51 protein-coding genes, 3 tRNA genes and 1 pseudogene (2 of these 55 running past the window's edge) are annotated in these 56,763 nt (G+C 61.9%); 33 read left to right on the top strand and 22 right to left on the bottom strand.

The window, feature by feature from the left end; all coding sequences use genetic code 11:
* Nucleotides 1-631, top strand: partial view of an alpha/beta hydrolase gene (locus BACI9J_RS14515; protein ID WP_159734992.1) — the 3' portion only. It extends 20 nt beyond the left edge of the window; the window shows 631 of its 651 coding nt (coding positions 21-651); its start codon lies off the left edge, out of view; it ends in the stop codon at nt 629-631.
* Between the two features lie 71 nt (nt 632-702).
* Here the strand turns inward: BACI9J_RS14515 and BACI9J_RS14510 are convergent, their stop codons facing one another.
* On the bottom strand, nt 703-930 hold the full coding sequence (locus BACI9J_RS14510; protein ID WP_024820256.1) for an RNA-binding S4 domain-containing protein: 228 nt from the start codon (nt 928-930) through the stop codon (nt 703-705).
* Nucleotides 931-953: 23 nt separating this feature from the next.
* Here BACI9J_RS14510 and BACI9J_RS14505 point away from each other — a divergent pair, with 23 nt between their 5' ends.
* From BACI9J_RS14505 to BACI9J_RS14465, 9 genes are all read left to right on the top strand, one after another.
* Nucleotides 954-1,958, top strand: coding sequence for a DMT family transporter (locus BACI9J_RS14505; RefSeq protein ID WP_159734991.1), 1,005 nt, complete (start codon nt 954-956; stop codon nt 1,956-1,958).
* 113 nt (nt 1,959-2,071) lie between these two features.
* Entirely contained in the window at nt 2,072-3,457 is a 1,386-nt protein-coding gene (locus tag BACI9J_RS14500; RefSeq protein ID WP_026541472.1) for a glycine--tRNA ligase, read from the top strand.
* Nucleotides 3,458-3,459: 2 nt separating this feature from the next.
* Complete coding sequence (locus BACI9J_RS14495; RefSeq protein WP_159734990.1) at nt 3,460-4,422, top strand: GNAT family N-acetyltransferase; 963 nt, start codon at nt 3,460-3,462, stop codon at nt 4,420-4,422.
* Between the two features lie 151 nt (nt 4,423-4,573).
* Nucleotides 4,574-6,046 (top strand): YibE/F family protein, encoded by a 1,473-nt coding sequence (locus BACI9J_RS14490; protein ID WP_159734989.1) that lies wholly within the window; start codon nt 4,574-4,576, stop codon nt 6,044-6,046.
* Nucleotides 6,047-6,159: 113 nt separating this feature from the next.
* Nucleotides 6,160-7,341 carry a tRNA dihydrouridine synthase DusB gene (gene dusB / locus BACI9J_RS14485; protein ID WP_026541475.1) on the top strand — a complete coding sequence of 394 codons (1,182 nt, stop codon included), beginning with the start codon at nt 6,160-6,162 and terminating at the stop codon, nt 7,339-7,341.
* 64 nt (nt 7,342-7,405) lie between these two features.
* Nucleotides 7,406-8,722, top strand: coding sequence for a deoxyguanosinetriphosphate triphosphohydrolase (locus tag BACI9J_RS14480; protein ID WP_159734988.1), 1,317 nt, complete (start codon nt 7,406-7,408; stop codon nt 8,720-8,722).
* A gap of 59 nt (nt 8,723-8,781) precedes the next feature.
* Nucleotides 8,782-10,668, top strand: a complete 1,887-nt coding sequence (gene dnaG / locus BACI9J_RS14475; protein WP_159734987.1) for a DNA primase — start codon at nt 8,782-8,784, stop codon at nt 10,666-10,668.
* 52 nt (nt 10,669-10,720) lie between these two features.
* Nucleotides 10,721-10,793, top strand: a tRNA-Asn gene (locus BACI9J_RS14470).
* Nucleotides 10,794-10,909: 116 nt separating this feature from the next.
* Nucleotides 10,910-10,982: transfer RNA gene (locus tag BACI9J_RS14465), tRNA-Asn, on the top strand.
* Nucleotides 10,983-11,029: 47 nt separating this feature from the next.
* On the opposite strand, the gene BACI9J_RS14460 is transcribed toward BACI9J_RS14465, so the two are convergent.
* The 5 genes from BACI9J_RS14460 to BACI9J_RS14440 form a co-directional block, all read right to left on the bottom strand.
* Entirely contained in the window at nt 11,030-11,437 is a 408-nt protein-coding gene (locus tag BACI9J_RS14460; RefSeq protein WP_159734986.1) for a hypothetical protein, read from the bottom strand.
* Nucleotides 11,438-11,481: 44 nt separating this feature from the next.
* Nucleotides 11,482-12,765, bottom strand: a complete 1,284-nt coding sequence (locus BACI9J_RS14455; RefSeq protein WP_159734985.1) for an alpha/beta hydrolase — start codon at nt 12,763-12,765, stop codon at nt 11,482-11,484.
* Between the two features lie 22 nt (nt 12,766-12,787).
* Nucleotides 12,788-15,286 carry a bifunctional lysylphosphatidylglycerol flippase/synthetase MprF gene (locus BACI9J_RS14450; protein ID WP_159734984.1) on the bottom strand — a complete coding sequence of 833 codons (2,499 nt, stop codon included), beginning with the start codon at nt 15,284-15,286 and terminating at the stop codon, nt 12,788-12,790.
* 145 nt (nt 15,287-15,431) lie between these two features.
* Nucleotides 15,432-15,611 carry a glycine zipper domain-containing protein gene (locus BACI9J_RS14445; protein ID WP_159734983.1) on the bottom strand — a complete coding sequence of 60 codons (180 nt, stop codon included), beginning with the start codon at nt 15,609-15,611 and terminating at the stop codon, nt 15,432-15,434.
* Nucleotides 15,612-15,650: 39 nt separating this feature from the next.
* Nucleotides 15,651-16,880 carry a multidrug effflux MFS transporter gene (locus BACI9J_RS14440; RefSeq protein WP_159734982.1) on the bottom strand — a complete coding sequence of 410 codons (1,230 nt, stop codon included), beginning with the start codon at nt 16,878-16,880 and terminating at the stop codon, nt 15,651-15,653.
* A 172-nt stretch (nt 16,881-17,052) separates the two neighbouring features.
* On the opposite strand from BACI9J_RS14440, the gene BACI9J_RS14435 reads away from it, so the two are divergent.
* The 5 genes from BACI9J_RS14435 to BACI9J_RS14415 all read left to right on the top strand — a co-directional run bounded on the left by BACI9J_RS14435 (nt 17,053) and on the right by BACI9J_RS14415 (nt 20,938).
* Complete coding sequence (locus BACI9J_RS14435; protein WP_159734981.1) at nt 17,053-17,901, top strand: phage holin family protein; 849 nt, start codon at nt 17,053-17,055, stop codon at nt 17,899-17,901.
* A gap of 46 nt (nt 17,902-17,947) precedes the next feature.
* The gene (locus BACI9J_RS14430; RefSeq protein WP_159734980.1) at nt 17,948-18,571 is read left to right on the top strand and encodes a CDP-alcohol phosphatidyltransferase family protein; all 624 of its coding nucleotides are present in this window, start codon (nt 17,948-17,950) and stop codon (nt 18,569-18,571) included.
* A complete protein-coding gene (locus tag BACI9J_RS14425) occupies nt 18,571-19,488 on the top strand; it encodes a DMT family transporter (protein ID WP_159734979.1) in 918 nt (305 codons plus the stop codon). The genes BACI9J_RS14430 and BACI9J_RS14425 overlap by 1 nt, the downstream gene beginning before the upstream one ends.
* Before the next feature lie 95 nt (nt 19,489-19,583).
* On the top strand, nt 19,584-20,780 hold the full coding sequence (locus BACI9J_RS14420; protein WP_159734978.1) for a glycosyltransferase: 1,197 nt from the start codon (nt 19,584-19,586) through the stop codon (nt 20,778-20,780).
* A gap of 84 nt (nt 20,781-20,864) precedes the next feature.
* A tRNA-Ile gene (locus BACI9J_RS14415) sits at nt 20,865-20,938 on the top strand.
* Between the two features lie 64 nt (nt 20,939-21,002).
* On the opposite strand, the gene BACI9J_RS14410 is transcribed toward BACI9J_RS14415, so the two are convergent.
* A complete protein-coding gene (locus BACI9J_RS14410) occupies nt 21,003-23,771 on the bottom strand; it encodes an AAA domain-containing protein (RefSeq protein WP_159734977.1) in 2,769 nt (922 codons plus the stop codon).
* 237 nt (nt 23,772-24,008) lie between these two features.
* Between BACI9J_RS14410 and BACI9J_RS14405 the strand changes: the two genes are divergently transcribed.
* A complete protein-coding gene (locus tag BACI9J_RS14405) occupies nt 24,009-25,199 on the top strand; it encodes an acyl-CoA dehydrogenase family protein (RefSeq protein ID WP_159734976.1) in 1,191 nt (396 codons plus the stop codon).
* Between the two features lie 61 nt (nt 25,200-25,260).
* Here the strand turns inward: BACI9J_RS14405 and BACI9J_RS14400 are convergent, their stop codons facing one another.
* On the bottom strand, nt 25,261-25,755 hold the full coding sequence (locus tag BACI9J_RS14400; RefSeq protein WP_159734975.1) for a M23 family metallopeptidase: 495 nt from the start codon (nt 25,753-25,755) through the stop codon (nt 25,261-25,263).
* 406 nt (nt 25,756-26,161) lie between these two features.
* Between BACI9J_RS14400 and rpsB the strand changes: the two genes are divergently transcribed.
* The 6 genes from rpsB (at nt 26,162) to BACI9J_RS14370 (ending at nt 31,066) form a co-directional block, all read left to right on the top strand.
* A complete protein-coding gene (gene rpsB, locus BACI9J_RS14395; RefSeq protein WP_017199410.1) occupies nt 26,162-27,034 on the top strand; it encodes a 30S ribosomal protein S2 in 873 nt (290 codons plus the stop codon).
* Between the two features lie 121 nt (nt 27,035-27,155).
* A complete protein-coding gene (tsf, locus tag BACI9J_RS14390) occupies nt 27,156-27,992 on the top strand; it encodes a translation elongation factor Ts (RefSeq protein ID WP_011774217.1) in 837 nt (278 codons plus the stop codon).
* A 121-nt stretch (nt 27,993-28,113) separates the two neighbouring features.
* Nucleotides 28,114-28,851: a UMP kinase gene (gene pyrH / locus BACI9J_RS14385; protein WP_014921238.1), complete on the top strand. Its 738-nt coding sequence runs from the start codon at nt 28,114-28,116 to the stop codon at nt 28,849-28,851.
* Between the two features lie 116 nt (nt 28,852-28,967).
* A complete protein-coding gene (frr, locus tag BACI9J_RS14380) occupies nt 28,968-29,525 on the top strand; it encodes a ribosome recycling factor (RefSeq protein WP_011774219.1) in 558 nt (185 codons plus the stop codon).
* Nucleotides 29,525-30,460, top strand: a complete 936-nt coding sequence (locus BACI9J_RS14375; protein ID WP_159734974.1) for a phosphatidate cytidylyltransferase — start codon at nt 29,525-29,527, stop codon at nt 30,458-30,460. The genes frr and BACI9J_RS14375 overlap by 1 nt, the downstream gene beginning before the upstream one ends.
* Nucleotides 30,461-30,481: 21 nt before the next feature.
* Nucleotides 30,482-31,066, top strand: coding sequence for a DivIVA domain-containing protein (locus BACI9J_RS14370; protein ID WP_159734973.1), 585 nt, complete (start codon nt 30,482-30,484; stop codon nt 31,064-31,066).
* A gap of 9 nt (nt 31,067-31,075) precedes the next feature.
* On the opposite strand, the gene BACI9J_RS14365 is transcribed toward BACI9J_RS14370, so the two are convergent.
* From BACI9J_RS14365 to BACI9J_RS14345, 5 genes and pseudogenes are all read right to left on the bottom strand, one after another.
* Entirely contained in the window at nt 31,076-31,621 is a 546-nt protein-coding gene (locus BACI9J_RS14365) for a hypothetical protein (RefSeq protein ID WP_442858660.1), read from the bottom strand.
* Between the two features lie 202 nt (nt 31,622-31,823).
* Nucleotides 31,824-33,285 (bottom strand): annotated as a pseudogene (locus BACI9J_RS14360) (sodium/solute symporter).
* Entirely contained in the window at nt 33,282-33,644 is a 363-nt protein-coding gene (locus BACI9J_RS14355; RefSeq protein ID WP_159734971.1) for a hypothetical protein, read from the bottom strand. Before BACI9J_RS14355 ends, BACI9J_RS14360 begins: the two are co-directional and overlap by 4 nt.
* A complete protein-coding gene (locus BACI9J_RS14350; RefSeq protein WP_159734970.1) occupies nt 33,641-34,360 on the bottom strand; it encodes a LytR/AlgR family response regulator transcription factor in 720 nt (239 codons plus the stop codon). The genes BACI9J_RS14355 and BACI9J_RS14350 overlap by 4 nt, the downstream gene beginning before the upstream one ends.
* Before the next feature lie 22 nt (nt 34,361-34,382).
* Nucleotides 34,383-35,579, bottom strand: a complete 1,197-nt coding sequence (locus BACI9J_RS14345) for a sensor histidine kinase (RefSeq protein ID WP_159734969.1) — start codon at nt 35,577-35,579, stop codon at nt 34,383-34,385.
* A 262-nt stretch (nt 35,580-35,841) separates the two neighbouring features.
* Between BACI9J_RS14345 and BACI9J_RS14340 the strand changes: the two genes are divergently transcribed.
* Both BACI9J_RS14340 and BACI9J_RS14335 read left to right on the top strand, forming a co-directional pair.
* Nucleotides 35,842-36,222, top strand: coding sequence for a DUF485 domain-containing protein (locus tag BACI9J_RS14340; protein ID WP_159734968.1), 381 nt, complete (start codon nt 35,842-35,844; stop codon nt 36,220-36,222).
* Nucleotides 36,219-37,838 carry a solute symporter family protein gene (locus tag BACI9J_RS14335; RefSeq protein WP_159734967.1) on the top strand — a complete coding sequence of 540 codons (1,620 nt, stop codon included), beginning with the start codon at nt 36,219-36,221 and terminating at the stop codon, nt 37,836-37,838. The genes BACI9J_RS14340 and BACI9J_RS14335 overlap by 4 nt, the downstream gene beginning before the upstream one ends.
* Before the next feature lie 99 nt (nt 37,839-37,937).
* Here the strand turns inward: BACI9J_RS14335 and BACI9J_RS14330 are convergent, their stop codons facing one another.
* The 5 genes from BACI9J_RS14330 to BACI9J_RS14310 all read right to left on the bottom strand — a co-directional run bounded on the left by BACI9J_RS14330 (nt 37,938) and on the right by BACI9J_RS14310 (nt 41,624).
* On the bottom strand, nt 37,938-38,957 hold the full coding sequence (locus BACI9J_RS14330; RefSeq protein WP_159734966.1) for a PHP domain-containing protein: 1,020 nt from the start codon (nt 38,955-38,957) through the stop codon (nt 37,938-37,940).
* 76 nt (nt 38,958-39,033) lie between these two features.
* Nucleotides 39,034-39,639, bottom strand: a complete 606-nt coding sequence (locus tag BACI9J_RS14325) for a hypothetical protein (protein WP_159734965.1) — start codon at nt 39,637-39,639, stop codon at nt 39,034-39,036.
* Between the two features lie 56 nt (nt 39,640-39,695).
* On the bottom strand, nt 39,696-40,103 hold the full coding sequence (locus tag BACI9J_RS14320) for a DUF4383 domain-containing protein (RefSeq protein ID WP_159734964.1): 408 nt from the start codon (nt 40,101-40,103) through the stop codon (nt 39,696-39,698).
* Between the two features lie 128 nt (nt 40,104-40,231).
* Entirely contained in the window at nt 40,232-41,005 is a 774-nt protein-coding gene (locus BACI9J_RS24370) for a hypothetical protein (RefSeq protein ID WP_236558699.1), read from the bottom strand.
* Nucleotides 41,006-41,153: 148 nt separating this feature from the next.
* Nucleotides 41,154-41,624, bottom strand: coding sequence for an Lrp/AsnC family transcriptional regulator (locus tag BACI9J_RS14310; protein WP_024820292.1), 471 nt, complete (start codon nt 41,622-41,624; stop codon nt 41,154-41,156).
* A 195-nt stretch (nt 41,625-41,819) separates the two neighbouring features.
* Between BACI9J_RS14310 and pdhA the strand changes: the two genes are divergently transcribed.
* From pdhA to BACI9J_RS14295, 3 genes are read left to right on the top strand one after another with little or no spacing between them, the layout of a single operon-like run.
* Entirely contained in the window at nt 41,820-42,989 is a 1,170-nt protein-coding gene (gene pdhA / locus BACI9J_RS14305) for a pyruvate dehydrogenase (acetyl-transferring) E1 component subunit alpha (RefSeq protein WP_159734963.1), read from the top strand.
* Nucleotides 42,989-43,999 (top strand): alpha-ketoacid dehydrogenase subunit beta, encoded by a 1,011-nt coding sequence (locus tag BACI9J_RS14300; RefSeq protein ID WP_159734962.1) that lies wholly within the window; start codon nt 42,989-42,991, stop codon nt 43,997-43,999. The genes pdhA and BACI9J_RS14300 overlap by 1 nt, the downstream gene beginning before the upstream one ends.
* A complete protein-coding gene (locus tag BACI9J_RS14295) occupies nt 43,996-45,426 on the top strand; it encodes a dihydrolipoamide acetyltransferase family protein (RefSeq protein WP_159734961.1) in 1,431 nt (476 codons plus the stop codon). The genes BACI9J_RS14300 and BACI9J_RS14295 overlap by 4 nt, the downstream gene beginning before the upstream one ends.
* Before the next feature lie 101 nt (nt 45,427-45,527).
* Here BACI9J_RS14295 and BACI9J_RS14290 read toward each other — a convergent pair whose 3' ends face one another.
* The 4 genes from BACI9J_RS14290 to BACI9J_RS14275 form a co-directional block, all read right to left on the bottom strand.
* Nucleotides 45,528-46,400: an NAD-dependent epimerase/dehydratase family protein gene (locus BACI9J_RS14290; protein ID WP_159734960.1), complete on the bottom strand. Its 873-nt coding sequence runs from the start codon at nt 46,398-46,400 to the stop codon at nt 45,528-45,530.
* A gap of 521 nt (nt 46,401-46,921) precedes the next feature.
* Nucleotides 46,922-48,568, bottom strand: a complete 1,647-nt coding sequence (locus BACI9J_RS14285) for an HNH endonuclease signature motif containing protein (RefSeq protein ID WP_236558698.1) — start codon at nt 48,566-48,568, stop codon at nt 46,922-46,924.
* Nucleotides 48,569-48,629: 61 nt separating this feature from the next.
* The gene (locus tag BACI9J_RS14280; protein WP_201296710.1) at nt 48,630-49,079 is read right to left on the bottom strand and encodes a hypothetical protein; all 450 of its coding nucleotides are present in this window, start codon (nt 49,077-49,079) and stop codon (nt 48,630-48,632) included.
* A 93-nt stretch (nt 49,080-49,172) separates the two neighbouring features.
* Nucleotides 49,173-49,829: an SACE_7040 family transcriptional regulator gene (locus BACI9J_RS14275; protein ID WP_159734958.1), complete on the bottom strand. Its 657-nt coding sequence runs from the start codon at nt 49,827-49,829 to the stop codon at nt 49,173-49,175.
* 115 nt (nt 49,830-49,944) lie between these two features.
* Between BACI9J_RS14275 and BACI9J_RS14270 the strand changes: the two genes are divergently transcribed.
* The 6 genes in view from BACI9J_RS14270 to BACI9J_RS14245 are tightly spaced (at most 20 nt apart) and all read left to right on the top strand, a layout consistent with a single transcriptional unit that may run on beyond the window.
* Nucleotides 49,945-51,555, top strand: a complete 1,611-nt coding sequence (locus BACI9J_RS14270) for a carboxyl transferase domain-containing protein (RefSeq protein ID WP_159734957.1) — start codon at nt 49,945-49,947, stop codon at nt 51,553-51,555.
* 2 nt (nt 51,556-51,557) lie between these two features.
* Nucleotides 51,558-53,762 (top strand): ATP-binding protein, encoded by a 2,205-nt coding sequence (locus tag BACI9J_RS14265; protein ID WP_159734956.1) that lies wholly within the window; start codon nt 51,558-51,560, stop codon nt 53,760-53,762.
* Entirely contained in the window at nt 53,759-54,922 is a 1,164-nt protein-coding gene (locus BACI9J_RS14260; protein ID WP_159734955.1) for an acyl-CoA dehydrogenase family protein, read from the top strand. Before BACI9J_RS14265 ends, BACI9J_RS14260 begins: the two co-directional genes overlap by 4 nt.
* 20 nt (nt 54,923-54,942) lie before the next feature.
* Nucleotides 54,943-55,761, top strand: coding sequence for a CoA transferase subunit A (locus BACI9J_RS14255; RefSeq protein WP_159734954.1), 819 nt, complete (start codon nt 54,943-54,945; stop codon nt 55,759-55,761).
* Nucleotides 55,758-56,510: a CoA transferase subunit B gene (locus BACI9J_RS14250; RefSeq protein WP_159734953.1), complete on the top strand. Its 753-nt coding sequence runs from the start codon at nt 55,758-55,760 to the stop codon at nt 56,508-56,510. Before BACI9J_RS14255 ends, BACI9J_RS14250 begins: the two co-directional genes overlap by 4 nt.
* Nucleotides 56,507-56,763: the 5' portion of a MaoC family dehydratase gene (locus tag BACI9J_RS14245; protein ID WP_159734952.1), read on the top strand. The gene runs 229 nt beyond the window's last position; the window shows 257 of its 486 coding nt (coding positions 1-257); it begins with the start codon at nt 56,507-56,509; its stop codon lies beyond the right edge, outside the window. The genes BACI9J_RS14250 and BACI9J_RS14245 overlap by 4 nt, the downstream gene beginning before the upstream one ends.

The following is a 56,763-nucleotide window of genomic DNA, read 5'->3' as shown; positions in this document are numbered from 1 at the left end:
TCCAGCCCCCGTTGTTCTGTGGTCCCATGACGAAGCCGAGCGCGCGGGCAAGCCCCTCCTGGTCCTGCTGCACGGATACGGCTCCAACGAGGACGATCTCTTCAGCCTGGCCGGGTTGCTTCCCGACTCCTTTGTGGTGGCCGCCCTTCGGGCGCCCATGGCCATGGGACCCGGCTTCACGTGGTTCCCCCTGACTGCGTCCATCGACTACTCACTGGAAGCTGTGAAGCACGCGGCCGAGTACGCCCTTGAATGGCTGGACACGGTCAAAGCGAACCACTCATCGGTGACTTTGCTGGGCTTCTCCATGGGCATGGCCATGGCCACCACCATGCTCCGCTACCGTCCCGCGGACTTCGCCGCCGTCGTCGGGCTTTCAGGCTTTGTGATCGACGCCGGCGCTGACGCAGCCTTCCGGGATGACGAACTGGACGGTTCGTTGCCGTTGTTCTGGGGCCGTGACCAGCAGGATCCCGTCATCACCCAGGACAAGATCGAATACACCATGGGCTGGGTGCGTCAGCACGTTGACCTCACCAAGGTGCTCTACACAGGGATGTGGCACGGCATCAACCAGCAGGAGATCGGACACGTGGGCGAATTCCTCACCCACAAAGTCCTGACTCCCTAGTAAAAGCAACGCGGGGTCACTTTGGCACCCTTAATCGCCCGATAGGGGGCCATAAGTGACCCCGCGTTGTTTCAGGCGGCGATGATCCGGACCGTCTGACCGTTGACGGTGACGGTATCTCCGACGTGGAGCTGGCGTCCGCGGCGATCGTCAATTTCGTTGTTGACTTTAACCAGGCCGTTCTTGATGAGCTCCGTGGCTTCAACGCCGTCCTCCACCAGGTTGGCGAGCTTCAACAGCTGGCCCAGGCGGATCATGTCGTCGCGGATGGGGATCTCTTCAATTTCGGGGTTGCTCATACAGCAATGATGCCTGAAGTAGTGTGGTGACGGTGCCGCAGCTTTCTCCCCGTCCCGCCCTTCCGCTGGTCATTGGCCTCCCTATTGCCGTAGCCACCGGCTTGGTCATCCCGCTTCAAGCCAGGATCAACGGGGCCCTGGGTGCAAAACTGGACGACGGCATCGCCGCTTCTGTGGTGAGCTTCACCACAGGGCTGTTTGTCATTACCGCAATCTCTCTTGCCACGCCCAGGGGAAGGGCCGGCCTGCAACGCATTCTTCCTGCCGTCCGGAACCGCAGTTTCCCGCGTTTCTATGTGATGGCCGGTGCCATCGGCGCGTTGTTCGTCTTTGCCCAGTCGTTCACGGTGGCACTGCTGGGTGTCGCGTTGTTCACGGTCGCGGCCGTCACCGGACAAACGCTCAGTGGCCTACTGGTGGACCGCATGGGCATCGGCCCCGGCGGGAAACGCGCCATTACCGGAGTGCGGGTCCTGGGCAGTGTCCTCACCGTTGCCGCCGTAGCTTGGGCTGTCTCGCCGCGGTTCGGTGGCGACGCCGACGTCGCCTCGCTCGTCCTGCCCGTTCTCTTGCCGCTGGCCGCCGGCTTCTTCATGAGCTTCCAGCAGGCCATGAACGGGACGGCAACAGTGCACTACGGAACGCCGATCGCAGCTACTCTGGTGAACTTCATTGCCGGGTCAGTCATCCTTTGGACTGCATGGATCATCAAGCTGGCTGTTGCCGGGCCGGGAAATCCGCTGCCCGGCGAGTGGTGGTACTACCTCGGTGGCCCCATGGGCTGCCTCTTCATTGGCTTGGCGGCCCTGCTGGTCCGCAGCCTGGGGGTCCTGATCACCGGTTTGGGCATGATCGCCGGGCAGTTGGTGGGATCGCTGGTGCTCGACGTCGTGATCCCCAGCCCCGGGGCGGTGGTCGCCTTGCCCACCGTGCTGGGTACGGTCCTGACGCTCGCCGCGATCATCGTGGCCACGCTGCCCTGGCCCAAGGGCGCTTTCGCACGAAGAGTCCCTTCCAAAGGCCGGTAGGGTAGGAATCAACAAACTTTCCCCCAGTATCCCCGCCGGACACCCTCGTCCGGATTCGGGGCTAACCACCGCGGACCGCACCCAGCGGCCCTGTAGAACAAATGGAGTTACCCATGGCAGCAAAATCCGTCCTTGACCAGGTCATTTCCCTCTCCAAGCGGAGGGGCTTTGTCTTCCAGGCCGGTGAAATCTATGGTGGCTCCCGTTCGGCGTGGGACTACGGTCCCCTCGGTGCTGAGCTGAAGGAAAACATCAAGCGCCAGTGGTGGCAGAGCATGGTCCGTGGCCGCGAGGACGTTGTGGGCCTGGATTCCTCGGTCATCCTTCCCCGCCAGGTATGGGAAGCATCCGGTCACGTGGAGGTCTTCTCCGACCCCCTGGTTGAGTGCCTTTCCTGCCACAAGCGCTACCGTGCCGACCACCTCGAAGAAGAGTACGAGGAAAAGAAGGGCCGCCCGGCAGAAAACGGCCTGGCGGACATTGTCTGCGCAAACTGCGGTACCCGCGGCCAGTGGACCGAGCCCCAGGAATTCTCCGGCCTGCTCAAGACCTTCCTCGGCCCCGTGGCCAGCGAGGAAGGCATGCACTACCTGCGTCCGGAAACCGCCCAGGGCATTTTTGTGAACTTCAACAACGTCCTCACCACGTCCCGGAAGAAGCCCCCGTTCGGCATTGGCCAGATCGGTAAGTCCTTCCGCAACGAAATCACGCCGGGCAACTTCATTTTCCGTACCCGGGAATTCGAGCAGATGGAGATGGAATTCTTCGTCGAGCCCGGCACGGATGAAGAGTGGCACCAGTACTGGATGAAGGAACGCATGTCCTGGTACACGGACCTGGGCATCCGTGAGGACAATCTCCGCTTCTTCGAGCACCCGCTGGAGAAGCTCAGCCACTACTCCAAGGGCACCACGGACATCGAGTACCGCTTCGGTTTCCAGGGCTCCGAGTGGGGCGAGCTCGAGGGCATCGCCAACCGCACGGACTTCGATCTTTCCACCCACGCCAAGGCTTCCGGCACGGACCTGAGCTACTTCAACCAGGCCACCAACGAGCGCTACACACCGTTCGTGATCGAGCCCGCCGCCGGCCTGACCCGCTCCTTCATGGCCTTCCTGATTGACGCGTACACCGAGGACGAGGCACCCAACGCCAAGGGCGGCGTCGATGTCCGCACTGTGCTGAAGCTGGACCCGCGCCTTGCCCCGGTCAAGGCCGCCGTTCTGCCGCTGAGCCGCAACGAGGACCTCTCCCCGAAAGCCAAGGCACTGGGCGCACAGCTGCGCAAGAACTGGAACATCGACTTCGACGACGCCGGTGCCATCGGCCGCCGCTACCGTCGCCAGGACGAGATCGGTACCCCGTTCTGCATCACAGTGGACTTCGATACCTTGGAAGACCAGGCCGTGACCATTCGCGAGCGCGACACCATGAGCCAGGAACGCGTGTCCCTGGACAAGGTTGAGGGCTACCTGGCAGCACGCCTGATCGGCGCCTAGCCGTGGCTTTGGATTACCGCGAATGGAAAGAGGGCGACGACCTCGCCCTGCTGGAAATCTGGGGCGGCCCGGAAACCCTGCCTGCGGAGCAGTTCCGTGCAGCGTTGGCGCCCTCCAGCAACCAGCCGTGGCGGCGCTGCATCGTGGCCGAGGACGTTGTGGACGGTGTACGGATTCCGGTCGCTGCCGGTGTGGTCCATGAGGCGTCGCTGCACCCGGAACGTCTCTGGGCGTACGTGGAGGTTGCCAAGGATCACCGCCGTGAAGGCGTGGGAGCTACCCTGCTGACCATGCTGCGCCGCGAAGCCGGCAACTCGCCGTCGGGCGTTTCGAAGCTGCGAAGCAAAGTGGAGCCGGATACTGCCGGTGCGGCCTTTGCTGCGGCGGCTGGACTTTCCCCCATTCAGCGTTCCCAGCTGGTGGTGGTGAAGCCGGAACCGCTGTCCTTGCCGCGCTTCGGCGACGGTTCCGAGGAAGCCGCTTCCGAGCGCGTGGAGGACCTGGCTACCGGTTCGGTGGAGCTGAGCGAGGTGGTGGGCAACTACTACACGCATGTCCACCACTGGGACAGCCCGGGTGAACTCAGCATTGCCACGGTGCAGCGTTTGTTCCTGCATGACCTGACGGGCGCCCACGGGGCGATTGTCCTGCGTGCACCCAAAGAGAGTGCTTTCGGCCAAGGAGTTCCGGCCAGCCGCAAGGGCAAGATTCAGGCCTTTGCCATCAGCTACGCCCAAGGCGGCTCCGACGAACCTTCGGACGTCTTCCTGGGACACGATCCCCGGCTCTCCGCCGAGGAAGCAGCTTTCGCTGTGCGGGACCTCTTGGCGCTCATTGCGTATCAGCACCCCGTGCTGCTGGAAGTTGATGAATCCATGACCGCACTGCGCACGGTTCTTGATCCGTTGTTGGAATCGGGGAAAGCCCACGTGCAGGGTGCAGACACCTTGATCGTCAGCGACTAACCGGATTTTCTGCGCAGGATCCCGGGCTGCCCGCATCATGCGGGCAGCCCGGGATCTTTCGCTTTTAACACGGGATCTTTCGCTTTAACCGGCCGGAATCTGCTGCGGCCGTGGTCCCGCGTAGGGTTAAGGTCATGAGGTTTTGCTGCTGATGGGCCACGGTCACTCCCACGGTCATTCTGAAAATTCCGAGCCAACTGCGCAGGCTCTGGCGTCGCGGAAAAGGGCCAACTGGATTCTCGCTGCCATTCTTGTCCCTGTGGGCGTCCTGACGCTCGTGGCCATGATGGTCATGTGGCCCTCCGGCAGCCGCGAGGGCATCACGTTCTCCAGTCCTTACCAAGCTGCCCCGGGGGTGACGTTCGATACCGGCCGGATCCAGAGCGTGGTGGTGGAAAACTGCACGCAGACGGGCCAAAACGGCACTGGCCAAAACAGCACCGGCCAGAACAGCCAATCGGGCGGATCCCAGTGCACCTTTGCTTTTACGGAACCGGATAAGGGCGGTGACGTGGTCAAGGTTGTCATCAACCCCGACGTCGCCATGTCCCACGGCGTGGATGTGGGGGACTCCATCAGGTATCTCAACCTCTCTGCCGTCCAGGGAACCAACGCGGGAAGTGGCGCGCCGGCCTACGTTTTTGTGGACTTCGTCCGCAGCATTCCCATAGCCCTCTTGGCTGTCCTGTACGCGGCGGTTGTCATCGCCGTGGCCCGTTGGCGAGGTTTCCGGGCTCTCCTTGGCCTGGTGGGCGCGTACTTTGTGCTGGTCAGCTTCATTTTGCCGGGTTTGGTGGAGGGCAAGCCGCCTCTCCTGCTGGCTTTGGTGGGGTCCACGGTGATCATGATCGGGGTCCTGTACTTCGCGCATGGCTTCTCGGCGCGAACATCCACGGCTTTGTTGGGCACCATTTTTGGGCTCAGTATCACCGCACTGTTGGCGGCGTGGGCTACGGACGCCGCCAATCTGGCTGGTGTGGGCAACCATGACGCCTCAACGCTGGTGAACATGTCACCGCAGATCTCCATCTCCGGGATCATCCTCTGCGGCCTCATCATCTCCGGTCTGGGCGTCCTCAACGACGTCACCATCACGCAGTCCTCCGCGGTGTGGGAACTCTACGAACTGGCACCCCACACCAGCGCCCGCAAGCTGTTCTCCTCGGCAATGAGGATCGGCCGGGACCACATCGCTTCCACCGTCTACACCATTGCTTTTGCCTACGCCGGCGCAGCACTTCCGATCCTCATCATCGTGATGCTCTACGATCGCCCACTTGCCGAAGCCCTGACAAGCGCGGAATTGTCCGAGGAAGTCATCCGCACACTGGTGGGGTCAATTGGCCTGGTCCTTGCCATTCCGGTGACAACGCTCATTGCCGTCCTGGTGGTGAAGGCCACCGGAATGAAGCGCCTCGCAGCGGCGGGCGGGCCCACCGTAACCGCGGATGAGCTTAAGGACACCGGTTCGCTGGCCGCAGCTGCCGCCGTCGTGGGTTCCGGTATGCAAGATGAGCACGACGCCGGTGCCCGCCTTGACGCTCCCGGCAGTCCCGCACGCCCGGGTAGCCGGCGGGCCCAGCGCGAAGCGGAGCGGCGCGGAGGCACCGGCGACGCCACGTAAGCCCAAGCCCGCTCTTGTTCGCCACGCCCGCTGTACTGCGCGCACCTGAGCGGAACAAGTGCGGGATTCTGTAGGCTGTCGGCCGATTTGCCCGGATTTGCAACAATGGATAGGTGACTGTTGTAGCAACGCCCCCCGCACCAAAGCTTGAGCTGCCGCCATTGAAGCTGGGCGGGATCACCGTGGACACCCCCGTGATCCTTGCCCCCATGGCCGGCATCACCAACTCGGCCTTCCGCAGGCTCTGCCGTGAATACGGCGGCGGCATGTACGTCGCTGAGATGGTCACCTCCCGTGCCCTGGTGGAGCGGACCCCGGAATCATTACGCATCATCTCCCACGATGAGGACGAGAAAGTCCGTTCGGTGCAGCTCTACGGCGTGGATCCGGTGACCGTGGGTGCCGCCGTGCGCATGCTCGTGGAAGAAGACCGGGCCGATCACATTGACCTCAACTTCGGCTGCCCTGTGCCCAAGGTCACCCGGCGCGGTGGCGGCTCGGCGCTGCCGTGGAAGATCGATCTCTTCACCTCAATCGTCAATACAGCAGTCAAGGAAGCCTCCAAGGGCGGCATCCCGCTGACCATCAAAATGCGCAAAGGCATCGACGAGGACCACCTGACGTACCTCGACGCCGGCCGGATTGCCCGCGACGCAGGTGTGGCCGCCGTGGCCCTTCATGGACGGACCGCCGCGCAGTTCTACTCCGGTCAGGCCGATTGGTCCGCAATCGCCCGCCTGCGTGAAGCCCTGCCGGATATCCCGGTTCTGGGCAACGGCGATATTTGGTCGGCCGAGGACGCAGTCCGCATGGTTCGGGAAACCGGTGTGGACGGTGTGGTGGTGGGCCGTGGTTGCCAGGGGCGCCCCTGGCTGTTCGGAGACCTCCAGGCAGCTTTCGAGGGCAGCGACCAGCGGCACCGTCCCGGACTCCGGGAAGTTGCCGAGGGCGTGTACCGTCACGCGGAGCTGATGGTGGAGACCTTCGGCAACGACGAATACAAGGCGCTTCGCGAAATCCGCAAGCACATGGCCTGGTACTTCAAGGGCTATGTTGTGGGTGGCGAACTCCGCGCCAAGCTGGCCACCGTGCCCACCCTTGAGGTGCTGCGCGAATACCTTGATGAACTGGACATGGACTCGCCCTACCCGGGCGTCGACTCCGAGGGCCCGCGCGGCCGCGCAGGCTCGCCCAAGAAGCCGGCCCTGCCCAAGGACTGGTTGGTGAGCCGTCAGTTGAACGCCGAACAGAGCGCGGATATCTCAGCCGCGGAGCTGGACGTTTCGGGCGGCTAGCCTCACACGTGTAAGACTGGCTCAAGAAGCTCCACACCCCGGCGCTTGAAGGAGGCAGATACTCATGGGAACCGAAGCGATACTTGGCCACGACGGGACGGCCCACGATTTTGTGCTGGCCATCCCCGGTTACGCCGAGGCAGATTCCGCGCGGTGGGTTGAAGAGCCGCGCAAAAGCAACTATCGCTCCGATTTTGAACGGGATCGTGCCAGGGTCCTGCATTCGTCGGCACTGCGCAGGCTCGGTGCCAAAACGCAGGTAGTTGCCCCGGACACGGACGACTTTGTCCGGACCCGGCTCACCCACAGCCTGGAAGTGGCACAGGTGGGCCGTGAGCTGGGCCGCTCCTTGGGCTGTGACCCGGACGTCGTGGATACTGCATGCCTGAGCCACGATCTGGGGCATCCGCCTTTCGGTCACAACGGCGAGTCCGCGCTGAACGAAGTTGCGCACACCATTGGCGGCTTCGAAGGCAACGCCCAGACCCTGCGGCTGCTGACCAGGCTGGAACCCAAAGTGCTCGCCGAGGACGGCAGGCCGGCAGGACTCAACCTGACCCGCGCCAGCCTGGACGCTGCCTCCAAATACCCGTGGTCCGCCGTCGACGCCCCGGTCATCCATGGTCACCGCACCAGCAAGTTCGGCGCCTACGAAGATGATCTTCCGGTATTCGAGTGGCTCCGTGAAGGCGCCCCGGGCAACCGTTCCTGCATCGAGGCCCAAGTGATGGACCTTGCCGACGATATTTCGTACTCGGTCCACGACGTTGAGGATGCGATCGTCGCCGGCCATTTCCAGCTCAAATGGATGGACAACCCGGACCACCGGGCGCGCGTGGTGGGCTACACCAAGCAGTGGTACTTGCCGCACAATGATCCCGCTGAAATCGATGCTGCCCTGGCCCGCTTGGAGGCCACCAAAGTGTGGGTCCGCGAAGCTGACGGCAGCCGGAAATCCATGGCCGCCCTGAAGGACATGACCAGCCAGTTGATCGGCCGCTTCTGCCAGAGCGCCATGGAGACAACACGTGCCCATTTCGGACCGGCAAACCTGACCAGGTACGACGCCGAACTTATGGTCCCCGAGGACACCGTCACTGAGATCGCGGTCCTCAAGGGTCTGGCCACCACCTTTGTCATCTCCACTGATCACCGCCAACCGGTGTACGAACGCCAACGCGAAGTGCTTCATGCATTGGTGGGCGTTTTGAACGCTACCGGTGACCGCCACCTGGAGCCGATGTTCGCCGCGGACTGGCGGGACGCCGTCGACGACGGCGCGCGGCTGCGCGTAGTGATCGACCAAGTTGCCTCGCTGACGGACGTCTCCGCACTGGCCATGTATGAGCGGCTCGTGGGCAGCCTTCCCTCGCTCTGGTAGCCCTCGGACCGCTCGCGTTAACGGCGGGGACTTCCGGGGCAAGCGACTAGGATGGTGACGTGGCTGGCCTGATCAAACGTGAAGATATTGACGAAGTACGCCAGCGCACGGATATCAAGGAAGTCGTTGACGGCTACGTCACACTCAAGGGCGCCGGGCTGGGCAGTTTCAAGGGACTTTGCCCCTTCCACGATGAACGCTCACCCTCCTTCACTGTTCGCCCGCAAGTGGGCAGATACCACTGCTTCGGTTGCGGCGAAGACGGGGACGCCATCTCCTTTGTCCAGAAAATGGACCATAGCTCGTTCCACGAGGCCGCTGAAAAACTGGCGGCCAGGATCGGCTACGAGCTGCGCTACGAGGACGGAGGGACCGGTCCCAGCCGCGAAGAAGTGGGTAAGCGCCAGCGCTTGCTGGACGCGCACAAGATCGCCGATGAGTTCTTCCGAGCCCAGCTGCTGACACCCGGAGCGGCAGAAGGGCGCAACTTCCTGGACGGCCGCGGTTTCGACCGCGCCGCCGCCGAACACTTCGGCGTGGGATACGCGCCCCAAGGCTGGGACGCCCTGTTGAAGCACCTCCGCGGACGCGGGTTCACCGATGCTGAGTTGAAGCTCACAGGGATGTTCTCCGAAGGAAACCGGGGGATCTATGATCGCTTCCGCGGCAGGCTCATCTGGCCCATCAGGGACATCGCGGGGGACACCATCGGCTTTGGTGCCCGCAAACTCTTTGAAGAGGACCAAGGCCCCAAATACCTGAATACCCCTGAAACCACCCTTTACAAAAAATCCCAGGTCCTTTACGGGATCGACATCGCCAAGAGGAACATCGCCAAAGAGCGGCAACTGGTGGTGGTTGAGGGATACACGGACGTCATGGCGTGTCACCTCGCCGGGGTCACGACGGCGGTGGCCACGTGCGGTACTGCCTTCGGTACCGAGCACATCAAGGTAGCCCGGCGGCTGCTCTCGGACGACGGCAGCGGGGGAGAAGTCATCTTCACCTTCGACGGCGATGCCGCCGGCCAGAAAGCTGCCCTACGGGCTTTTGAGGAAGACCAGCGCTTCACCGCCCAGACCTACGTGGCAGTGGAACCTTCCGGAGCGGATCCCTGTGATCTTCGCCAGCTCAAGGGTGATGCTGCCGTGCGCGAACTCATCAGCACCCGCAAGCCGCTGTTCGAGTTTGCCATCCGGGCCACGCTCCGGCGGCACAACCTGGACACCGTGGAAGGCCGTGTGGCTGCCCTCCGCGAAGCTGCTCCTGTGGTGGCGCAGATCAGGGATTCGGCTACCCGACCCGGCTACACGCGCAACTTGGCCGGTTGGTTGGGAATGCCCATCGAGGAAGTCAGCGGTTATGTGGGGGCAGCTGCCAAGCGAGCCGCTTCCGGCGGCGGCGCGGCCGGCGCCCCGGGTCCGGCAACGACGACGGCGGCAGCACCGGCGTCGAGCGGTCCCGTCTTTCAGCGCCCCGACCCACGGGACCCCGTAGCCGCCATGGAACGGCAGGCCCTGGAAGTGGTCCTCCAGGAGCCGGGCGTGCTGGGTGGGGGAGCCTGGGAGCGTTTCGAAGCCTCGCGTTTTACTACTCCCGCCTACGCGGCCGTTCACACTGCCGTGCGGGCTGCCGGCCTGGCCCACTCGGAGGACCCTGTGGCCTGGGTGGAGCAGGTCCGCCAGGAAGTCCCCGAGCCTTTGAGACCCCTGGTCTCGGAGTTGGCGGTGACGCCGCTGCCGGCGAGCACTGCCGAAGCCATGCAACGGTACTGCCGTGACATCCTGGCCCGTCTCTTCGAATTGCAGATCACCAGGATCAAAGCAGACAAGATGGGACAGTTGCAGCGGTTGGACGCAGGTGCCAACCCCGAAGAGTTCCAACGGCTGAACCGGGAGCTGATGCAGCTCGAAATGGAGCGCAGGGCGCTGCGTTCGGACGGCTAAAGGGCCGATTTCGTTTTCCGGCAGGCCCCTGTTAAGCTAGTAACCGCTTCATTCCTCCGTAGCTCAATTGGCAGAGCATTCGACTGTTAATCGAAGGGTTACTGGTTCAAGTCCAGTCGGAGGAGCGTGCAATACCCCCGTTTCGGATCTTCGGAACGGGGGTATTTTTATACCCCTGAGGGGTACGCGCCGCCGATTTCGCATTCCGGTAGAACCTTTGCTAAAGTCATAACCGCTTCATTCCTCCGTAGCTCAATTGGCAGAGCATTCGACTGTTAATCGAAGGGTTACTGGTTCAAGTCCAGTCGGAGGAGCATCAGGACCCCGTACCGGCTTCACAGCTGGTGCGGGGTCCGCTTTTTTACACGAAATCCATCTCCACTTGCAGGAAACGTGCGGCCTCGGCCACCGCGGCCAGGAACGAATCCTGCTCGGTGGGCGGAGTCCGGGGTTCCCGGGGATGCCATTCGTGGGGCGCTGAGTAGACACGGGTGAAGCCACCGCCCGGCGGGGCGTAGAAAATGCCGAAGCGCTGCACGGGCCATTCGGGCGAAGTCTCCGGGGCGACCAGGAGCGCGGCGTCCGCTTCGGGGTTGTACCACTGGGCAATGGGTCGGCGACGGTCATCGGTAAAGAGTCCGGCGGCGTACAGGGCAGCCGACTGCGGGCTGGTCACGGAGCACAGGCGGTCCCACCACAGCGGCAGGATGCGTTCATCCCGACGCTGCCAAGGTGCCGGAAGCGGCTGCGGCTCTTGCCAATGTGGCACACCTCAACTTTATCGCCGGTAAGGGGCCTGCAAAAGGGGAGGTGCTACCGGGACAGGCCCAGCCTGGGATAGAGGACTTCGAAACCTTTGGTCAGTCCGGCGTTCAGTGCAAGGCCAACGTGACCGCCGTTGGGCACTTCGTAGTACGTCACCGTCATTCCCGCATCCCGGGCGGCTGCGGAGACTGCCTTGGCGGCCGCAACATAGGTGGTGTCGTCCGAGCCCACCGTAAATACTGCCGTTGTGTTGGGGAACTGCTTGCCCTTCATGATGTTGATGGGCTTTTGGGCGTCGTAGGCTGCTTGGTTGCCATCGAAGATGGTTGCCAGGTTGCCGGCCGGATCCTCTGCGCCCGGGAATTCCTCGCCTGAGATGTCCACAACGTTGCCCCACATCTGCGGATATTTAAGCGCGAAGGAAATGGCACACTGGCCGCCGTTGGAGTACCCCGCAATTGTCCAGTGTTCGCGATCAGGAAGAATGTTCAAGTTGGCTTTGGCCCAGTTGACAACGTCCTCGTTGATGTACTTCTCCACGTTGCCGTATTTGGCGGTGTCCAGGCACAGGGTGTCGTCCTGGTCCGGGCCGATCTGGTCTGCGACGATCGCAATGGGCGCCAAACCATTGTTCTTCGCCGCGAATTCATCCAGGGCAGCGGAAACGTATTGCGGATCGGGGAGTCCGGGTTGGCCCATCATGAGGACGAACAAGGGGAGCTTGGGCGGATGTGCCGTCAAGGCGGCGGGGGGCAAGTAGATGCCCGCAGGCCTGGCATTGAAACCGGATGCGGTGGCTGGAATGACCTGGGTGCCGGCGTCTCCCTTTGCCGGCTGATCTGCCGGCGGCTTCCAGCTTTGCCACAGGGGACCTGCCGGAATGGAGGCCTCGGGGTCCGGCTTGGCCAGTTGAATGGCGCCCTCGGTGGAGATTCCCAATGCCGAGCCCAACGTCTTGTTCAGCCCGAATTCCGTGTTGATGCCCAGGGCAGCCACTACGAGGAACACCGGAATGGATACCGCAGCCACCACCTTCCGCCACTGCCGGCTATGGCGGAAGCTGACCACTGCAAGACCCAAGGCGGCGAAGCAGGCCAGGGCCCAGAACCACACGCGCGGTGTCAGGCCCACGTGGAAGACGTCCAGGACGTCCTCCACGAGCCACACGGTCAACCAACCGAACAGGACTGCCGCGACGATCGCCGTGATGGCGGTGAGGGCCCAGCGGGCTGACGGCCGGAGGAACAGCAGCAGGAAGAACCCGACGCCGATCACTCCGGCGATCGTCATTACACCAGGGCCGCTGATCTCAAGTTTCAGGAGCTCGTTCATGAACGGGACGTCCGCTGCAGCGTCATGCGGCCGGCTCCTTGGCTACCATTTGCCGCAACAGCCCGGCGCTTTGCGTGGGGGAGAGGCCCGGCAAGTAGGCCGAACCCACTGCGATGCCAATGGACGGCAAGGCCAACGGATCTTGGTAGTACATGTACAAGGTCCGGTGCTCAGGTTGGAACCTTGATTTGAAAGCGGCCAACGACTTGAAACCGTACATCGGTTCCAAGGCGTTCCCCAGAAGGGCGAGCACGCGGTCCAAAGTGCTGTGGTCTCCCTCGCCAGTGTCGGATCCTGTGTTGGCCAAGGGCGAGCCGGATAAGGAGATTTGGGGTACTTCCTCTTTGAAGTGAGTTACGGCCGATGCGATGAGAAACTCCATGACCCCCTTGAAACCCGTGGTGCGGCGGCGCATGAAGTCCAAGGTCCATCCTGAGATGGACCCATTGTTGAAGACGGGCAGCCAGCTGGTGATGCCATGGACCAATCCGTCGTCATCCACGGCTACACAGCAGAGCACCTCGGGATCTTTGAGTTCGTTCAGGCCGCCCAAGGTGAAGCCCATCTCAGGAAGTGCTTTGTCAGCCACCCATTCTTCGGAGATCTCCGCCAGCTGGGCCCTGATTCCCGGTGGCATCTGAGGGTAGGGGTACCAGTGATCCTTGATGGAGAGCTTGTCCGCGCGGTTCAGGGCGGTCCGCACGTTCTGCCATTCCTTACCCTTGAAGGTCATGGCTTGGACGTTGAGGAGTGTCTCTTCGGCCACTTCCAGTTTCCTGAAGCCGTGGGGAAGGAGTGGGCCATCGAGCTCTGCTGTGGCTGAATAGAAGCACGGGATCAGGCCCAGGTTGGCGCAGTGCTTGACGAAACCCGTGGCAGCCTCGCTGTGGTGTTCACTGGCCCCAAACGGGCCGGCCACGGTGAGGGCCACCCCGTTGTGAACCTGATAGGCAACTCCAGCTTTCCTGTCGGGCGTGAACCAGTACTGGTTGTTGTCCCACAGAGCCATCCAGGACAACGTGCCGCCGCCATCATGCAACAGCTCCCTGGTGTGGCCCAGGTCCGCTGCCGGATCGGTGGCCATGGTCCGGAACCGCCGGAAATTGTTGAGTACAAGCACCAGAATGCAGAGCCAGATGATGTCCCCGCCGAGGCCGTAGAGCACAGTGCTCAAAAGACCTTGGGGCAGGGCCACCACGAAGGGGACGGGGAAAGGAACCAGGATGTGGGTCAGCTGCCCGGCAAGGTCCATCAGCGTAGAGCGTCCGGGGTTGCCTTCGATGAACCAAAAAATCACATAGAAGACAATGGCAGCCACTGCGAGGATGAGCGAGGTCCGGCCAAGCATCCGGTAGCTGGCGTCGCTGGATTCGACCCGGAATTTATGCCGGTTTACCAACAGCAGCGCCACGATGATGACGGGGGCAAGCACTGCAGGGACCGCGTACAGCAGAAGGTACGCGAAGTCGTCATCGCCCAAGGTGACGTCCGGATCAGTAGCGTACTGAAGGATGGACAGGACGGTTACGGCGGCCAGATACACCTGGATAACAAGCGTCAGCCGGTAAGCCAACTGCCGGCCGCGCCTCAGTCCCTCGGCGCAGACAAGCAACAGCAGCACGGGAATCAACGTCAGGATGGCCGCACCAAAGCTTTGGACGCCTACGACGCTCTGCAGGGTGACACAGTTGGTGTCGTTATTGCAGGCTTCCTGTACCTCGTCTGCATCGGGGCTGGCTTGGAGCATGACCTCGGAAACCACGGACAGGGGGCCGACTTCCCACGTGCCGGTCAGTTGCGTCAGCAAAGGTCCCACCGCGAAGACACCCACCACCGTGCCTACCAGGAAACGTGTTTCGCGAAGGCTTGAAGAGTGCAGCGATCCCGCCCGGCGTCGCAGGACCAGCGATTGGACGGCCCAGCCCGCCAGGATGCCGATCACAGCTCCGGCCAAAGCCTGCAGGGTTTGGGCCACTCCAACAAACAAGGCAAACATGAGCGTGGCGGCCAGCAACCACGTCCGCAGGCGCCGGCGCCACAGTGCCTCAAGTGCCGCCGTCGAGCACCCCAACGCCGCAGCAGCGCCACCATAGGCACCCACTACGTACTCGCCGCCCAGGAAACTGAGCCATTGGTCGCTGGCATCGGTTCCGAAGGTTACGAGTACCACAAGAACCAAGGCGCTCAGCGCCGAACCGGCAACGAAGGCAGCCAGGGCCAGCCAGGGACCCATCACGCGTTCGGCGATTCCCACGCCCACCAGGATCGCCGCAGTACAAGCCACGTAGTCGAGCAAGGAAGAGGCAAAGAATGCCGAGGTGAAGATTGACCACCACGGTCCTGGTTCCACTGCCAAACCAAGGCCCACTTGGTCCAAGAGGTCTTGGCCGGGACCATTGGCAAGGCTGCCGGAGACGGCCCCCAACACCCAGAGGAGCACCACAAGGGCCATGGTCACCGGTAGCTTCCGCAGTGTTGCCAGGCCGCGCGCACTGCCCCGAAAAACAACAGCCGTGCTCATGTGATGTCCCCTTCACCGGTTCAAGCACCGGTAACCCCGGCTGGCCACCATTCTGCCCTGCGGTAGGCAGTTAGGGGAGGGTTTAGTACTTCCTGACGTCGGCGGGTCGCCCGTGGAAGCCGGCTGGTCCCGCTTGCGGCTTGGCCTAGTCCTTTTTCCAGGGGCCGGGATTCACCCGGTACAGCACGGCGGCACCTATCACGGCGCCTAAAATGGCGCCAAAAAGCGCGCTGCCGGCGGCGCGGCCAAGAAGTGCACCGGCGACGGCGCCAAGCAAGGCACCGAGGAAGAGGCCCCGTCCGTTGCGGTGCGGTTTATTAGTCATGGTCACAGCCTACGGGCCGCTTCTCCATGAATGCCCGTTCTAATGAATGGACGGGACGGAGCGCGGCCGAACAACCAGCCATAGCGCGGCAATGGCGCCCGTGATGCACGCGGCCATAACGGCGCCCATGGGGACGGCGGAGCTGACGCCCAGCCACCCGACAACAGGCGGGACAATACCGGCCATCATGAACTGGGAGGCGCCCAGAAGGGATGCAGCGGTTCCAGCTTGCGCACCATGGTTGGCCAGGGACAGGACCTGAACGCACGGGAACATGAAGCCGGTGGCGCAAATGTAGAACCACAACGGGATGAGGATGCCCAACAGGCCTACATGGAGCAGGTCAAGCACCACGATCAGGAGGGCGGTGAACAGCATGAAAACAGTCGCCCCGGCCACGATCCATTGCGGAGCCACCCTCCTGATCAAGCGTGCGCTGATCTGCACGCCGGCCACAATGCCCAAAGAGTTGATGCCGAACAGGATGCCGTATTCCTGAGGCGAAAAGCCGTACACGTTCTGGAAAAGAAATGTGGAAGCTGAGAGATAAGCGAACAGTCCACCGAAGTTCAGGCTTCCCACAAGCACCATGCCCACAAAAATTCTGTCAGTCAGGACGGACTTGTAGCGCTGTCCCACTGTGACGGTGGATTTTCCGCGCTGCTCAGCCGGAAGTGTTTCCCGGATAAAGAAGATCGAGGCAAGGATGACCATCAGTCCATATGCGGCCAGGAAGTAGAAGATGCCCGGCCACGGGAAGGCCAGCAACAGTTGCGATCCGATCACCGGCGCAAGGATGGGAGCAAGTCCGTTAACCAGTGACATCCGTGAGAACATCCGCACCATGGAGTAGCCGTGGAAGAGATCCCGGACCATGGCCATGGCCACGACGCCGCCTCCTGCAGCACCGATTCCCATGAGTACGCGGAACAAGGACAGCATCCCGATGTCGGTGGCCAGCGCCGCACCGAGCGAGGATCCGATGTGGACGGCCGTGGCCAGAATGAGGGGAAGCCGGCGTCCCACCTTGTCGCTGAATGGTCCCACCAGCAGTTGGCCGAGCCCGAAGCCTACGGTTGTACCTGTCAACGTGAGCTGAATTGCCGCCGCGGAAACATCAAAACTCTCTTCCAAAGCGGGAAACGCCGGAAGATAGAGGTCGATGGTGAAAGGACCGAGCGCGGTCAGGGCACCCAGCAGGAGAATGTAGACAAGTTTTTCGCGTCGGCTCAGAGAATCGCCCGGAGCAATGGGAGAGGTCACGATCATCAATCCTATGGCCCGGATCATATTTATTGCTGCATGACGGACGCGCCACGGCGTCATCGGCGAAAGTTCAGCAGGAACCTGAATGATAGCTTTGAGGACAGGTGTCCGCGGCAATGGTTTTACGCTGCGTTCGCCCTACACGATGCCCAGAGGAAGCAGTTAGGCGGAACCCATGAGTGGACGTCACACCGGCCGGCCCAGTCAAGGACCAGCCATTCGTACTTTGCCGAAGACCCTCAAGCTCGTAGCAAGGCTGGCTCCGAGGCAACTCAACGACGAAATCGCCCTGGCGAAGGTAGAGCTCAAGCGAAAAGCCACGCAGGTGGGAATCGCGGGCGCCTTCTTCGGAGTAGCCCTCGTCTTCCTGGCGCTCCTGGTCATTGCGCTCGTGGTTGCGGCCATCCTCGGTTTGGCTACCATCATGCCCGGCTGGCTGGCTGCGCTGATCGTTGCTGCGTTCTTCCTGGTGATTGTGGCAATAGCCAGCTTGATAGGAATAGCCAAATTCAAGAAGGCAATGCCTTTGGTCCCCGAGGACACCATCCGGGGCATCAAGCATGATCTTGGGATCGCCAAGGAAGGCTCGGACTTCGATGAATCAATCCTCGATCCGAACTCGCCGGCAGCCAAGGCAGCCAAGGCCGAAAAGGACGCGGCCGCTGAGAAGGCCAAGGCTGAGAAAGCTGCAAAGGAAGCGGCCAAGGAAGCCGACGCCGTCAAGGCGCCCACCGAAGCTGAGCTTCGCTCCCGCCTGAAGCGCCGCCGTGAACACCTCACCGGCGTTCGTGACGAGCTCGGTGAGCAGCTGGACGTCAAGAAGCAAGGCCAGGCGTTGCTCCACACCGCCAACGGAAAGTTCCAGGAGAGCAAGGAATTCGCTGCAGCGAAGTTTGCAGACCTTGGAGACTCCGTACCTGAGAGCCTCACCGAACGGCTTGCCGCCCGGTGGAAGGACCTGGCTGCGTTTGCCACGGCTGCGGTGGTCTTCGTTGTTGCGCTGCGGAAGCTGCTGAAGAAGTAGCAACCGGCGGCGCCATCAACACTGAAGACGAGGAAGGGGGGACAGGATGAGATTGATCGGAGCTGGGTCGCACCCCGACCGGCCGCAGGTTGATCACGACCTCATCTTCACTGTCCCCAATATCCTCACAGTTCTGCGCTTCATGGGCGTGCCGCTGTTCGTCTGGCTGGTCCTTGCCGAACAGGAATACGGTTTTGCTGTCCTGGTGCTCGTCATCATGGGCAGCACGGACTGGGTGGACGGCTACATTGCCAGACGCTTCAACCAGACCTCAAAGCTTGGCCGCATCCTCGATCCCATGGCCGACCGCGCCGCATTGCTGGCCGTCGCCTTCACCCTGGTGATTGCCGGCGTCGTGCAGTGGTGGTACCTGGCCGCGCTGCTGGTCCCGGACGCCGTTCTGGCCATCGCATCCCTGGTCTACTTCCGGAGTCATCCGGACCTTCCGGTCAGCGTCATAGGAAAGATCCGCACAGCGTTGCTGCTGGTCGGTACGCCCTTGCTTATCCTGTCCAAACTGCCCATTGCTTTCACCGAGGTCTACTTCGTGGCCGCTTGGACGTTCCTGGGCCTCGGCCTGATCGGCCACTGGATTGCGGCGTATAACTACTACTGGGCCATCCTGCGCAAAGGAAAAGAATTGAAAACCGACGACGGCGGACGAGGCTGATGGTCTGGCTGGCGGTTTTTCTTGCGGTACTGGGTGCCTTCTTCCTCGCCATCGGCGCCCAGCGGCAGGGCAGCGCCGTGAAGGCAGATACCGGTGGCCTGGCGCTGAGCTCAAACGGATTCCTGCGGCTCCTGCGCAATCCCCGCTGGATGCTCGGACTGCTGTTCCTCGCTCTGGGGATGGTGATGAATGCCATCGCCCTGGTGTCAGCACCACTGACGGTGGTGCAGCCGATTGGCGCCATTGCGCTGGTCATCACCACCATAGTCAATGCCAAGGACCAGGGCCTGAGCATTAACCGGGCAACCGTTGTGGCCATCAGCGCCTGCGTTACGGGTTCGGCGTTGTTCGTGCTCCTTGCCGTCAACGTCACGCAGGAAAACCACCACGTCAACAGCGACGACGAGTTGACCATTGTTCTCCTGCTGGCTCTTGCCGTGGGCATTTTCGGAACACTGGCCGTTCTGTTCAAACACCGGATGAGCGCCTTCATTTACATTTTGGGGGCCGGTGTCCTGTTCGGGTTCGTTGCCGTCCTGACCCGCATTATCGGCAAGCACCTGCTGGATCCCAATGGACTGTTCCTGCTCAACGTCCAGTGGTACACCCTGGTAGCAATTGCGGCCGCCGGGGGACTGGGCTCCTGGTTCGTCCAGAGCGCCTATTCCGGAGGGCCACCGGACCTGGTCATCGCAGGCTTGACCGTGATCGACCCCATGGTGGGCATCGCAATCGGCATTGTGATTCTGGGTGAGCTTCGTCCCGATGTCCACGCCGTGATGGCGATCGCCATGGCCGCGGCCGCTACGCTTGCTATCGTGGGGGTTATTGCCCTGAGCCGGCACCATCCGGAAGTCACCAAACGCAAGAAGGACGCGAAGGCGGCTGCCGGCCGGAAGGCCCAAGGCAAAGCTTGACCTTGCGCCACCGCATTGGCGGGCGGCAACCCGGCGACACCGCAGCATTGCCACAAGCAGTGCTGTCCGCACCGTGACCATCAGGAGTTCTCCACGTGACCATTCCCGACACCACCAAGCCCCTCACCATACTGATTGCCGCGGATACCTACCCGCCGCACGTCAACGGTGCCGCCCAGTTCGGCTACCGCCTGGCCAAGGGGATGACGGCACGTGGGCACAACGTGCACGTGTTGGCCTGCCGTCCGGACACGGGCAAGAGCTACACCGAATTCCGCGACGAAGCCACAGTTCACCGGCTGCGCTCCCACGGCGTCTTCACCCACGAGTACTTCCGAATTTGCTTCCCATGGGAAATCAAGAAGGAAATCAGCCTTCTTTTCGACAAAGTCCAGCCGGACGTCGTCCACATTCAGAGCCACTACATGATCGGCGAGCACGTCCTCTACGAGGCTGTTAAGCGCGGCATCCGGATTGTTGCCACCAACCACTTCATGCCGGAGAACCTCAACCCGTTCCTTCCGTTCCCGCAGTGGTTCAAGGACATTGTTGGCCGGATTTCATGGAAGGACATGGGCAAGGTCATGGGCCAGGCGGACGTGGTCACCACGCCCACCCCGCTGGCTGCAAAGGCCATGCACCAGCACGCTTTCCTGCGTAAGGTACTGCCCCTTTCCAACGGAATCGACTCCTCCGCTTATGAGTTGCAGCCCGGTGAAGTCATCGAGCCGCACGCCAACCCAACCGTCCTGTTTGTGGGCCGTCTTGCCGAAGAGAAGCACATCAACGTGCTGATCGACGCCGTGGCCAAGACCCCGCGCGAACTGAACGTCAACCTGGAAATTGTGGGTGGCGGCGAAGTCCGTCCTGCCCTTGAAGCACAGGTTGCCAAACTTGGTTTGGGGGACCGGGTGAGGTTCCTCGGACTGGCAAGTGATGAAGACCTCCGGGAGGCCTACATTAGGGCCGATATCTTCTGCATGCCCGGAACGGCTGAACTCCAGTCCTTGGTGACTTTGGAAGCCATGTCTGCCTCCACGCCTGTGCTGCTGGCCAACGCCATGGCGCTGCCGCACCTGGTTCGTGACGGGGAGAACGGATACCTTTTCACCCCCAACGACAGCAACGAGCTCGCAGCCAAGATCACCAAGCTGGTGGAGCTTCCCCAGGACGAACTTCAGGCCATGGGTAAGCTCAGTCGCGAGATGGTGGAGCCGCACAGCATCAACGGCACCCTCCAGACCTTCGAGGACCTCTACCGGGGCGCTTCCTACGAGGATCTGGTGGTGTGACAAAAGCACTCCCCGGCACCTATTAGAATTGCTGGAGTGCTTTGCCCGGAACTGCTGCTTTGCGGTGGCTTTTCCTGGCTTCACGGGGCTATAGCTCAGCTGGTTAGAGCGCGGGACTCATAATCCTAAGGTCCTCGGTTCAAGTCCGAGTAGCCCTACATTTCACGTGGGAGCCGTGGCAGACGATTCATCTTCGTCGGCCACGGCTCTTTTGTCATGAAGTCAGGCCATGGCCGCTGAGAGGGCGGAGCGTAAGCGGGTTTCCTCTCCACTTCCCGTTGTTGGCAAACGCAGAAGCCTAAGCCCTTGGGCACGGCAGATGGCGTCTTTGAGGTCATCCCGGACCTGTTGCGCCGGATTGTTTTCGTGGAAAGCAAAGCCGTCAACCTCGACCACCAAAACCGGCAAGTTGGTGACGCGGTTGTAGACGACGAAATCCAGGCTCGCCCGGTTCTCCACGAAAGATGCTTGGGCGGACGTCAGGGCCGTAGTATCGCGGAGCAAATTCTTCAGCATGACCTGCGGCGCCACAGCTAAGTCCGAGAACGGCTCCTCCTCGAGGACCTCCAACAGGAGAGTCCATATGATGTTCTCCGACGTGAACGTGGAGCCGCGCCGGAGTCTGGCTGCCAAAGGCCGTAACAGCGCTGAATAATCCCTGTACAGGAGGTCGAAGACGGACAGGACGTTGCTGTCGAAAACGCCATCCTCCGGACTCCTGTAGCGAATAAAATGCACAAGGTCCCGGAGGTGCCGGCTTTTTGGCAGCATGTCGTTGTTGGTGACCAGCACGAACCGCTTCACTGCACGGGAGACGGCAACATTGACGAGGTGCGGGTCATCAACGAAGCTGACGCCAAGATGTCCGCTGATTGTCTCGTCCAGGACTGTGCTCATGATGATCACGTCCTTCTGCCGTCCCTGGAACTTGTGGACTGTATCGGCTTGAATGCTGCGGATAAGTGCTTCCGCCACTTTGTCCACCTGTCGTCGATACGGCGTCACCACGCCGATCTGGTCGTTGCTGAAGCCTGAGCAGAATCGCCCCAGGACCTCCTGGGCAATGACGTCAGCTTCACGCTGGTTGGTCCGGCCACCGCTGTTGTGCTGGCGCATGTGGTTGCCCTCGGCTGTCCGAACAACCACCAGGGGCGGGCCTTCTGAGCCGCTGGAGGTGTATGGAACCAACCTCCCGCCGTAGAACTTCCTGTTGCAGAATTCGATGATGGCCGGATCGCATCGGTAATGCTCCCGAAGCATGGTCCGGGGGAGGCCGTCGCCTAACTGCTCGATGATTGAGGAGAGAATGTTGTGCTTCTTGTAGTCCACGCTGGCAGACGGGGCTTTGATCGAGTTTCTCGACGCACTCTCGTCGGCGATGTGCTGAAGTTGCTGAAGGTCACCGACCACAATGACGTGCCTGGTGCGGGAGAGTGCCAGTCCGGCTGCAAGCAGATCAACTTGGGAGGCCTCGTCAATGATCAGAAAGTCGAGGAGCTGTCCGGTGGGAACATTTCGTCGCAAGGAGTGGCAGGTGCTCAGAATTACCGGATAATCGGCGGTGAAGGCGGCAAAGTCGGACTTGTACGTGGCTTCAGAGTGGATCCGTCTGCGCATTTGGGCGTAGCGGCGATGGAGCGATACTTTGAGCGTCTGCCTGGAAGCCAGCCGATACTCCTTCTCAAGACGTCCATAGTCCTGATGTGCCAGCAGCTGCTTCGCTTGACCGATATGCTCTTCCAACTCCTTGATCTTGTTGTCGTAGTAGGCGCCCTGAAGCCGCAGGACGACGTCCGTGTTGTGAGGATCGACTCGCCCGAGTGGTCCGAACCGGAGTCGAAGTCTCAGGCGGCGGAAGAGTTTTCGGAGCGCCCCGGATTCGACCGGCATGAATGTGGTCTCGGCCAGGAATTCGAGGATCCGAGCGGACGGAACACGCGGTAGCGGGACGCCTTCCAGCGCAGGCAAGCCAGGGGCGTCCGGGTGGAGCAGGAAATGACGCCTCTCGAGTTGGTAGGCGTCGAGCTGCTGCTGCCATTGGGCCAGCTGCCTTGCAGTCGATTGCAGGGCCTGCAAGCGACTGTCGAGTTCGAGCAGATACTCTGCCGGGGGTGCCTCGACAGGCGGCACCTCGACGAATCTTTCAACCGCGGCGTTTCTGGCTTCCTGGCTTGCGAAGAATTCGGCAATCTTCTCCTTGCGACCGAGATCCGCAACGATGTGTCCGTAGCCCTCAGCGGCAAGTTTGTCCCGGACATTTTCCACCGCGGCGTTGTTGAAAGAGACGATCCCTACCCGCTGGCCGGGAACTGCAACGATGTTGGCGACAAGATTCAATATTGTTTCCGTCTTTCCCGTGCCAGGCGGGCCGTCGATCACCGATATGCGGTGGCTGAGGCCCTTCACGAGAGCCTCGCGTTGACTGATGTTTGATGAGAACGGGAGTATCGGATGGTGTTGCACCTGGTCCGCGAGGTCCAGGGGCCGGCGCTGGAGAAGCGCGTCCAGGGCGCTTCCCTTGGGGATGCCGGTGAAATTCCGGTACTGCCGTCGTAGGGGATCGTCCTCCTTCAGCCTGGACGCGACATCGCGCCAATAATCAAGCACCGCCCGGGCCCTTATTTCTTCCTCGGACGGCTGGGAGACAGTAATCTCAGCCTCACGGCAGGTTTCATATCCGAGTCCTGCATCACTATTGTGAAAAACCCGCCACCAGGTTCCGTGGAGTGATTCGAACCGGAGGACCTCCGTGACAGCCTCGAGGACCTTGCCACGCACAGAAAATGTGTCTTGGCTCTTGGGGGGAACGGGTACAGGCTTTCGAAGGATCAAGAGCCTGTCCGACGAGTATCTGTAGGTCTTTCCCGAACTGAAGGTGACGTACGTGAACGCCCCCGCGACGCGGTACCCCTCCACCTCCGAAGTCTTGTCGTCCAGGCCGTCGTGGTGACGGTTGCGGACCAGAATCCCCTCTTGGCGTGGATCGATCACTGTAATCCCCCAATTTTGTGTGCTGCGTTGCTTTACAGACGTTACAGAATCATCTGCATCGACCCCATGCTTGGGACCAGGAATGATCAGTCCGGCATTGCGAAGAGAGGAGAATCTGCGGTAAGTTACTGATCAGTAACTTACTACCCGCCGGTAACTTGGCTGGCTGCCCCTGGGGTCAGCACAGCCCTTCCGGATCTGACGTGGTCGCAGGTGACCACCCTTGAAGGAGCGAATATGTCCAACGCTGCATTCGATGCCACCAACCTCCCGTATGCCGACGGCGACTTCTACGCCTTCGAGCAGATGCTGACAGCAAAAGAGCAGGACCGTCTGGCGGAGGTCCGCGATTTCCTCGCCCGCGAAGTCAAGCCCATTGCCGTGGATTGCTGGAACCGCGGCGAATTCCCCATGGACCTGATTCCCAAGCTGGGCGAGCTGGATCTGGTGAGCCCCGTTCGTCGTCAGGGGTACTCGAACCTCTTTGCCGGCATGCTCCACGCAGAAGTCACCCGCGCCGACGCTTCGATTGCAACGTTCATGGGCGTCCACGACGGCCTCTTCACGGGTTCAATCGAAGCCCTCGCGTCGCAGGAGCAGGCGGATGCGTGGCTTCCGGACATCTACTCCCTGAAGAAGATCGGCGCTTTCGGGCTGACTGAGCCCCTGGGTGGCTCTGACGTGGCGGGCGGAACGCGGACCACCGCCAAGCGCGACGGAGACAACTGGGTTCTCAACGGTGCCAAGCGCTGGATAGGCAACGCCACCTTCTCCGACTGGGTGGTCATCTACGCCAAAGACGTGGCCGACAACCAGGTCAAGGCGTTCTTGGTGGATACCTCCTTGCCGGGCTACTCGGCCAGCAAGATCGAGAACAAGATTTCCCTGCGGACGGTTCAGAATGCGGACATCATTCTGGACAACGTGGTGGTGCCGGACTTCTTCAAGCTCGCCAACGGCAACAGCTTCCGCGATACCAACAAGGTCCTCAAAGTGACCCGCCTGGCCGTCGCATGGCAGGCTGTTGGGCTTCAGATGGCTGCCTTCGATGTGGCCCGCAGCTATGCCGTGGAGCGCCGGCAGTTCGGACGCCCGCTGGCGGCCTTCCAGTTGGTGCAGAACCAGTTGGTCCAGATTCTCGGCAACACTGTGGCATCCATGGGCATGATGGTTCGGCTGGCCCAGCTCGAAGATGCCGGGGTGGCCAAGGATGAACAGTCGGCGCTGGCGAAGGCCTTCACTACGGCACGCATGCGCGAAAGCGTTGCCTTGGGACGCAGTATCCTGGGTGGCAACGGAATTGTCACGGACTATGGAATGGCCAAGATCTTCTCTGATGCAGAAGCCATCTACTCCTACGAGGGCACGCACGAGATCAACACCCTGGTGACCGGCCGGGCCATCACAGGAGTCTCGGCCATCGTCTAGAACGTTCGGTCTCATGGACCGGGGCGGGGTTTGGAACGGGCTCATTCGAGTGGCAACAGTCTCATTCGAGTGGCAACAGTATTGACGGCCGCATGTCCTCCACGAAGCCCAATGGATTCATGTAGTCCTCGCCGCGCCTCACGCCCCAATGCAGGCAGGGGGCGCTGCTGCAGTGGCCTGCCTCCAGGGTGCCGACGACTTGGCCCTTTTGTACGGCGTCGCCGGCTTTGAGGGTGCTGGTCACCGGCTCGAAGCTGCTCCTCAAGCCCCCGCCTTGGTTAATTGTCAGTACAGGGCGGTCGACCACGACGCCGGCAAAGGTGACCACGCCATCGGACGGCGCGGTGACCGGGGCGCCGTCGGAAGCCGGCCCTAAGTCCACGCCCCGATGCCCGGTGAGCCACGGTTTGTCCGGCGGGTCGAACGTCCGCAGGACGGACGGCTTGGGGGAAAGCGGCCAGCTCCACGATGCCGAGGCCGGAACAGGAGTGCTTGAAGTGCCGGCAAAGATGGAGGCGGCAACAAGTGTGGTCAAAGTGAGCTTCGCAACGGTCATGGAACCAGCTTTCCGGGACCTGCCCCGTGGTGCGATGCCTTGGCTGCCGTATGTGGACAACGACTGGTTTCCACGGTCAAAGAGGTGGGGTGGCTGTAGTACACTTGGTGGAGCAGTTTGCTGTGCCCTCAAGCTTGTTCAGGAGCATGTCTCATTCAGATATGCGGGGGCCCCAGGCTGACTACGCGTATCCAGCCCTCCACCAGCGAAGCTTCATGGTTTTGTGCTGCGGAGGATTGCGCCTCTTGCGGTCCGGCTGAACTCAGGTTCAATGCCGGATGAGAAGTGCAATGGATGCCAGGAGCCACGCCCATCCGGGCAAAGGCTAAACAACCGTCAACTATTGGCAGGGTAAGAGCAGCCCCATGGGCTCTCTCATGAATGACCTGCCGGAAGGAGCGTCGGCATGCCCGTCGTAACTATGCGCCAGCTGCTTGACAGCGGCGTCCACTTTGGACACCAGACCCGTCGTTGGAACCCGAAGATGAAGCGCTTCATCTTCACGGAGCGCAACGGCATCTACATCATTGACCTTCAGCAGTCGCTGTCCTACATCGACCGCGCTTACGAGTTCGTCAAGGCTACTGTCGCCCACGGCGGCACCGTCTTGTTCGTTGGCACCAAGAAGCAGGCTCAGGAAGCAATTGCCGAGCAGGCTACCCGCGTTGGCCAGCCGTACGTCAACCAGCGTTGGTTGGGCGGTATGCTCACCAACTTCCAGACCGTTGCCAAGCGTATCCAGCGCATGAAGGAACTCGAAGAGATCAACTTCGACGACGTCGCCGGCTCGGCTTACACCAAGAAGGAGCTCCTGCTCCTCAAGCGTGAACTCACCAAGCTTGAGTCCAACCTCGGTGGTATCCGCAACCTGACCAAGGCTCCCTCGGTTCTCTGGGTTGTTGACACCAAGAAGGAACACCTTGCTGTTGACGAAGCCAAGAAGCTGAACATCCCCGTTGTTGCCATCCTGGACACCAACTGCGATCCCGACGAAGTTGACTTCCCGATCCCGGGTAACGACGACGCCATCCGCTCCGTCAACCTGCTTACCCGCGTTGTTGCCGACGCCGTAGCTGAGGGCCTCATCGCCCGCAACCAGCGCGCAACCGGCACCACCGAAGCTCCGGAAGAGCCGCTGGCTGAGTGGGAGCGCGAGCTCCTCGAAGGCAGCAAGGCCGAAGAAGCAGCGGCAACCGAGGCTCCGGCAGCAGAAGCTCCCGCAGCTGAGGCTCCCGAGGCAACCGAAGCTGCAGCCGGCGAAGCCGAAGCAGCCAAGTAAATCTGGACCTTCCCTGATACCCGAAACGGCGTCAGGGGCAACTGACAGGATGGCGGCTCACACGGTGGGCTGCCGTCCTGTCAGTCCGTAAACACACAAATTTCTAGACAGAGGGGTTCACATGGCGAACTACACTGCTGCTGACATCAAGGCCCTGCGCGAGCGCACCGGCGCCGGCATGATGGACGTCAAGAAGGCTCTTGACGAAGCCAACGGTGACGCCGAGAAGGCCATCGAGATCATCCGCATCAAGGGCCTCAAGGGTGCTACCAAGCGCGAAGGCCGTTCCACTGCTGAAGGCCTGGTTGCTGCCAAGGTCAACGGCGGCGTTGGCGTAATGATCGAGGTCAACTGCGAAACTGACTTCGTTGCCAAGGCTGACAAGTTCATCCAGCTGGCTGACAAGGTTCTCAACGTTGCAGTCGAGTCCGGCGCAGCCGACCTCGAAACCCTGCTGGCCACCGAGGTTGACGGCAAGCCGTTGTCCGAGGTTGTTGTCGAAGAGGGCGCAGTCCTCGGCGAGAAGGTTGTTGTTCGCCGTATCTCCCGCGTTGAGGGAACCACGGTTGACGCCTACCTGCACAAGACGTCCAAGGACCTCCCGGCTCAGGTCGGCGTTCTGTTCGCTGTTGACGGTGAAGGCGAAGCTGCTGCCACCGCAGCACACGACATCGCTGTCCACGTTGCAGCCATGGCTCCGAACTACCTGACCCGCGAGGACGTCCCGGCCGAACTGGTCGAGTCCGAGCGCCGCATCGCCGAAGAGACCGCAAAGGCTGAAGGCAAGCCTGAAGCTGCTCTTTCCAAGATCGTGGAAGGCCGCGTGACGGGCTTCTACAAGGGTGAAGTTCTGGTTGACCAGGCATTCGCCAAGGATTCCAAGAAGACCGTTGCACAGGTCCTCGAAGAAGCCGGCGTCAAGGCAACCGCAGTAACCCGTTTCCGCGTAGGAAACTAGTACTACATGAAAAGGGGTGGTCACTTCGGTGGCCGCCCCTTTTTCATGCACCCGTCCGGGTAGTACCGGGGCGGACCCACAGCACGATAATCTAGCCAGAGTCCACCAACGGGAAGGCACCATGGAAACCGTCAACACTGCTATCCAGCCCGAGAAGACCCGCCGACGTGTACTTCTGAAACTTTCCGGCGAGGTCATCGGCGGAGGCAAGCTCGGCGTCGATCCTGAGACAGTGCGCGCAATCGCCAAGCAGATCGCGGCCGCGGTCACCGAAGTCGAAGTAGCAATCGTTGTAGGCGGAGGAAACTTCTTCCGCGGCGCCGAATTGTCCCAAAGCGGCATGGACCGCTCCCGTGCCGACTACATGGGCATGCTGGGCACTGTGATGAACTGCCTGGCGCTGCAGGACTTCCTGGAGCAAGCCGGAGTTGAGACCCGGGTCCAGAGCGCCATCACCATGGGCCAGGTTGCAGAGGCCTACATCCCGCGCCGCGCCATCCGCCACATGGAGAAGGGCCGCGTCGTCATTTTCGGTGCAGGCGCAGGCCTGCCGTACTTCTCCACCGACACCGTTGCAGCGCAGCGCGCCCTTGAAGTGCACGCGGACGTGGTGCTCATGGCCAAGAGCGGTGTGGACGGCGTCTACACCGCAGATCCCAAAAAGGACCCCACGGCCGAGAAGCTCGATGTCCTCAGCTACGACGACGCCTTGCGCCGTGACATCCGGGTAATGGACCAGACCGCCATGACCATGTGCAAGGACAACAGCCTGTCCATGGTGGTCTTCGGAATGGAGGGCGAGGGCAACGTTACCCGTGCCATCCTCGGCGAAACGCTGGGAACCCTGGTTACTCCCTAGCAAGGGCTAGGATATTTCTAGGACCGTCCGCCCATAGTGGCGGATCTTTACTGTGCATTGCTTTACTGTGCATTGCCGCCTGAAGTTGGGCAGCAACTATTTCTGAGGAGAAACCCGTGATCGAAGAGACCTTGCTCGAAGCCGGCGAGAAGATGGACAAGGCGGTGGAGGTAGCCAAGGACGATTTCGCCTCGATCCGTACTGGCCGGGCCAACCCCGCCCTCTACAACAAGGTGATCGTCGAGTACTACGGCACACCGACTCCGCTGCAGCAGCTGGCCTCCTTTGGAGTGCCGGATGCACGAACCATCCTGATCACCCCTTACGACAAAACCGCGCTGCGGGACATCGAGAAGGCCCTGAGTGACTCCGAGGTTGGCGCCAACCCGTCCAACGACGGCAACGTCATCCGCGTGACCATCCCGGAGCTCACCAAAGAGCGTCGCAAGGAATACGTAAAGATCGTCAAGGGCAAGGGTGAGGACGCCAAGGTTTCCATCCGCAGCATCCGCCGCAAAGCCAAGGATTCCCTGGACAAGCTGGTCAAGGACGGCGAAGCCGGCGAAGACGAGGGTGCACGCGCTGAGAAGGAACTCGACGCCCTCACCAAGCAGCACGTTGACAGCATCGACGAGCTGCTTAAGCGCAAGGAAGCCGAGCTGCTCGAGGTCTGATGAACCAGGCTGAGCCGGCGCCCGCTGAGCGGGTCCCGACACGCGATACCCCCAAGCGCGCCAGACGCGTGCGCAAGAACCCCACACCCAAGGCGGGCCGGAATCTTCCGGCCGCCATCGGCGTCGGGCTTGCCATGCTTTTGGCCGTCTTGGGCGGCTTGCTTTTCCTCCCGCTGGGGTTCGTCCTCCTCACCACTGCCTTCGCGGTGCTGGGTGTTTGGGAGGTTTTTCGGGCGCTTGAGGCGCAGGGGACCCGGATGCCGATCATCCCCGTGATGGTGGGAAGCCTGGTGATGCCGGTATCGGCCTACTTCGGTGGCCTCGAAGGTTTGCTTTTCACCATGACGGCGAGCTCCGTGGCCGTCTTGCTGTGGCGTTCCATCGAGAGCGCTGCAGGGGCGCCGCGGAGTGTGTTCGCCGGCGTTTTCACCCTTGCGTGGATTCCCTTCCTGATCAGCTTTGCATCGCTGTCTCTTCACCCCGCCAGCGGCCCCACTCCGGTTGGTTTCTGGCCGGACGGGATCCCCGAAGGCGCATGGCAGATCGCGTCCATGCTGTTGTTGGTAGTTTCCAATGACACGTTCGGGTACATCGTTGGCGCTTCCTTCGGAAAGCACCCAATGGCACCCAAGATCAGCCCCAAGAAGTCCTGGGAGGGATTCGCCGGATCCGTCGGCGGGGCCATGGTCATCGGTGTCCTTGCTTGCATCTTCCTGCTTGACAGGCCTTGGTGGGTGGGCCTCTTGCTGGCTGTGGGCATGGTGGCCGCAGCCACCGCCGGAGACCTCGCCGAGTCCATGGTCAAGCGCGAACTTGGCGTCAAGGACATGAGCAGCATCCTGCCCGGTCACGGCGGCGTGATGGACCGCCTGGACTCCATCGTGTTCGCAGCCCCTGTAGCTTATGTTCTGTTCGCGCTGCTGAGCGGCGTCTGACAACCCAATGAAGGAAGACTAGTGGCCTTGGATATTCGACGCCAGATTCCCGCGACGTTCGACCGCGTGGAGCGCAGCAAGTACGGCTATAACGCCAAGCAGGTGGACGAGTTCCTCCAGCGTGCGCGGACGTCTTTTGAGAACCCCGTGGGCACAGCGGACCAGGTGGCCAGCGTGGACGTCAGGGCTGTGGCTTTTGATCCCGTCAAGGGCGGTTACGATGCCAACAGCGTCGATGCCGCACTGGACCGGCTGGAAGACGCGTTCGCACGCCGGGAGCGGGATGACCTCATCAGCCAGCAGGGCGAAGAAGCCTGGCTGCGGCAGATCGGCAAACTTTCCGGCATTCTCCGTGGAAGGCTGCACAGGCCCGACGGCGAGCGGTTCCGTCGCCCATCCGGGAAACGGGCCCGAAGCTACAACGTCCAGGACGTAGATGACCTGTGCGCCGAACTCATCGGGTACTTGGAGCACGATCAAGCACTGAGCGTGGACACCGTACGCCGCGCTGTTTTCCGTGCCGCCAAGGGTGCTGAGGGCTACGAGGAAGCCCAGGTGGACGCATTCCTTGCCCGTGTTGTGGAGCTCATGGCGGCCATCGACTAAGAGCCGCGGTTAGATCCGGGGTGGCGTGGCCGAAATGGGCGGGTTGTTCTTCCACACCTCAAGATAGCGTCGATGCCCACGGGTCAGAGATACGCCGAAGAATGCCAGCGCTGCCACGACGGCAACGGGTACGGCGGCTATGGTAGGCAGCCCGGCGGTCAACAGGGCCGAACCGATCAGCAAGGCGATCAGGGCTGAGTTCACGAACCCCATGAACACCATGCTGCTTCCGGCCACTTGGTTGAAATCTGAGCGCCCGCCAAGGAAGTAGTAGGTTCGCTTGGCACCGGGCTCGTCGTCGTGGTGTCCTGCCATAAGGTAAGGACGGACACCGGGGTCCAAGTCAACGTAGGCGGCCCGCAGCCGGTTCATGGCGAGGACATACATAAGGTCTTCCATGCCCACGCTCATCACCCGGACGTGCGTGAGCAGGCCGACCACAAGATCGATGCACAGTATGGTCAGCGCGAAGGCCCTGAAGGCATCTGAGAATTGCGTGGCGTTACCTACCAGTGCCACGCTCAGCAGGCTTGCCGAGGTGAAGGTCAGGAACATGCTGATACGGGTGAGGACTTCGCCTTGAGTGGTGCTCCTGGATGCCAGCAAGCTCCAGTGTTCGGTGGCCAGCAACTGCGCGCGGACGCTTGGAGACAACTCCGGTGAGGGCGATGGCGGTTCTGCAGCGGCCGCGCCCGGTTCCTCGGACATGGCGCCATTGTCCACCTTGCGGCTGCAGCGGACAACGGCTTGCTGCCCGCTATCTCTCTGTGACCACAGGTCTTTCCGGTACGTGCAGGCGCGACCCGGTTCACTGAGGCCGGAACGCGGTTTTTGGTCAGGATGGACACCGTCACGGTTACCGCGAAGGCGGCCGGAACGGTCCAGGCGGCAGGCTGAGCCAGCCATGCAGGCGCATTTTCGGGGCCCATGAGGGTGCCCGCCACCATGGCGCCGCCGCAAAGGACCGCCCCTGTGACCATGCCCGCGATGGCACCGGCGTCGGTCAGGCCGCGCCACCAAATTCCCAGCAGCAGCACCGGACAGATGGTGGATGCCGTGAAGGCAAAGACCAGGCCAACGCTTCCGGCCAGCGCAAGAGTGTCAGTCATGAGCGCAAAACCCAAGGGCACGACGGCGGCCAGCACCGCGGCGAGGCGGAAGCCCCTGACGCTTCCTCCAAAGAGGTCCTGGCTGATGACGCCGGATAGTGAAACTACCAGCCCGCACGTGGTGGACAGAAACGCGGCGAATGCTCCGGCCACCACCAATGCTGAGAGAAGATCGCCGGCCATGCCACCTACAAGTTTGCCGGGCAGCAACAGGACCAGGGCATCGGCTTGGCCGGATTGTGCGAGTTCGGGTGCGAACATTCTGCCGATGGCCCCGGAGAGTGTAGGGAAGAGATAGAAGACCGAAAGCAACCCCAGCACAATCAACGTGGTCCGGCGGGCCGATTGTCCGTCCGGGTTTGTATAGAACCTCACCAGGACGTGGGGGAGACCCAGGGTTCCGAAGAGCAGAGCAACCAAAAGTGATATGTGCTGGTACGCTCCGGCCGCACCTTGGCCGGTGGGGTTAATGGGAAGCGGTGCCTGCGGCTGTGTGCCGGTGCCTGCGAGCACCAGCAGGACGAAAACTACCGGCACTGCCAGAGCCGTCAGCTTCAGCCAGTATTGGAAGGCCTGAACAAAAGTGATCGAGCGCATGCCGCCTGCAGCCACGGTCAGGAACACAACCACGACTACCGCCGTCGAGCCTACCCACGACGGCACGCCGGTGGTGATCCTGATGGCGAGCGCAGCGCCGTGGAGTTGCGGCACGATGTACAGCCACCCGACGGCCACCACTACCAGGCTGGTTACGCGTCGGACCAGCTTGGAGTCCAGACGTGCTTCGGTGAAATCCGGGATGGTGTAGGCGCCGGAACGACGCAGGGGAGCGGCCACGAAGAGCAACAGCATGAGGTAACCGGCGGTGTACCCAACGGGGAACCACAGTGCGTCGGTTCCGGACAGGAGGATCAGCCCTGCGACACCCAGGAAACTGGCAGCTGAGAGGTACTCGCCACCGATCGCGGAGGCGTTCCACCATGGAGGGACCGTTCGAGAGGCCACGTAGAAGTCGCCGGTAGTTCGTGAGATGCGGAGGCCGTAGAAGCCTATGACCGCAGTCGCGATGGATACGGCCAGAAAAGCTATGAGCCCAACGGCCGGATTCACTTGTCCTCCACAAGGTCCCGGTAGCGGGCCTCATTGCGGGCTGCTGCACGATTGTAGAGCCAGGCGCTGAGTCCGATCACAGGGTAGATGCCGGCACCCAATACCAGCCAGTCCAGGGGAATTCCGGCGATCCGGGTCTCAGCCACCCCGGGTCCGTAGACCAGGAAGAGTGCCAGAATGGCGAGGATGACCAGGAACCCGCAGGCCACCACCAAGGCCAAGCGCAACTGGGTTCGGATCAGGGATCGGATGAAGATCCGCCCGGCGTCGGAGTCCTCGGTAACCTCCCCTTGGTGCGGGGGCCTGCTCGGTGTGGCAGTGACCGGTTGACGCGGGGCCGTGACGCGGACGCGTGTCATCCTTGCGGCCGGATACGGGTGGCGTGCAGCTTATCCCTGACTGATGGCAGGTGCCTGCGGCTGATGGGCAGTTCAGCACCGGCCACCGCCACGCTCGGCCCCGTGGCGGACAGCTTGAGGTGCTGTACATGGTTCAGGGCGATGAGGTACGAGCGATGGATCCGGATGAACCCGGCGTCCGCCCACTTTTGCTCGAGATCGCTGAGGGGAACCCGGATCAGGTAACTGGCTTCGGCGGTGTGAAGCCTTGCGTAGTCGCCCTGGGCCTGCACATAGGTGACGTCGTCGCGGCGGATCATTCGGGTGGTGCTGCCGAGGTCCACTGTGATCATCTCCGGCGCGGGAGTTCCGTCCTTGATCAGCTCACTGATGCGGTCTACGGATCGTGAAAGCCTTTCCGCCCGCAGGGGCTTGAGCAAGTAATCGACGGCGGCGAGGTCGAAGGCTTCCAAGGCGCAGTCTTCGTCTGCGGTGACGAATACGACGGCGGGTGGATGGCTGCTGCGGGAAATGGCGCGTGCGATGTCAAGGCCGGAGAGCGCGGGCATGTGGATATCGAGGAAGACGGCGTCCACGGACTCTGTTTCCAGGGTCCGCAGAGCTTGGGCGCCGGAGGATGCCCGGTGGATGGCGCCTATGCGCCCATCCCGGCCCAGCAGGAAGGCGAGCTCCTCCACCGCGGGCAGTTCGTCATCAGCGACGAGCACGTTGATCATGATTAATAGACTAACCGTAGCCTTAGGCGTCGTGATCGGGTTGGGATTTGGGCACCCGCATGGTGATCATGGTCCCTTCGCCGGGCGCCGTGTCAATAACAAGGCCGTGTTCGTCGCCGTAGACCTGCCTGAGCCGGGCGTCCACGTTGCGAAGCCCTACGTGGTCACCGTCCGTGTGTCCGGCGAGTACTGACCGCAGATGCTCCGGGTCCATTCCCACGCCGTCGTCCTCGATGGTCACTTCGGCGAAAGCACCGGAATCATTGGCACAAATGGTGATGTGTCCCGGGCCTTCCTTGGCTTCCAGACCGTGCCGGACGGCATTTTCCACCAGTGGTTGAAGGCTGAGGAACGGAATGACTGTGCTGAGGACTTCGGGGGCGATCCGGAGACTGACTTGGACCCTTTCGCCGAACCTGGCACGCTCCAGCAGGAGGTACCGGTCTATGCAGCGGAGTTCCTCAGCCACCGTGGTGAAGTCCCCGTGCCGCCGGAATGAGTACCGGGTGAAATCGGCGAATTCAACCACGAGCTCCCTGGCCCGGGCCGGATCGGTGTTAATGAATGAGGCAATGGCATTCAACGAGTTGTAGATGAAGTGCGGGCTGATCTGCGCCCGGAGTGCCCGGACCTCGGCTTCCATCAGGAGGGTCCGCGAGGATTCCAACTCTGCAAGCTCCAGTTGCGCGGCTATCCAGTCGGCCACCTCGCTGGTGGCCCTCACCAGCCCGGCCCCGGCCGCAGGAGCCAGCGCGGCCACCGAACCAACCACCCTGGATCCTGCCCGGATCGGTGCGATCACAGCGCTGAACTCCTGGTGCCCATGGTCTGCGGTAGCAGGATGACCGGCGCGGGGAACCACTACAGTGCGCCCCGTGGTCAGAACCTCCGCAGCGAGCCGCATGAGAGTTGGCCGGAGTTCTTCGGCGGCGCCGTCCCAGGCTAGTACGGCGTCCGTGTCCGTGATGGCCAACGCATCGCAGCCGAGCAGGACGCGTAGTTGCTTGCTTGCTTTGGCTGCACCGGGGGGATGGAGCCCGCCGCGAAGATGCTGCCCGGCCTTGGAAGCGGCATGAAGTGTGTTGTACGTTGCGCGCTCGGCGTCCGTGCCCAGGTCACGGACGGAGCGGATCACCTTGAGGCCAACACCCACCACGACGGCGACTGCCAGCACGATCACGGCGATCGCGGCTGCGGTGAAGAGCGGGGAATCAGGCATGAGGCCAGCGTAACCGGACGTGCCCCCACCTTCCGCCGGTTGCCCGCGATGGACCCTCGATGGACCCGCGATGGACCCAGGATGGACAGCGCAGCCAGGCCGGATGGACCCGGTAGCCACCGTTTGGCGCAGCATTACAACCGCTGAGCGACAGCAGCCAGCGATTCTCTGGAAGAGGCACCGCACCGCATTCGATAGTGATTGCAGTCACATTGGCAAGGCGTGTGGAGCTGATGTGGACACATCACAATCAGGAGGAACCATGGGTAATGAGGCCCAAGCCCAGGACGCAACGGCGTCCGTGGACTTTCAGGAAGTCCAACAGACGGAACGGTTCAAGACACTGCGCAAACGGCACCGCAGCTTCGTCTTCCCCATGGCAGTGGTATTCCTGCTCTGGTATTTCGCTTACGTTCTTTTGGCCGACTATGCCGTGGAGTTCATGTCCATCAAAGTTTGGGGCAACATCAATGTCGGCCTGATTCTGGGCCTGCTGCAGTTCGTCACCACTTTTGGCATTACGGCTTGGTACGTGAGCTACTCCAACCGGAAGTTGGACCCCATCGCTGCTGAAATCCGCAACGAGATCGAGGGCCACGAATTTGATAAGGACGGCAATGTGAACAGAGGGGCAGCCAAATGAACACCATGGTCCCGGCGGCGGTTAACGTCGCAGCCCTCAAAGACACCACTCTTCTGAACATGGGCATCTTTGCCCTCTTCGTAGCGGTCACCATGGTGATCGTCTTCCGTGCGAGCCGAAACAACAAGACCGCGGCCGACTACTACGCAGCCGGCCGATCCTTCACCGGCTCCCAAAACGGCACGGCAATCGCAGGAGATTACCTTTCAGCGGCATCCTTCCTCGGCATCACCGGCGCCATTGCCATCAACGGCTACGACGGGTTCCTGTACTCCATCGGCTTCCTTGTTGCCTGGCTTGTGGCCCTGCTCCTGGTAGCTGAACTACTGCGCAACACCGGCAAGTTCACCATGGCCGACGTCCTGTCCTTCCGCCTGCGTCAGCGCCCGGTGCGCATTGCGGCGGCCCTGTCCACCCTGGCGGTTTGCTTCTTCTATCTCCTGGCCCAAATGGCAGGTGCCGGCAGCCTTATTTCGCTCCTGCTGGGCATCAGCGACTGGGGTGGTCAGGCCCTGGTGATTATCGTCGTCGGCGCCTTGATGATCATGTACGTACTGATCGGCGGCATGAAGGGCACCACGTGGGTCCAAATCATCAAAGCGATCCTGCTGATTGCCGGCGCGGCCGTCATGACAGCCATGGTCCTTGCCATCTACGGCTTCAACCTTTCCAGCCTCCTGGGATCCGCAGCCGAGGCCGCCAACAACCCGGCCGTCCTGAACCCGGGCCTGCAATACGGCAAGACCGAAACGTCCAAGCTCGACTTCATGTCTCTTGGCCTCGCCCTGGTCCTCGGAACCGCTGCGCTGCCACACGTCCTGATGCGTTTCTACACCGTCCCCACAGCCAAGGAAGCCCGTAAGTCCGTTGTCTGGGCCATTTGGCTGATCGGCCTGTTCTACCTCTTCACCCTGGTGCTGGGCTACGGTGCAGCAGCGTTGGTGGGTGCAGAGACCATCAAGTCCGCACCCGGCGGCGTTAACTCCGCAGCGCCTCTGCTGGCCTTCCACCTGGGTGGCCCGCTGCTCCTGGGGTTCATCTCGGCAGTTGCCTTCGCCACCATCCTGGCGGTGGTTGCGGGCCTGACCATCACGGCGGCAGCATCCTTCGCGCACGATATTTACGCAAATGTCATTGCCAAGGGCAAGGCCGACGCAGTCACCGAGGTGAAGGTGGCCCGGCGCACTGTGGTGGTAATCGGAGTCCTGGCGATCCTTGGCGGCATCTTCGCCAACGGACAGAACGTAGCCTTCCTCGTGGCCCTGGCCTTCGCAGTTGCAGCATCGGCAAACCTGCCCACCATCGTCTACTCCCTCTTCTGGAAGAAGTTCACCACCCAGGGAGCGGTATGGAGCATGTACGGCGGCCTTGCTGCAGCCATCTTGCTGATCACGTTCTCACCGGTGGTTTCCGGCGCAAAGACCTCCATGATCCCGGGAGCAAACTTCGCCCTCTTCCCGCTGAGCAACCCCGGCATAGTGTCCATCCCGCTGGCCTTCTTCCTTGGCTGGCTCGGAACCGTCCTGGATAAGCGGCGCGAAGATCCGGCCAAGCAGGCGGAAATGGAAGTGCGCTCGCTGACCGGCGTAGGTGCTGAGAAAGCGGTAGATCACTAACCTTGCCGGCACAGGCACCAAGAAGAAGGGGCTCCTCCTGCGAATAGTTGCAGGAGGAGCCCTTTTGGCTCATGCGCACTCGTCCGAGTCACCAACAACCTATTTCTTCAGGCTCAGCCACTCCTTCAATTGATCCAGAGGCCATGTGGTGACAATCCGTTCCTTGGGCACGCCGAGGGTTTCGGCCCGCTCCGCACCGTACTGCAGGAAATCCAGCTGCCCGGGAGCGTGGGCATCGCTGTCGATGCTGAACAGGCAACCGGCGTCCAGGGCCATCTTGATGAGGTTGTCCGGCGGGTCCTGGCGCTCGGGCCTGGAGTTGATTTCCACTGCCACGCCCCACTCCGCGCATTCCTTAAAGACTTTGGCTGCATCGAATTCGGACTCGGGCCGGGTACCCCGGGAACCCTGTACGAGGCGGCCTGTGCAATGCCCCAGGACGTTGGTGTGGGGATCGGTGATGCCGCCCAGCATTCGCGCAGTCATGGTCTTTTTGTCGGATCGAAGCTTTGAGTGGACGCTTGCCACCACTACATCCAAGCGGTCCAGCATTGCCGGGGTTTGATCAAGGGTTCCGTCTTCAAGGATGTCCACCTCGATTCCTTTGAGCAATCGGAATCCATCCTGTGCGGCGTTGATCCCGTCCACCACATCCAACTGCTTCTCAAGCCGTTCCACGCTGAGGCCATTGGCGATGGTGAGATTCGGGGAGTGGTCCGTCAGGGCAAGATACTCGCGGTCAAGGGTGCGGGCGGCGGCAACCATCGCTTCGATGGGGGAGCCGCCGTCGGACCAGTTGCTGTGGCTGTGCAGGTCCCCGCGCAGCTCTGCCCGTAGAGTGTCGCCTCCGGAGGCCAGCGCTTGGGTGCCACGTTCGCGCAGATCAGCCAAGTAGTCAGGAACCCGGCCTTCCAGGGCCTGGCTGATGACTTCGGCGCTGCGGTTGCCCACGCCTTTCAAACTGGTGATACGCCCTGATGCCACCAGCTTCCTTAGGTCGTCCGGCGGAAGTTTGCGGGCGGCGTCGGCTGCTTTCCGAAAGGCCTGGACCTTGAAAGTGGGGGCCAGGCTTCTTTCGAGCCAGAAGGCAATTTCGTCGAGGGCCTCGATGGGATCCATGGCTCCATGATCCACGAACAAGGCGCACCATCAACAGTGGGCATTGTCGATGATGCGCCCGTCCGGTCACCGCCAGCTAGTGGTGGTGACCCGGGTCCAGGGCGGGATTGGAGCCCTGGCCGTTTTCTTTGTGGGGTGCCTGGCCATGCTCTCCATGAGGGACGGCGTGCTGGCCCGCCATCGAGGCAGCAAGGCCCGGGGTTGCCACTGATGCGACAACGACGGCGGCTCCGAACGCGGCTGCCAGAAGCCGCCCGGTCCTTGGCTGGCCGTGGGCGCCGCCGTCGTTGGTCTTGTGCTGCCGCCTCAACCAACCGGCCCCGGCAAGTGCCATGAGCGTCAGGCCGAGGGCGGCAAAGTGGCTCACGTTCAGTGAGCGCTGGGTACTGACCCCGGCCACCGTAACGGCAAGGTGTGCAGCGGCCGTGAGGGCGAGGACAGGAACGGCAAGACGGACCATCACCAAGCTGTTGCGGTGCAGCCCCCACAGCGACCATGCCAAGAACGCAAGGCCGCCAGCGAGGGTTGCCACCCCGGCAACCAGGATGCCGGGTGTTAAGCCAACAGTGCCGGTGAGATAACCGGCTGCAAGGGAAAGCTCCACCATCCCGGCGGACATTGCTGCGAAGTACACGAACAGCAGGGTAGCTGCGCTGAGCGTGGGGTGGTTCTTCCGTTCCATGGCTCTTACCGTCCTCTTGCTTTTCAGCCGGTGATCAGATGCTTTTCAGGGACTGATCAGGCGTGTGCGGAAGCTACGGCGGCCTTGTCCTGGGACAGTGCGACGCCCAGCAGGACCACGGCACTGGCAAGGTGAAGGACGTTGTCCGCACCGTTAAGGGCGATGATGTTCAGCGAGGAACCCACCAGGAAGAGTCCGAGGATGCCCACCAGAAGGTAGACGCCACCCACAGTGGTGTTGACGCCCTTGGACAGCGTGACGCTGTTCATGCCGGCGTAGAGCAGTGCAGCGCCAATGGCCAAGTGGATGATGTTGTGAAGCGGATTCACGGCGAAGATGATCAAGTTGGCGCCCTCGGTGGAGAAGAAGCCAATTCCCGAGGTGACAAAGAATCCGAGCACGCCTACCAAGAGGTAGACGGCTCCGAAGATGGTGGCGATCAGGCGATTGGGCGAAGTACGCATGGTCCGAACCTTCCGGTGATGGCCGGAAAACCCGGCCGTCCTGTTGAGCCCCGGCTGGGGCTCTCAAGCAGTAATTCGGACCATATGCGCAGGTGGATGGGTGGTGGACCGGAATAATTCCGGGACGGTCAGGGGCGGAGGCGGATGCTGCTCATTTTGAGATCGTCAGTGCCTTCGAAGATGTACTGAAGATCTATCGTCTTGCCATCGCATTGCAAGGTTCCGCCGAGGCTGGCTTTGTTGTTTCCGTTGTCCGAGTTCACGTTGACGGAGTTGTAGTTGGGCTTGCACGAGCTGTCCAGGTTAAGGCTGGCAATGCCGTCCACGAACGACTGCTTGTCCAGTTCGTCTTTAAGCGGCTGGCTCAAGTAGTTCTCATATGCCTGTTCTGTCTGGCCGGATACCACCAGATTGGTGAATTCGTCCGCCAAGGACCTCGCTTTGGATGTCGCGTTCCCCACCAGGTTGACGAGCAGCAACACACCTACCACTGCCAGCACGATCACGCCCGCCACAACGCTCAGGATGATCCACAGCAGTTTCCGGTTCTTTTTCGGTGGCTGCTGACCGTAAGAGCCCGGGTACTGGCCGGGCTGATGCTGACCTTGGGCGTATGCGTTCTGCCCCTGCGGGTACGGGTTTTGGGCGTAAGGGCCCGGGCCTGCTCCCGCGTATTGGGGGTTGCCTTGGGGAGAATCCGACGACGGCGGCTGTTGCCACTGCGGGGACGCGCCAGTCTGAGGTGGGTAGCCCGGTCCGGTCTGCGGCTGGTAGCCAGGGCCCGGCTGCGGCGAATACGGGGCGCCGGTCTGCGGCGGGTACCCGGGGCCTGGCGGAACCGGTGGCGGGTTCTGGCCTTGATGGTTCGGTTCGGGCTGGTTGGGTTGTTGCGGGTTGCTCACGGTAGTGCCCCTTTCGGTAGCCTTCGGCAGCGCCACCACATGGCCGGGGTCCTCTGGCCGGCCCCCGATGCGTCCACTTGCATCAAATCCTATGCAGGTTCGGCGGTCAATTACTGCAACGCCCATTACTGCAGGTGAACAGCCGTTTCTACTCTCCGGAGCGTCTTCCCAACAGCGGCTGAACCCGGTAAGGGATCATCTCCCGCATTGCCAACGCCGTATCCGTTCGCTCCACCCCATCGCAACCGAGGATCTTTCCGTTGATGCGATAGAGGTCCTCTGCGTCCAAGGCGACCACGCGCAGAAGCAGATCCGCCGAGCCGGTCAGGCCGAACCCTTCAAGGATCTCCGGAATGTCGGCGAGGTCTTCGGAGAGTGAGGCCAATTTTTGTTGCTGCACATGGACGGTGATGAAGGCGGTGAGCGGGTACCCCAGCGCTGCGGGATTGATGCGCCGCTCGAAGGAGAGGAACGCGTGTTTCTTCTCGAGCTGGGCCATGCGGGCCTGGACGGTATTCCTGGACAGGCCGAGCTTCTGAGCCAGGGCCACAACAGTCCCTCGAGGATCTTTGGCCATGGCCGATAGGAGCCGGGTATCAGTGCCATCCAAGGGTTGCATAATGCGCAAGATTAGCACGGTCGGGAACGGTGAAACAGGGCAAAATGATCAAATTGCGGAGTGGTGGTTGTACCCCCTGTCACTTGTGAGTAGGGTCACAATTAACTCCGGCGAAGGTGCCGGAGGGCCGGTCTGCGGCAGGATCACAAGTCCAGCCAGCGCCGACGAAAACGAGCCGGAAGGTTGCGATCACCTGTGTTGACGGATCAGGCGGGCAAGGGAGTGCACAAGCACACTCCGGGCCCTGGACATAGTGCACAAATTCCCTTGAGGACTGGCGGAGATCTGCTCCAGTTGGTGTCGCCGGAAGGCGAACGTATCAGTCATCCCGAATTCGATATCTGGGTCAAGGACATCGGCGATGAGCACTTGTGCTCCTTGTATGAGGACATGACAGTCATTCGCCGTATCGATGCGGAGGCGACGGCTCTCCAGCGTCAGGGAGAGCTCGCGTTGTGGCCCCCGTTGCTGGGCCAGGAGGCGGCACAGATCGGCTCAAGCCGCTCCCTCCGGGATGATGACTTCGTCTTCCCGAGCTACCGCGAAAGCGGAGTGGCTTATGTGCGCGGCGCCCATCTCTCCGAGATCGCCCGGGTGTGGCGCGGCAATGCTTCCTATGGCTGGGATCCTTTACGCATCAATCTTGCGACGCCCCAGATCATTATTGGTTCCCAGAGCCTCCACGCCACCGGTTACGCCATGGGTGTCCAACTCGATGGTGCCAATACCGCAGTCCTTGCCTACTTTGGCGATGGCGCGACGAGTGAAGGTGACGTCAACGAGGCCATGGTCTTCGCCGCAAGCTACCAGGCTCCCGTAGTGTTCTTCTGCCAGAACAACCATTGGGCAATTTCCGAGCCTGTCCGGGTACAGTCCCACGTTCAGTTGGCCGACAGGCCCACCGGATTCGGTATCCCCAGCATGCGGGTGGATGGCAATGACGTCCTGGCTGTCATGGCTGCAACCCGCGTGGCTTTGGACCGCGCCCGCAAGGGTGGCGGACCCACCTTCATTGAGGCCGTTACCTACCGGATGGGCCCGCACACTACTGCCGATGACCCTACCCGCTACCGGGACCCCATCGAATTGGAGGACTGGGCGGCCAAGGACCCGATTCTGAGGCTGCGCAAATTGCTCGAAGCCAAGGGCCTGCTGACTGAGGACGTGGAAGCACGGGTGAAGTCCAAAGCTGATGCTGTGGCAGCCGAACTTCGCGCCAGCTGCATCGATATGCCGGATCCGCAGCCTCTTGACGTTTTCAACCACGTGTACAGCACCCCCAACTCCTGGATTGACCGCCAGAAGGACCACTACTCGCGCTATTTGAACAGCTTCAACCAGCCGGTCCAGGAAGGTGCACTCTGATGTCCAAGCTCACTTTTGCCCGGGCCATCAACGCCGGCCTCCGGAAGTCCCTGGAAAATGACCCCAAAGTGGTCCTCATGGGAGAAGATATTGGCTCGCTAGGCGGCGTCTTCCGCGTCACGGACGGTCTTCAGAAAGACTTCGGCAACCACAGGGTGATCGATTCGCCGCTGGCTGAGTCCGGCATCATCGGCACCGCAGTCGGTTTGGCCTACCGCGGGTATCGGCCGGTCTGCGAGATCCAGTTCGATGGCTTCATCTACCCGGCGTTCGACCAAATTGTCAGCCAGGTTGCCAAAATGCACTACAGGACGCAGGGGAGGGTGAAGATGCCCATCACCATCCGTGTTCCATTCGGCGGCGGCATCGGATCCCCGGAGCATCACTCCGAATCACCCGAGGCATATTTCACGCACACTTCGGGGCTCCGGGTCGTAGCTGTTTCCAACCCGCAGGATGCCTACACCATGATCCAGCAGGCCATCGCTTCGGATGATCCCGTCCTCTACTTTGAGCCCAAGCGTCGTTATCACGACAAAGGTGATGTGGATGAGACCCTCGACCTCTCCAGAGCCCTTCCCTTGGACAAAGCTGCCGTGGTCAGCGCCGGTTCTGATGTCACTTTGGTCGCCTACGGTCCGCTCGTGAAAACTGCCAAGGATGCCGCAATGGCCGCAGCCGACGAAGGCATTTCAGTGGAAGTCATCGACCTCCGCTCGCTGGCGCCCGTGGACTACCCCGTGGTGGAAGCTTCCGTCCGGAAGACCGGACGCCTGGTGATCACCCACGAGGCCGGCCAGTCCGGCGGCCTCGGCGCCGAGATCGCCGCCAGCATCACAGAGCGCTGCTTCCACTATCTGGAGGCTGCCCCGGTCCGCATTACCGGTTTCGATGTTCCGTATCCGTACTCGAAGCTCGAAATGCACCACCTGCCGGATCTGGACAGGATTCTCGACGGCGTGGACCGCGCCTTGGGCCGGCGCAACTCGTTGAGTGGACTGGAAGGATGACCGCCACCATGATCAAGGAATTCAGGCTGCCGGACCTCGGCGAGGGCCTGACCGAATCGGAAATCCTGAGTTGGAAGGTATCGGTAGGGGACACCGTCACGCTGAATCAGGTTATCGCCGAGGTTGAGACCGCCAAGGCCGTGGTCGAGCTGCCTTCTCCCTTTGCAGGGGTGGTAGCTGAGCTGCATGAGCAGCCCGGCACAGTGGTTGAAGTTGGGAAGCCCATCGTTTCGTTTGAGGTTGACGACGCCGGGTCCGCCAACGGGGGTGCCGCACCTGACGGGGGCAGCCGGTCAGCCGGCAACGGGTCTGCTGGTGACCGTTCCGCCGTCGAAACATCTACACATGGTTCTCCGGTCACGGGAGGTTCTGAAGCAGTGGGTGCCCCCGCGAAACGTGAGCCGAACCTGGTGGGGTACGGGGCCGTCGTCGAGCATTCCGGACGCCCAACACGGCGTGCCCGGGGTCAGGTCCTGGACGTAGAGTCCCTCACGCTCGAGGCTCCGGCCAAGACGGGGCCGGCAGCGCCACCTCAGGCAGAGGGTGACTTCTCTGAACGACCTCGCTCGACCCCGCCTGTGCGTAAGCTCGCCCGCGACCTGGGAATCAATCTGGAACTGGTCCCCGGCACCGGACCGGGCGGGCTCATCACCCGGGAGGACGTCCAGAACTTTTCCGGTGCAACAGAAGCTCCTTCCGAGACTCCGGTTTCTGTTGCCCCAGGTGAGCGGGAAACCCGGACCCCCATCAAGGGTGTCCGCAAGTTCACGGCCGCAGCCATGGTGCAGAGCGCCTTTACTGCGCCCCACGTCACCGAGTTCCTCACCGTGGATGTCACGGCAACCATGGATCTGCTGGCAAGGCTCAAGGGGAACAAGGCGTTCGAAGGCTACAAGCTGACACCGCTGACCATTGCGGCCAAGGCGGTTTTGGTGGCGCTCCGCAACAACCCGTCTCTGAACTCCCGGTGGGATGAGGCGAGCCAGGAAATTGTCCAGTTCAACTACGTGAATCTGGGCATCGCGGCCGCTACGCCCCGAGGCCTGACGGTCCCGAACGTCAAGGACGCGGACCGGCTGACCCTGCGCGAGCTTTCCACGGCGCTGACCGAACTCACGGACACGGCGCGTGCAGGCAAGACGTCGCCGTCGGACTTGTCCGGAGGCACCATCTCCATCACCAACATCGGCGTCTTTGGAATCGACGCCGGGACTCCCATCCTGAACCCGGGCGAGGCTGCCATTGTGGCTTTGGGTGCCGTGCGGAAGGCGCCATGGGTGGTGAACGACCAACTCGCTGTCCGGCAGGTCATGTCCCTCAGCCTGTCCTTCGACCACCGCTTGGTGGATGGGGAACAGGGATCCCGGTTCCTTGCCGACCTCGGCGCCATCCTTGCCGACCCCGCCATGGTGATGACTATGATCTAGCCGTAACCAAAGCTGCGCCGGCCCATCCCTTTACGAGTGCTTGCAGGAAACTGCAGCTAAGGGGTGGGCCGTCGCGCGTTAGCCGGCAGCGTCAGCCGGCGTCAGTCTTCTGTAGGCGTGGTGCGGTTTGAGTGGACAGTGCGCCAGCTGTGCTCGGGCTCAAATCCCAGAAGCCTGCGCGCCTTGTCAATGGACAGCATGGTTTCGTGCTCGCCCAGTTCTTTAAGGACCTCGACGCCGGGGAAGACTTCCGCAGCCAACCCGGCGCTGCTCCGGCTCATCACGGTATCCGCCGCAGCGATGATGAAGGCCTCGAACCCAGGTTCGCCATGTTCCAAAGCCCTGACGACCGCCAACGCACCGTCCCGGGCATCAATGTAGCCCCAAAGGTTCCATTTCCGGAGGGTTGGATCAGAGTCGAAGGACGGGAAAGCATCGTAGTCCTCGGGATCCATGACGTTGGAAAAGCGCAAGGCCGTGATACTCAGTTCGGGGTCCCATCGCGTGAGCTGGATGGCCATCTGCTCCTCAAGGTGCTTGACCAGCGAATAAGTGCTTTCCGGGCGGGCTACGTACTCCTCATCCACAGGAATGTAGGGAGGGTCGATCTCGAAGGGGAGACCCAGGACGGTCTCGCTGGATGCATAGACCACCTTTTTGATGCCGGCCCTTCGCGCCGCTTGGAACACGTTGTACGTGGACACCATGTTGTTCTCGAAGATCGCGGCGTCGGGGGCAAGGCCCGGGGCAGGGATGGCGGCCAGGTGAACGATTGCGTCCAAGCCATGGTGCTGGTCATCCAAGCCTAGAATGACGTCCAGAACCTGACCGTAGTTGCGGAGGTCAACGTTGACGTAGCCCTTACCCCGAGCGCCGACGCGGTCCATGTTGAGCACATTGTGGCCATCCTGCGTGAGCCGCCGGACTACACTCCTGCCCAGTTTTCCGCTTCCGCCCGTGACGGCAATCCTCATGGTGTGCTCCTCGATAGTGGCTGGTCCCTGACAGCGTTGCCTTGTTGACTCCACTTCCCGTTGACTCGGCAAGGCTTCGAAGTTCAGCCTAGGTGGCGCGCCGGCAGAAAACAGCCTCTGAAGCTGGCCCTGAGAGTCCTAGGAAGATACGAACGACCCAAAGGGCTCAGCGCGCGGCAACCTCTACCAGGGCGTCGCCGAGTACGCAAATGGGGAAACGCCGGCACTGCACCAGGGCGTCGCCGAGGATCTCACTGGGTCATTGCCCGGCTGTGCACCTGGGCGCAGCACATCACCACGCGGCGAGAAGCGTCCCAGCTTCATCCTGCGCCGCATTTGTGCGTGTTTATGTTCGTTGGGGTGTGTGGTGGTGGTTGCGGCGTGGTGTTTGGTGGGGGTCGATGTGGGGTNTGCTACAAAGGGCCACGGCCCAACCCGCCGGAAGGGTGCACACTCTCCTCATCGGATGGTCCCCCTGTCGGACGGATCCACTGTTTCCCGCGTGTTTGTGTTGTGCGTGTTTATGTTCGTTGGGGTGTGTGGTGGTGGTTGCGGCGTGGTGTTTGGTGGGGGTCGATGTGGGGTGGGGGGATGAACCAGGGGACGCCTGTTTTCATGTCGATGCGCCACTGTTCTTTGTGGATGAGGTGGTGGTGGTGGCTGCAGAGGAGGGTGCCGTTGTTTGTTCCGGTGGTGCCGCCGTGTGACCAGTAGGTGGTGTGGTGGGCTTCGCACCAGGGTGCGGGCATGGTGCAGTCGGGGAAGGCGCAGCCGCCGTCGCGGGCGGTGATGGCTTTGCGGATGTGGGGTGGGAAGATCCGGGTGGTGCGGCCGATGTCCAGGACGCGCGAGTCGCTGCCGAGCAGGATGGGGATGATGTCGGCGTCGCAGGCGATTTTGCGGATGGTGTTCGGGTGAATCGGGCCGGTGAACGTCGCTGTGCCCGTCCCTAAACCTGTGCCTGTCCCGAAACCTGCACCTGCAGCTGTCGCTGTATCTGTCCCTGTCGCTGTGTCTGTGCCGCGTTGTTTGTGCTGGCCGGCTTGGTTGTGGTTGTTGAGTTGTTCGAGGAGTTCTTGGTAGCCGATGGTGATGGCGAGTTGGGGTCGGTAGCCGCCGTTGGAGGGGAGTTTTCCGGTGGTCATCGCGACGCTGCAGGCACCGACGAGGCCGTTGAGGAGTTTCTGGGCCCGGGAGCGGCGGTCCAGGTCAGGACCAGCACCGGGTCCCACTCCGCCGGCTTCCGCGCCAACACCGGGTCCCACGCCGCCGGCTTCGGTGCCGCTGCCGGTGTCGGTGTTGGTGTCGTTGCTGGTGAGTCGGGGGTTGGTGGCGGTGTTCATGACGGTGGTGAGGGTTTCGTATTGTTCGTCGGTGGCGAAGATTTCGATGTGGTGCAGCCCGTAGCGGCGTCGTTTGCGCAGGAACGCGCCTTGGTGTTGACGGAGGAGTTCTTCGGAAGGTTCGGGGCCGTCATGGTCGATGGAGTCGATCCAGCGTTTGGTCATGGTGGTGAGGAAGTCCGGGTCGGTTTCCACCGCGGTGGTGGTCAGGGAGTGTTCCATCCGGGTGATGGTGTCCTGATCGGTGAGGTGCCGGACTTTGTCCAGGGCGGTACTGATGATCGTCGCGGACCGGGAGGACACCAGCCCGGTCCCGACGGCCTGGGCTAGGGTTTCGCGGCGGGCTGGGATCTCTTGGCCGGTCATCCCTGCCTGTGGGAGGACGTTGGGGGCGAGGGAGAGCCGGCGCCGTGCTTCACTGATCCCGATCCGCAACCGGGCCCGAAGGAACTGCGCCGCGTCCCGATACCCATCATCCAAAAACTGGGCTGCCTGAGTGGAGCGTTGGTCTCCGGCGGAACCTGACGCCGTGCCGGTTCCCGGCACCGGGTCAGTCCAGCCTGTCCGCCACTCCTGAGAATCCGCTGCTCCAGTGGGCGACGGCCACGCAGCACCGGCTTGTTGTGCTTCTTTCCGCGCCCGTTCCACCGCCTGCGCCGCGACAAGCTGCAAGAATTCCACGCTCCGGGAGATCTCCTCAACCCTTCCCGCAAAATCAGCAGCCTCAACGAACCCCAACAACCGGGCTTTATCAGCCGCGGAAAGTCGTGCGGAGTCCAGGAGTGCCGCGCCATCATCAAGAAGCGATGCCAAGTCAGATCGCAATGCCGGAACTGGTTCAGGAAGCGGCCTGCCCGAACGTGGGTTCGGCTGAGCAGGCGCAGGGTCACAGCTGGTCGGTTCTCCGCGCCATGGGGCGGGTGTAGATGCGGCGTTGTTGGGCGCCCTGCGTAGGCTGAGGGGCGCCAGTGGCCGCAGTGCTTTCACTCGGGCCGTCCGTGAACTCTGAAGCCCGGGCTGACTTGGCCTCGTGGAGCTGTTTTGGGCTGCTGAGCCCGCCACTACTGCTGAGCCCGACAGTAGCGTTGAGCGGGCCGGTACTGTTGGGCCGCCCTGCGTGTGCGCGCCACCGGTCGGCGTCGAGCTGGCCAGTATCGTAGAGACGGCCTGCGCAGTGGAAGTGTTCCATCACAGTGATGGGCGCCCTCGAGTCTTTGAACCCAGCCTTCACCAAATGCGGTGTGCTCATAACCCGCTTCGAACGGGCCGCAATCAGCGCAGCGACAGCGGGGGACGATTCCGCCCATGATGCCCCCGACTGCGCCAGTTTCTCCATGAATTAATCATTTCACCGGGGTCTGACATTTTTAGCTGGGAGTTGGTGACGGCGTCAACTGTCCCAGCAACACCCACCGCGGGAAGCGCAAAATCAGGCGGATGTCAGGGCCGCCAGGGCCATCTGTTCCAGGATGGGCCGGGCTGATTTCACCGCGATCTTCCTGCCGTGGTGGCGCACTGAGTGGGGTGTGGAGTTAATGAGCCCAAACGCTGCGTGCGCCCGAACCCGTAACCCGGGAACGTCCACGTCGGTGTGGATCCGTGCCAGGACGTCCACCCACGTTTCGACGTAACTGCGCTGGAGCGATCTGACTTCTGCCTGGTCGGCGTCGCTGAGGCTGCCGAAGTCCCTGTCCTGGACCCGGATGACGTCAGGATTACTCAGCGCGAAGTCAACCTGGAACCGGATCAGCCCCTTGAGGGCGCTCAAGGGGTCCTCGGATTCCGACACCACACGTAATCCGCCGTCCAGCAGGTCGCGGCTGACGCTGAGGAGAAGTTCGCCGAGGACTGCTTGTTTGCCGGGAAAGTGCCGGTAGACGGCGGGTCCGCTGACGCCTGCTGCTGCTCCGAGGTCCTCGAGGGACACGCGGGTGAAGCCGTTCTCGGCAAACAATCCTGCAGCCGCCGACAACAAGCTCAGCCTCCGGAGCTCCTTTGCTTGTCCGCGTTGCGTGGCGGCGGCTCGGGTGCTGTTGATGCTTGCTTCCTGACCTGCGGCCACGACTTCCTCCTTGCGCCAGGCCATGCCCGGCACCTCTGGTCCCGACTGTGCTGGACATCACAGTTAATACAGACTAACCTAAATTTCAGTTACGTGGCACTAACCGAAATGGCCTGTGGCCGGAATGGAACAGGGGTCAATGGAGACAATTTCCAGCCTGACGGGAGCCGCTGCCGGCACCTTTGAAGCCAACCAGGAGTCGCAGCTGGCCTTGGTGGAGGAATTGAAGGAGCGTTTGGCGACGGCGGCCCTCGGCGGTCCCGCCAAGTCGCGGGAGCGGCACATCGCCCGCGGGAAACTGCTGCCGAGGGAACGGATCGACTACTTGCTCGATGAGGGCAGCCCGTTCCTGGAGATCGCGCCTTTGGCTGCGAACGGTATGTATAACGATGATTCTCCGGGCGCCGGGGTCATTGCGGGCATTGGCCTGGTCCATGGCCGCCATGTGCTGGTGATCTCCAACGACGCCACGGTCAAGGGCGGCACCTACTATCCCATGACCGTGAAGAAGCACCTCCGCGCCCAGGAAATCGCGCTGGAGAACACACTTCCGTGCATTTACCTTGTGGATTCCGGGGGAGCATTCCTACCCAAGCAGGACGAAGTTTTCCCGGACAAGGAGCACTTTGGCCGGATCTTCTACAACCAAGCCAAAATGTCCGCGGCCAAGATCCCGCAGATTGCTTCCGTAATGGGATCGTGCACGGCCGGCGGCGCCTATGTGCCGGCCATGAGCGATGAGACAGTCATCGTCAGAAACCAAGGCACCATCTTCCTGGGCGGCCCGCCTTTGGTTAAGGCTGCCATCGGCGAGATCGTCACCGCGGAGGAATTGGGTGGCGGTGATGTCCACTCGAGGATTTCCGGGGTCACGGACCATCTGGCCGAGAATGATCAACACGCCTTGGAAATTGTCCGGGACATTGTGGCCACGTTGCCGAAGCCGGCACAGCCGGCCTGGGACGTGTCCGACGTCGTCCTGCCGCCCGTCGTCGACCCCTCAGAGATCTACGGTGTGGTTCCCACGGACGTCAACGCCCAATACGACGTCCGCGAAGTGATCGCCAGGCTGGTGGACGGTTCGGAGTTCCACGAGTTCAAGAAGAACTACGGCACCACCCTGGTGACCGGGTTCGCGCACCTGCACGGCCACCCCGTGGGCATCGTGGCCAACAACGGCGTCCTCTTCAGCGAATCCTCGCTCAAGGGAGCCCACTTCATCGAGCTCTGCGATCAGCGCGGCATTCCCCTGATCTTCCTCCAGAACCTCTCCGGCTTCATGGTGGGCAAAGACGTCGAGCAAGGCGGCATCGCCAAGAACGGCGCCAAAATGGTCACCGCCGTAGCTACGGCACGCGTGCCGAAACTGACTGTAGTGATCGGTGGGTCCTTCGGCGCAGGCAACTACTCCATGTGCGGCCGGGCGTACTCGCCGCGGTTTATGTGGATGTGGCCGGCCGCCCGTATTTCTGTGATGGGCGGAAACCAGGCCTCCAGCGTCCTCGCCACAGTCAAAAGGGACCAGTACGAGGCGGCCGGACAGGAATGGTCCACCGATGACGAGGAAGCCTTCAAAGCCCCCATCAAACAGCAATACGAAGACCAGGGAAGCCCCTACTACTCCACCGCGAGGCTGTGGGACGACGGGATCATCGATCCCGCTGACACCCGCCGTGTCCTGGGAATGGCCCTGGACGTTGTCTCTCGCCAACAACTGCCCGAGACCTCCTTCGGTCTCTTCAGGATGTGACCATGACTCTGCCAACAGCAACCACAGCACCGCCAACCCCGGCAGCACAATCCCGGACCTTCAGCGCAGTCCTCGTTGCCAATCGTGGCGAGATCGCCTGCCGTGTCATCCGGACCCTGAGGGACATGGGTATCCGCTCGGTCGCCGTCTACTCGGATGCCGACAAGAATGCCAAGCACGTAGCCCTCGCTGACACCGCCGTCGCTATTGGTGGCACCGCGCCAGCTGAGAGCTATTTGAAGATCGACGCCATCATCGATGCGTGTCGTCGCAGCGGCGCGGAAGCTGTCCACCCCGGCTATGGCTTCCTGTCCGAGAATGTGGAGTTCGCCAAGGCGCTGGACGCTGCGGGTATCACGTTCATTGGTCCCGGAATCGGTGCCATTGAGGTGATGGGCGACAAGATCCGTTCCAAGAACCACGTGATGGCCTATGACGTCCCCTGCGTTCCGGGCATCGCACAACCAGGACTCAGCGATCAGGAACTGATCCAGGCGGCACCTGGAGTCGGGTTCCCCTTGCTGATCAAACCGTCCGCGGGTGGTGGCGGTAAAGGGATGCACGTGGTGGAAAAGCTGGAGGACATGGCTTCCACGCTCGTTACGGCAAGGCGGGTTGCAGCCTCCGCTTTCGGCGACGACACGCTCTTCCTTGAGCGGCTCATCCGCGCCCCACGTCACATCGAGGTCCAGGTGCTTGCCGATAACCACGGCAACGTCATTCACCTTGGCGAGCGGGAGTGCTCCCTACAGCGACGCCACCAGAAGGTCATCGAGGAAGCCCCGTCTGCGCTGTTTGAATCGCTGCCGGATGGCGCTGCTCAAAGGGCCCGTATCGGGGAGGCCGCCTGCAACGCAGCGCGTTCGGTCAATTACAGCGGAGCGGGAACGGTCGAGTTCTTGGTGTCCGACGAACATCCCGACGAGTTCTTCTTCATGGAGATGAATACGCGGTTGCAGGTGGAGCATCCCGTTACTGAGATGGTCACCGGCATCGACCTCGTGGAATGGCAGGTGAGGATCGCCGCCGGTGAGGTGCTCACGGTGGCTCAGTCCGACGTCGTTCTTAAGGGCCACGCCGTTGAGGCGCGCGTTTACGCGGAGGTGCCCGAGCGGAACTTCATGCCGTCGATGGGGCGGATCGTGGCTCTCGCGGAGCACGGTCCGGCCGATGCGGTCGTGTCCGGGAAGCAACAGGAACATGCGAACGTTCGGATCGATTCCGCCATGCGGGACAATCTGGAGATCACGGGGGATTACGATCCCATGTTGGCCAAGGTCATCGCGTGGGGCGTCAACCGGGAAGCGGCGCTCGGCACCCTGGACGCTGCGTTGGGCCGATACACCTTGTTGGGGGTGGACACGAACGTTGAATATTTGCGGCTGTTGATCAAGGACCCGGAGGTCCGCGCAGGGCACCTCGACACGGGACTGATTGAGCGCAGGCTGCCGTCCATGCAGTTCAGGCACGCCGGACCCGCCGAACTGATCGCGGCTGCGCTCACCTTATGGCTGGAGCGTACGGGATCGACGCTGGCGGGCGACGCATGGGCAACACCGGATTCATGGCGTATTGGTGCCCGAGGCGCGTGGACAGTCACGTTGGGTGTTCAGGGAGGCGCCCTGTCTACAGTGTCCATCACCTCCACAGCGTCCATCACAGAACAGAACGCCACCATGACGGCGACCGTCGACGGCGGGAATTCAGTGCAGGTGAGGGTGGCGGATCGCGGTGAAAACAGCATCGCACTGGAGTTCGACGACGGCCCGGTCACCTTTGCGGTAGGTGCTGCTTCGGGTGGGAGCATCAGTGCCCGTGAACTCTTCGTGGGCAATGATGGCTGGTCCTGCAGGCTCGAGGTCCTGACCCGGGCAGATCGCCTGCGACGGATGCTCGCCGGTATCCAGCGCGAAGAGGGATCAACGGACCCGGAGGTGCGTTCACCCATGCCCGGGACGGTGGTCTCCGTGTCCGTAGCCGATGGAGACACGGTGGAGGAAGGCCAGGCTCTCCTTGCTGTGGAGGCCATGAAGATGGAGCACCAACTGGTGGCCGCCGTTGCCGGGACCGTCCGTCTCACCAGCAAACCAGGCGACCTGGTCAAAGCCGACCAAGTACTCGCCACCATTCACGTACACGCAGAGACCACCAGCACAGACGAGACCAGCACAGAGATCGCCAGCACAGACGAGGAAGTCCAGCCATGAGCACGTTTGAACTTAATGAGGAGTACCAGGACCTCAGCGACTCCGTTCGTGAGTTCGCTGACGAAGTTGTGGCCCCGGTTTCCGCCAAGCACGATGAAGAGCACAGTTTCCCTTACGAGGTTGTGAAACAGATGGGGGAGATGGGCTTGTTTGGCCTGCCGTTCCCTGAAGAGTTCGGCGGAATGGGCGGAGACTATTTTGCCCTTGCTTTGGCGTTGGAGCAGCTGGGCCGAGTTGACCAGTCGGTGGCCATCACCCTGGAAGCAGGGGTATCGCTCGGCGCCATGCCTGTGTACCGCTTCGGAACGGACGCGCAGAAAGAAGAGTGGCTGCCGCAGTTGGCGTCCGGACGTTCCTTGGCTGGTTTCGGCCTGACGGAGCGCGAGGCAGGTTCCGATGCCGGTGGCACCAAGACCAACGCCCATCTGGAAAACGGTGAATGGGTCATCAACGGCAATAAGGAGTTCATCACCAATTCCGGCACCGACATCACCACCTTGGTCACTGTCACGGCAGTAACGGGCCAGCAGGAGAACGCTGACGGCAGCACAAAGAAGGAAATCTCCACCATCCTTGTGCCCGCGGACACGCCCGGTTTCCGGGCGGAGAAGCCGTATAACAAAGTGGGCTGGAACGCTTCCGATACCCACCCGCTCACCTTGGACAATGTCCGTGTTCCCGAGGCGAACCTCCTGGGGCAGCGCGGGCGTGGTTATGCGAACTTCCTGTCCATTTTGGATGAGGGGCGCATCGCAATCGCTGCATTGGCCACAGGCGCAGCCCAGGGATGCGTGGACTTGTCCGTGAAGTATGCCAAGGAACGCAGCGCGTTCGGGCAGAACATCGGCAAGTACCAGGCCATCCAATTCAAGATCGCCCGGATGCAGGCACGGGCCCACACGGCGCGCCTGGCGTACTACGACGCAGCTTCCAGGATGCTGGCAGGCAAGCCGTTCAAGACCGAAGCGGCCATCGCTAAGATGGTCGCAGGCGAGGCAGCCATGGACAACGCGCGGGACGCCACCCAGGTGTTCGGCGGCTATGGCTTCATCAACGAATTCACCGTGGCACGCCATTACCGCGACTCCAAGATCCTGGAAATCGGGGAGGGCACCACGGAGGTCCAGTTGATGCTCATCGCCCGCGAGCTGGGTCTGTAACCGCAGGGGAAGGATCAAGGATGATTGACAAGGTTGTTGCCAGCGCCGCGGAAGCGGTGAAGGACATCCCGGACGGTGCCTCGTTGGCTGTTGGAGGCTTTGGGTTATGCGGCATTCCTGTTTCACTGATCGATGCCCTCTACAGCCAGGGCACCACGGAGCTTGAAACGGTCAGCAACAACTGCGGTGTGGATGACTGGGGCCTTGGCATTCTCCTGAAGGATGGTCGAATCCGGCGGACCATCAGCTCCTATGTGGGCGAGAACAAAGAATTTGCCCGGCAGTACCTGTCGGGGGAGTTGGAAGTAGTTCTCACCCCGCAGGGCACCTTGGCCGAGAAGCTCCGTGCCGGCGGTGCCGGCATCCCGGCTTTTTACACCAAGGCCGGTGTGGGAACGCAGGTGTCCGAGGGCGGCCTTCCACAGAAGTACGACGCCGACGGCAACGTGGCGATCGCTTCCTCCCCTAAGGAGGTTCGCACTTTCAACGACGCGGATTACGTGCTTGAAGAGTCCCTGACACCGGACTTCGGCCTGGTCCATGCCTGGAAGGGTGACCGGCACGGAAATCTTGTTTTCCATGCGACGGCAATGAATTTCAACCCCCTCTGTGCCATGGCGGCGAGAACAACCATTGCCGAGGTGGAGGAGTTGGTGGAGCCCGGCGAGCTGGACCCCGAGCACATCCACACTCCGGGGATTTTCGTCCAACGGGTGGTGGTGGCAACATCCAGTGAGAAGCGGATAGAGAAACGGACAGTGGCTCTGACCCCCACTTCGGCCGAAAGCCGGCCGGCAGCAGGCCCGTCGGGTACTAGCCTGTCAGGAGCGCAACGATGACCGATAACTCGTACCACGACATCCCGCCCCGCCCCGAAGCCGTCCGGCACGAGTACCGTCGCGCCGACGTCGAACATCACGAAGCCAAAGGCTGGACCCGTAACGAACTGGCCGCCCGGGTTGCCCGGGAACTCACTAACGGGCAGTACGTGAACCTGGGCATCGGCATGCCTACGCTGATCCCCAACTACATTCCCCGCGGTGTGGAGGTCATCCTTCATTCCGAAAACGGAATCCTTGGCGTCGGACCTTACCCGGCCGAGGACAAGATTGACCCGGACCTCATCAACGCGGGCAAGGAAACAGTCACCACCAACGCAGGGGCTGCGTTCTTCGATTCCGCGGCGTCCTTCGGCATGATCCGCGGCGGCCACGTGGATGTGGCAGTTTTGGGTGCCATGGAGGTTGCCGCGAACGGTGACCTGGCCAACTGGATGATTCCCGGCAAAATGGTCAAGGGCATGGGCGGCGCCATGGACCTGGTGTTCGGTGCCAAAAAAGTCATTGTCATGATGGAACATGTGGACCGCAACGGCCGTCCGAAGATCGTCCAGGACTGCACCCTCCCACTCACGGGGAAAGGCTGCGTGGACCGGATCATCACCGACTTGGCGGTGATCGATGTGGTCAAGGACGAAGGTGACCCGCGCTTGGTGCTGCGTGAACTGGCCCCCAATGTCACCCTTGAGGACGTCCTGGCCGCTACCGGTGCCGAACTGTTCGAGGAAGACCAGGAGCTCACTGTATGACGCGGGTTGTTGAGCAGCGCGGTCTCTATTTTGACGAGCTCGAAGAGGACGTGATTTACGCCCATAAGCCCGGCCGGACAGTCACCGAGACGGACAATGTCCTCTTCACCACCATGACCATGAACACCCAAGCGCTGCACTTGGACGCGGCGTGGAGTTCCGGCCAGCCGTTCGGGCAACGGCTCATGAACTCCATGTTCACCCTGTCCACCATGGTGGGGCAGTCCGTGACACAGCTGACGCAAGGCACCAT

Origin of the sequence: Arthrobacter sp. 9V, from assembly GCF_902506065.1 — a bacterium.
Classification (GTDB): Bacteria; Actinomycetota; Actinomycetes; order Actinomycetales; family Micrococcaceae; genus Arthrobacter.
The sequence above is the reverse complement of the archived record's forward strand: the minus strand, read 5'-3'. Positions and strand labels throughout refer to the sequence as shown.

What these genes read in the sequence shown, in the direction of transcription:
- BACI9J_RS14510 (WP_024820256.1), bottom strand. Translation starts at nt 930, where the DNA reads ATGAGCAACCCCGAAATTGAAGAGATCCCCATCCGCGACGACATGATC.
- BACI9J_RS14500 (WP_026541472.1), top strand. Translation starts at nt 2,072, where the DNA reads ATGGCAGCAAAATCCGTCCTTGACCAGGTCATTTCCCTCTCCAAGCGG.
- BACI9J_RS14490 (WP_159734989.1), top strand. Translation starts at nt 4,574, where the DNA reads ATGGGCCACGGTCACTCCCACGGTCATTCTGAAAATTCCGAGCCAACT.
- BACI9J_RS14480 (WP_159734988.1), top strand. Translation starts at nt 7,406, where the DNA reads ATGGGAACCGAAGCGATACTTGGCCACGACGGGACGGCCCACGATTTT.
- BACI9J_RS14455 (WP_159734985.1), bottom strand. Translation starts at nt 12,765, where the DNA reads ATGAACGAGCTCCTGAAACTTGAGATCAGCGGCCCTGGTGTAATGACG.
- BACI9J_RS14450 (WP_159734984.1), bottom strand. Translation starts at nt 15,286, where the DNA reads ATGAGCACGGCTGTTGTTTTTCGGGGCAGTGCGCGCGGCCTGGCAACA.
- BACI9J_RS14445 (WP_159734983.1), bottom strand. Translation starts at nt 15,611, where the DNA reads ATGACTAATAAACCGCACCGCAACGGACGGGGCCTCTTCCTCGGTGCC.
- BACI9J_RS14440 (WP_159734982.1), bottom strand. Translation starts at nt 16,880, where the DNA reads ATGATCGTGACCTCTCCCATTGCTCCGGGCGATTCTCTGAGCCGACGC.
- BACI9J_RS14435 (WP_159734981.1), top strand. Translation starts at nt 17,053, where the DNA reads ATGAGTGGACGTCACACCGGCCGGCCCAGTCAAGGACCAGCCATTCGT.
- BACI9J_RS14430 (WP_159734980.1), top strand. Translation starts at nt 17,948, where the DNA reads ATGAGATTGATCGGAGCTGGGTCGCACCCCGACCGGCCGCAGGTTGAT.
- BACI9J_RS14425 (WP_159734979.1), top strand. Translation starts at nt 18,571, where the DNA reads ATGGTCTGGCTGGCGGTTTTTCTTGCGGTACTGGGTGCCTTCTTCCTC.
- BACI9J_RS14405 (WP_159734976.1), top strand. Translation starts at nt 24,009, where the DNA reads ATGTCCAACGCTGCATTCGATGCCACCAACCTCCCGTATGCCGACGGC.
- BACI9J_RS14400 (WP_159734975.1), bottom strand. Translation starts at nt 25,755, where the DNA reads ATGACCGTTGCGAAGCTCACTTTGACCACACTTGTTGCCGCCTCCATC.
- rpsB (WP_017199410.1), top strand. Translation starts at nt 26,162, where the DNA reads ATGCCCGTCGTAACTATGCGCCAGCTGCTTGACAGCGGCGTCCACTTT.
- tsf (WP_011774217.1), top strand. Translation starts at nt 27,156, where the DNA reads ATGGCGAACTACACTGCTGCTGACATCAAGGCCCTGCGCGAGCGCACC.
- pyrH (WP_014921238.1), top strand. Translation starts at nt 28,114, where the DNA reads ATGGAAACCGTCAACACTGCTATCCAGCCCGAGAAGACCCGCCGACGT.
- BACI9J_RS14375 (WP_159734974.1), top strand. Translation starts at nt 29,525, where the DNA reads ATGAACCAGGCTGAGCCGGCGCCCGCTGAGCGGGTCCCGACACGCGAT.
- BACI9J_RS14365 (WP_442858660.1), bottom strand. Translation starts at nt 31,621, where the DNA reads ATGTTCCTGACCTTCACCTCGGCAAGCCTGCTGAGCGTGGCACTGGTA.
- BACI9J_RS14355 (WP_159734971.1), bottom strand. Translation starts at nt 33,644, where the DNA reads ATGACACGCGTCCGCGTCACGGCCCCGCGTCAACCGGTCACTGCCACA.
- BACI9J_RS14350 (WP_159734970.1), bottom strand. Translation starts at nt 34,360, where the DNA reads ATGATCAACGTGCTCGTCGCTGATGACGAACTGCCCGCGGTGGAGGAG.
- BACI9J_RS14345 (WP_159734969.1), bottom strand. Translation starts at nt 35,579, where the DNA reads ATGCCTGATTCCCCGCTCTTCACCGCAGCCGCGATCGCCGTGATCGTG.
- BACI9J_RS14340 (WP_159734968.1), top strand. Translation starts at nt 35,842, where the DNA reads ATGGGTAATGAGGCCCAAGCCCAGGACGCAACGGCGTCCGTGGACTTT.
- BACI9J_RS14335 (WP_159734967.1), top strand. Translation starts at nt 36,219, where the DNA reads ATGAACACCATGGTCCCGGCGGCGGTTAACGTCGCAGCCCTCAAAGAC.
- BACI9J_RS14330 (WP_159734966.1), bottom strand. Translation starts at nt 38,957, where the DNA reads ATGGATCCCATCGAGGCCCTCGACGAAATTGCCTTCTGGCTCGAAAGA.
- BACI9J_RS14325 (WP_159734965.1), bottom strand. Translation starts at nt 39,639, where the DNA reads ATGGAACGGAAGAACCACCCCACGCTCAGCGCAGCTACCCTGCTGTTC.
- BACI9J_RS14320 (WP_159734964.1), bottom strand. Translation starts at nt 40,103, where the DNA reads ATGCGTACTTCGCCCAATCGCCTGATCGCCACCATCTTCGGAGCCGTC.
- BACI9J_RS14310 (WP_024820292.1), bottom strand. Translation starts at nt 41,624, where the DNA reads ATGCAACCCTTGGATGGCACTGATACCCGGCTCCTATCGGCCATGGCC.
- BACI9J_RS14300 (WP_159734962.1), top strand. Translation starts at nt 42,989, where the DNA reads ATGTCCAAGCTCACTTTTGCCCGGGCCATCAACGCCGGCCTCCGGAAG.
- BACI9J_RS14295 (WP_159734961.1), top strand. Translation starts at nt 43,996, where the DNA reads ATGACCGCCACCATGATCAAGGAATTCAGGCTGCCGGACCTCGGCGAG.
- BACI9J_RS14290 (WP_159734960.1), bottom strand. Translation starts at nt 46,400, where the DNA reads ATGAGGATTGCCGTCACGGGCGGAAGCGGAAAACTGGGCAGGAGTGTA.
- BACI9J_RS14280 (WP_201296710.1), bottom strand. Translation starts at nt 49,079, where the DNA reads ATGGAGAAACTGGCGCAGTCGGGGGCATCATGGGCGGAATCGTCCCCC.
- BACI9J_RS14275 (WP_159734958.1), bottom strand. Translation starts at nt 49,829, where the DNA reads ATGGCCTGGCGCAAGGAGGAAGTCGTGGCCGCAGGTCAGGAAGCAAGC.
- BACI9J_RS14270 (WP_159734957.1), top strand. Translation starts at nt 49,945, where the DNA reads ATGGAGACAATTTCCAGCCTGACGGGAGCCGCTGCCGGCACCTTTGAA.
- BACI9J_RS14265 (WP_159734956.1), top strand. Translation starts at nt 51,558, where the DNA reads ATGACTCTGCCAACAGCAACCACAGCACCGCCAACCCCGGCAGCACAA.
- BACI9J_RS14260 (WP_159734955.1), top strand. Translation starts at nt 53,759, where the DNA reads ATGAGCACGTTTGAACTTAATGAGGAGTACCAGGACCTCAGCGACTCC.
- BACI9J_RS14255 (WP_159734954.1), top strand. Translation starts at nt 54,943, where the DNA reads ATGATTGACAAGGTTGTTGCCAGCGCCGCGGAAGCGGTGAAGGACATC.
- BACI9J_RS14250 (WP_159734953.1), top strand. Translation starts at nt 55,758, where the DNA reads ATGACCGATAACTCGTACCACGACATCCCGCCCCGCCCCGAAGCCGTC.